Annotated in this window: 58 protein-coding genes and 1 pseudogene (1 of these 59 cut by a window edge); 31 read left to right on the forward strand and 28 right to left on the reverse strand. The window is 63.0% G+C overall.

The features are described 5' to 3' along the window. Positions 1-259: 259 nt before the first annotated feature. Genes waaC through rfaD form a run of 3 tightly spaced genes read right to left on the reverse strand, consistent with a single transcriptional unit; the run spans position 260 to position 3176 of the window. Positions 260-1249: a lipopolysaccharide heptosyltransferase I gene (gene waaC, locus AC0L2R_RS20705; protein WP_473511219.1), complete on the reverse strand. Its 990-nt coding sequence runs from the start codon at positions 1247-1249 to the stop codon at positions 260-262. Continuing rightward, the gene (gene waaF, locus AC0L2R_RS20710; protein ID WP_473511221.1) at positions 1246-2253 is read right to left on the reverse strand and encodes a lipopolysaccharide heptosyltransferase II; all 1008 of its coding nucleotides are present in this window, start codon (positions 2251-2253) and stop codon (positions 1246-1248) included. The genes waaC and waaF overlap by 4 nt, the downstream gene beginning before the upstream one ends. Then, on the reverse strand, positions 2229-3176 hold the full coding sequence (rfaD, locus tag AC0L2R_RS20715) for an ADP-glyceromanno-heptose 6-epimerase (protein ID WP_473511223.1): 948 nt from the start codon (positions 3174-3176) through the stop codon (positions 2229-2231). The genes waaF and rfaD overlap by 25 nt, the downstream gene beginning before the upstream one ends. A gap of 166 nt (positions 3177-3342) precedes the next feature. Here rfaD and AC0L2R_RS20720 point away from each other — a divergent pair, with 166 nt between their 5' ends. The 4 genes from AC0L2R_RS20720 (at position 3343) to AC0L2R_RS20735 (ending at position 6873) form a co-directional block, all read left to right on the forward strand. Continuing rightward, positions 3343-3975, forward strand: coding sequence for a LysE family translocator (locus AC0L2R_RS20720; protein WP_473511224.1), 633 nt, complete (start codon positions 3343-3345; stop codon positions 3973-3975). A 154-nt stretch (positions 3976-4129) separates the two neighbouring features. Continuing rightward, entirely contained in the window at positions 4130-5620 is a 1491-nt protein-coding gene (rfaE1, locus tag AC0L2R_RS20725; RefSeq protein ID WP_473511226.1) for a D-glycero-beta-D-manno-heptose-7-phosphate kinase, read from the forward strand. A gap of 7 nt (positions 5621-5627) precedes the next feature. Next, positions 5628-6200, forward strand: a complete 573-nt coding sequence (locus AC0L2R_RS20730; RefSeq protein ID WP_473511228.1) for a D-sedoheptulose-7-phosphate isomerase — start codon at positions 5628-5630, stop codon at positions 6198-6200. Continuing rightward, positions 6193-6873 carry a D-glycero-alpha-D-manno-heptose-1,7-bisphosphate 7-phosphatase gene (locus tag AC0L2R_RS20735; RefSeq protein WP_473511230.1) on the forward strand — a complete coding sequence of 227 codons (681 nt, stop codon included), beginning with the start codon at positions 6193-6195 and terminating at the stop codon, positions 6871-6873. Before AC0L2R_RS20730 ends, AC0L2R_RS20735 begins: the two co-directional genes overlap by 8 nt. Here the strand turns inward: AC0L2R_RS20735 and AC0L2R_RS20740 are convergent. Further along, complete coding sequence (locus tag AC0L2R_RS20740) at positions 6854-7339, reverse strand: Lrp/AsnC family transcriptional regulator (RefSeq protein WP_128186463.1); 486 nt, start codon at positions 7337-7339, stop codon at positions 6854-6856. The two genes, AC0L2R_RS20735 and AC0L2R_RS20740, sit on opposite strands and share 20 nt — an antisense overlap. 256 nt (positions 7340-7595) lie before the next feature. Here AC0L2R_RS20740 and trxB point away from each other — a divergent pair, with 256 nt between their 5' ends. Both trxB and AC0L2R_RS20750 read left to right on the forward strand, forming a co-directional pair. Next, on the forward strand, positions 7596-8570 hold the full coding sequence (gene trxB / locus AC0L2R_RS20745) for a thioredoxin-disulfide reductase (protein ID WP_473511232.1): 975 nt from the start codon (positions 7596-7598) through the stop codon (positions 8568-8570). A gap of 72 nt (positions 8571-8642) precedes the next feature. Further along, positions 8643-9539 carry a LysR family transcriptional regulator gene (locus AC0L2R_RS20750; RefSeq protein ID WP_023799796.1) on the forward strand — a complete coding sequence of 299 codons (897 nt, stop codon included), beginning with the start codon at positions 8643-8645 and terminating at the stop codon, positions 9537-9539. Between the two features lie 45 nt (positions 9540-9584). Here AC0L2R_RS20750 and AC0L2R_RS20755 read toward each other — a convergent pair whose 3' ends face one another. Together AC0L2R_RS20755 and AC0L2R_RS20760 are read right to left on the reverse strand one after the other, a co-directional pair. After that, entirely contained in the window at positions 9585-10085 is a 501-nt protein-coding gene (locus AC0L2R_RS20755; RefSeq protein ID WP_473511234.1) for a methyltransferase family protein, read from the reverse strand. A gap of 755 nt (positions 10086-10840) precedes the next feature. Further along, a complete protein-coding gene (locus AC0L2R_RS20760; RefSeq protein ID WP_473511235.1) occupies positions 10841-12892 on the reverse strand; it encodes an elongation factor G in 2052 nt (683 codons plus the stop codon). A 363-nt stretch (positions 12893-13255) separates the two neighbouring features. Here AC0L2R_RS20760 and AC0L2R_RS20765 point away from each other — a divergent pair, with 363 nt between their 5' ends. Both AC0L2R_RS20765 and AC0L2R_RS20770 read left to right on the forward strand, forming a co-directional pair. Beyond that, positions 13256-13663, forward strand: coding sequence for a (R)-mandelonitrile lyase (locus AC0L2R_RS20765; protein ID WP_473511237.1), 408 nt, complete (start codon positions 13256-13258; stop codon positions 13661-13663). A 71-nt stretch (positions 13664-13734) separates the two neighbouring features. Beyond that, the gene (locus tag AC0L2R_RS20770) at positions 13735-15258 is read left to right on the forward strand and encodes an MFS transporter (RefSeq protein ID WP_473511239.1); all 1524 of its coding nucleotides are present in this window, start codon (positions 13735-13737) and stop codon (positions 15256-15258) included. 61 nt (positions 15259-15319) lie between these two features. On the opposite strand, the gene AC0L2R_RS20775 is transcribed toward AC0L2R_RS20770, so the two are convergent. Next, a complete protein-coding gene (locus tag AC0L2R_RS20775; RefSeq protein ID WP_023799790.1) occupies positions 15320-16522 on the reverse strand; it encodes a pyridoxal phosphate-dependent aminotransferase in 1203 nt (400 codons plus the stop codon). A gap of 205 nt (positions 16523-16727) precedes the next feature. On the opposite strand from AC0L2R_RS20775, the gene AC0L2R_RS20780 reads away from it, so the two are divergent. The 3 genes from AC0L2R_RS20780 to AC0L2R_RS20790 all read left to right on the forward strand — a co-directional run bounded on the left by AC0L2R_RS20780 (position 16728) and on the right by AC0L2R_RS20790 (position 19219). Then, positions 16728-17642 (forward strand): EAL domain-containing protein, encoded by a 915-nt coding sequence (locus AC0L2R_RS20780; RefSeq protein WP_473511241.1) that lies wholly within the window; start codon positions 16728-16730, stop codon positions 17640-17642. Further along, entirely contained in the window at positions 17639-18493 is an 855-nt protein-coding gene (locus tag AC0L2R_RS20785; protein ID WP_473511242.1) for an EAL domain-containing protein, read from the forward strand. Before AC0L2R_RS20780 ends, AC0L2R_RS20785 begins: the two co-directional genes overlap by 4 nt. A 114-nt stretch (positions 18494-18607) precedes the next feature. Beyond that, a complete protein-coding gene (locus tag AC0L2R_RS20790) occupies positions 18608-19219 on the forward strand; it encodes a glutathione S-transferase family protein (RefSeq protein WP_473511244.1) in 612 nt (203 codons plus the stop codon). Positions 19220-19233: 14 nt separating this feature from the next. Here AC0L2R_RS20790 and AC0L2R_RS20795 read toward each other — a convergent pair whose 3' ends face one another. The 3 genes from AC0L2R_RS20795 to AC0L2R_RS20805 form a co-directional block, all read right to left on the reverse strand. Next, positions 19234-19488 (reverse strand): ParE family toxin-like protein, encoded by a 255-nt coding sequence (locus tag AC0L2R_RS20795; protein WP_473511246.1) that lies wholly within the window; start codon positions 19486-19488, stop codon positions 19234-19236. Continuing rightward, on the reverse strand, positions 19485-19685 hold the full coding sequence (locus AC0L2R_RS20800) for a hypothetical protein (protein WP_023799785.1): 201 nt from the start codon (positions 19683-19685) through the stop codon (positions 19485-19487). Before AC0L2R_RS20800 ends, AC0L2R_RS20795 begins: the two co-directional genes overlap by 4 nt. Positions 19686-19945: 260 nt before the next feature. Beyond that, positions 19946-20158, reverse strand: coding sequence for a cold-shock protein (locus AC0L2R_RS20805; protein ID WP_023678332.1), 213 nt, complete (start codon positions 20156-20158; stop codon positions 19946-19948). Between the two features lie 330 nt (positions 20159-20488). On the opposite strand from AC0L2R_RS20805, the gene AC0L2R_RS20810 reads away from it, so the two are divergent. After that, on the forward strand, positions 20489-20815 hold the full coding sequence (locus AC0L2R_RS20810) for a hypothetical protein (RefSeq protein ID WP_287253656.1): 327 nt from the start codon (positions 20489-20491) through the stop codon (positions 20813-20815). Positions 20816-20826: 11 nt separating this feature from the next. Here the strand turns inward: AC0L2R_RS20810 and AC0L2R_RS20815 are convergent, their stop codons facing one another. Continuing rightward, positions 20827-21396, reverse strand: a complete 570-nt coding sequence (locus AC0L2R_RS20815) for a methylated-DNA--[protein]-cysteine S-methyltransferase (RefSeq protein WP_473495645.1) — start codon at positions 21394-21396, stop codon at positions 20827-20829. Positions 21397-21575: 179 nt separating this feature from the next. Between AC0L2R_RS20815 and AC0L2R_RS20820 the strand changes: the two genes are divergently transcribed. The 5 genes from AC0L2R_RS20820 (at position 21576) to AC0L2R_RS20840 (ending at position 25380) form a co-directional block, all read left to right on the forward strand. Then, on the forward strand, positions 21576-22439 hold the full coding sequence (locus AC0L2R_RS20820) for a transglycosylase SLT domain-containing protein (protein ID WP_473511248.1): 864 nt from the start codon (positions 21576-21578) through the stop codon (positions 22437-22439). Between the two features lie 110 nt (positions 22440-22549). Then, entirely contained in the window at positions 22550-23038 is a 489-nt protein-coding gene (locus AC0L2R_RS20825) for a GNAT family N-acetyltransferase (protein ID WP_473511250.1), read from the forward strand. A 157-nt stretch (positions 23039-23195) separates the two neighbouring features. Then, complete coding sequence (locus tag AC0L2R_RS20830) at positions 23196-23627, forward strand: lysozyme inhibitor LprI family protein (protein ID WP_473511252.1); 432 nt, start codon at positions 23196-23198, stop codon at positions 23625-23627. A gap of 154 nt (positions 23628-23781) precedes the next feature. After that, a complete protein-coding gene (locus AC0L2R_RS20835; protein WP_287215321.1) occupies positions 23782-24525 on the forward strand; it encodes a DUF899 family protein in 744 nt (247 codons plus the stop codon). 303 nt (positions 24526-24828) lie between these two features. After that, positions 24829-25380, forward strand: a complete 552-nt coding sequence (locus AC0L2R_RS20840; protein WP_473511254.1) for a DUF4142 domain-containing protein — start codon at positions 24829-24831, stop codon at positions 25378-25380. Between the two features lie 118 nt (positions 25381-25498). Here AC0L2R_RS20840 and AC0L2R_RS20845 read toward each other — a convergent pair whose 3' ends face one another. Continuing rightward, the gene (locus AC0L2R_RS20845) at positions 25499-25819 is read right to left on the reverse strand and encodes a DUF1476 domain-containing protein (RefSeq protein WP_473511256.1); all 321 of its coding nucleotides are present in this window, start codon (positions 25817-25819) and stop codon (positions 25499-25501) included. A gap of 354 nt (positions 25820-26173) precedes the next feature. On the opposite strand from AC0L2R_RS20845, the gene AC0L2R_RS20850 reads away from it, so the two are divergent. Then, on the forward strand, positions 26174-26563 hold the full coding sequence (locus tag AC0L2R_RS20850; protein ID WP_473511258.1) for a DUF6152 family protein: 390 nt from the start codon (positions 26174-26176) through the stop codon (positions 26561-26563). Further along, positions 26564-27028, forward strand: coding sequence for a DUF6644 family protein (locus AC0L2R_RS20855; protein ID WP_473511260.1), 465 nt, complete (start codon positions 26564-26566; stop codon positions 27026-27028). A 461-nt stretch (positions 27029-27489) separates the two neighbouring features. On the opposite strand, the gene AC0L2R_RS20860 is transcribed toward AC0L2R_RS20855, so the two are convergent. The 4 genes from AC0L2R_RS20860 to AC0L2R_RS20875 all read right to left on the reverse strand — a co-directional run bounded on the left by AC0L2R_RS20860 (position 27490) and on the right by AC0L2R_RS20875 (position 33742). Then, positions 27490-28083 (reverse strand): hypothetical protein, encoded by a 594-nt coding sequence (locus AC0L2R_RS20860; RefSeq protein WP_473511262.1) that lies wholly within the window; start codon positions 28081-28083, stop codon positions 27490-27492. Positions 28084-28395: 312 nt separating this feature from the next. Further along, positions 28396-28839 carry a hypothetical protein gene (locus AC0L2R_RS20865; RefSeq protein ID WP_473511263.1) on the reverse strand — a complete coding sequence of 148 codons (444 nt, stop codon included), beginning with the start codon at positions 28837-28839 and terminating at the stop codon, positions 28396-28398. A 343-nt stretch (positions 28840-29182) separates the two neighbouring features. Continuing rightward, complete coding sequence (gene carB, locus AC0L2R_RS20870; protein WP_473511265.1) at positions 29183-32680, reverse strand: carbamoyl-phosphate synthase large subunit; 3498 nt, start codon at positions 32678-32680, stop codon at positions 29183-29185. Between the two features lie 267 nt (positions 32681-32947). Beyond that, complete coding sequence (locus AC0L2R_RS20875) at positions 32948-33742, reverse strand: SH3 domain-containing protein (RefSeq protein ID WP_473511266.1); 795 nt, start codon at positions 33740-33742, stop codon at positions 32948-32950. On the opposite strand from AC0L2R_RS20875, the gene AC0L2R_RS20880 reads away from it, so the two are divergent. Further along, positions 33729-34097: a hypothetical protein gene (locus AC0L2R_RS20880; RefSeq protein WP_473511267.1), complete on the forward strand. Its 369-nt coding sequence runs from the start codon at positions 33729-33731 to the stop codon at positions 34095-34097. The genes AC0L2R_RS20875 and AC0L2R_RS20880 overlap by 14 nt on opposite strands. Before the next feature lie 91 nt (positions 34098-34188). Here the strand turns inward: AC0L2R_RS20880 and AC0L2R_RS20885 are convergent, their stop codons facing one another. Continuing rightward, complete coding sequence (locus tag AC0L2R_RS20885) at positions 34189-34938, reverse strand: metallophosphoesterase family protein (protein ID WP_473511269.1); 750 nt, start codon at positions 34936-34938, stop codon at positions 34189-34191. Between the two features lie 366 nt (positions 34939-35304). After that, positions 35305-35661, reverse strand: a complete 357-nt coding sequence (locus AC0L2R_RS20890; RefSeq protein WP_027151146.1) for an ArsR/SmtB family transcription factor — start codon at positions 35659-35661, stop codon at positions 35305-35307. Positions 35662-35852: 191 nt separating this feature from the next. On the opposite strand from AC0L2R_RS20890, the gene AC0L2R_RS20895 reads away from it, so the two are divergent. Next, positions 35853-37031: an MFS transporter gene (locus AC0L2R_RS20895; protein ID WP_473511271.1), complete on the forward strand. Its 1179-nt coding sequence runs from the start codon at positions 35853-35855 to the stop codon at positions 37029-37031. 111 nt (positions 37032-37142) lie between these two features. Here the strand turns inward: AC0L2R_RS20895 and AC0L2R_RS20900 are convergent, their stop codons facing one another. Both AC0L2R_RS20900 and AC0L2R_RS20905 read right to left on the reverse strand, forming a co-directional pair. Continuing rightward, positions 37143-37796: a dihydrofolate reductase family protein gene (locus AC0L2R_RS20900; RefSeq protein ID WP_473511273.1), complete on the reverse strand. Its 654-nt coding sequence runs from the start codon at positions 37794-37796 to the stop codon at positions 37143-37145. Positions 37797-37951: 155 nt separating this feature from the next. Continuing rightward, positions 37952-38743, reverse strand: a complete 792-nt coding sequence (locus AC0L2R_RS20905) for a protein-L-isoaspartate O-methyltransferase family protein (protein ID WP_473511275.1) — start codon at positions 38741-38743, stop codon at positions 37952-37954. Between the two features lie 78 nt (positions 38744-38821). Here AC0L2R_RS20905 and AC0L2R_RS20910 point away from each other — a divergent pair. From AC0L2R_RS20910 to AC0L2R_RS20925, 4 genes and pseudogenes are all read left to right on the forward strand, one after another. Further along, a pseudogene (locus AC0L2R_RS20910) lies at positions 38822-38929 on the forward strand (manganese-binding transcriptional regulator MntR); the annotation flags it as partial. An 81-nt stretch (positions 38930-39010) separates the two neighbouring features. Continuing rightward, on the forward strand, positions 39011-39199 hold the full coding sequence (locus AC0L2R_RS20915) for a hypothetical protein (RefSeq protein WP_023799765.1): 189 nt from the start codon (positions 39011-39013) through the stop codon (positions 39197-39199). Positions 39200-39402: 203 nt separating this feature from the next. Next, positions 39403-40335: a KPN_02809 family neutral zinc metallopeptidase gene (gene ypfJ / locus AC0L2R_RS20920; protein WP_473511277.1), complete on the forward strand. Its 933-nt coding sequence runs from the start codon at positions 39403-39405 to the stop codon at positions 40333-40335. 181 nt (positions 40336-40516) lie between these two features. Further along, complete coding sequence (locus tag AC0L2R_RS20925; protein WP_473511278.1) at positions 40517-41767, forward strand: TCR/Tet family MFS transporter; 1251 nt, start codon at positions 40517-40519, stop codon at positions 41765-41767. 136 nt (positions 41768-41903) lie between these two features. On the opposite strand, the gene AC0L2R_RS20930 is transcribed toward AC0L2R_RS20925, so the two are convergent. The 3 genes from AC0L2R_RS20930 to carA form a co-directional block, all read right to left on the reverse strand. Further along, positions 41904-42287, reverse strand: a complete 384-nt coding sequence (locus tag AC0L2R_RS20930) for a helix-turn-helix domain-containing protein (protein WP_473511280.1) — start codon at positions 42285-42287, stop codon at positions 41904-41906. A 17-nt stretch (positions 42288-42304) separates the two neighbouring features. Further along, the gene (locus tag AC0L2R_RS20935) at positions 42305-42553 is read right to left on the reverse strand and encodes a type II toxin-antitoxin system RelE family toxin (protein WP_027151153.1); all 249 of its coding nucleotides are present in this window, start codon (positions 42551-42553) and stop codon (positions 42305-42307) included. A gap of 71 nt (positions 42554-42624) precedes the next feature. After that, entirely contained in the window at positions 42625-43839 is a 1215-nt protein-coding gene (carA, locus tag AC0L2R_RS20940) for a glutamine-hydrolyzing carbamoyl-phosphate synthase small subunit (RefSeq protein ID WP_473511282.1), read from the reverse strand. A gap of 261 nt (positions 43840-44100) precedes the next feature. Here carA and AC0L2R_RS20945 point away from each other — a divergent pair, with 261 nt between their 5' ends. After that, positions 44101-44550, forward strand: coding sequence for a GatB/YqeY domain-containing protein (locus AC0L2R_RS20945; RefSeq protein ID WP_031255180.1), 450 nt, complete (start codon positions 44101-44103; stop codon positions 44548-44550). Between the two features lie 82 nt (positions 44551-44632). On the opposite strand, the gene AC0L2R_RS20950 is transcribed toward AC0L2R_RS20945, so the two are convergent. Next, positions 44633-45097, reverse strand: coding sequence for a DUF1801 domain-containing protein (locus tag AC0L2R_RS20950; protein WP_473511461.1), 465 nt, complete (start codon positions 45095-45097; stop codon positions 44633-44635). A 187-nt stretch (positions 45098-45284) separates the two neighbouring features. Here AC0L2R_RS20950 and AC0L2R_RS20955 point away from each other — a divergent pair, with 187 nt between their 5' ends. Next, complete coding sequence (locus tag AC0L2R_RS20955) at positions 45285-46160, forward strand: arginase family protein (RefSeq protein WP_473511284.1); 876 nt, start codon at positions 45285-45287, stop codon at positions 46158-46160. Positions 46161-46173: 13 nt separating this feature from the next. On the opposite strand, the gene AC0L2R_RS20960 is transcribed toward AC0L2R_RS20955, so the two are convergent. Continuing rightward, positions 46174-46677: a DUF1801 domain-containing protein gene (locus AC0L2R_RS20960; protein WP_473511286.1), complete on the reverse strand. Its 504-nt coding sequence runs from the start codon at positions 46675-46677 to the stop codon at positions 46174-46176. Between the two features lie 109 nt (positions 46678-46786). On the opposite strand from AC0L2R_RS20960, the gene AC0L2R_RS20965 reads away from it, so the two are divergent. After that, on the forward strand, positions 46787-47344 hold the full coding sequence (locus AC0L2R_RS20965) for a GNAT family N-acetyltransferase (protein WP_473511287.1): 558 nt from the start codon (positions 46787-46789) through the stop codon (positions 47342-47344). A gap of 10 nt (positions 47345-47354) precedes the next feature. Here the strand turns inward: AC0L2R_RS20965 and AC0L2R_RS20970 are convergent, their stop codons facing one another. The 3 genes from AC0L2R_RS20970 to AC0L2R_RS20980 form a co-directional block, all read right to left on the reverse strand. Further along, positions 47355-48536: an MFS transporter gene (locus AC0L2R_RS20970; RefSeq protein WP_473511289.1), complete on the reverse strand. Its 1182-nt coding sequence runs from the start codon at positions 48534-48536 to the stop codon at positions 47355-47357. A 126-nt stretch (positions 48537-48662) separates the two neighbouring features. After that, on the reverse strand, positions 48663-48875 hold the full coding sequence (locus tag AC0L2R_RS20975; RefSeq protein WP_023799755.1) for a DUF2061 domain-containing protein: 213 nt from the start codon (positions 48873-48875) through the stop codon (positions 48663-48665). Between the two features lie 209 nt (positions 48876-49084). After that, positions 49085-50749 carry a Na/Pi cotransporter family protein gene (locus tag AC0L2R_RS20980; protein WP_473511290.1) on the reverse strand — a complete coding sequence of 555 codons (1665 nt, stop codon included), beginning with the start codon at positions 50747-50749 and terminating at the stop codon, positions 49085-49087. A 385-nt stretch (positions 50750-51134) separates the two neighbouring features. Between AC0L2R_RS20980 and AC0L2R_RS20985 the strand changes: the two genes are divergently transcribed. From AC0L2R_RS20985 to rpoD, 3 genes are all read left to right on the forward strand, one after another. Then, on the forward strand, positions 51135-51500 hold the full coding sequence (locus AC0L2R_RS20985) for an RcnB family protein (protein WP_473511292.1): 366 nt from the start codon (positions 51135-51137) through the stop codon (positions 51498-51500). Between the two features lie 155 nt (positions 51501-51655). Beyond that, positions 51656-53632: a DNA primase gene (gene dnaG, locus AC0L2R_RS20990; RefSeq protein WP_473511463.1), complete on the forward strand. Its 1977-nt coding sequence runs from the start codon at positions 51656-51658 to the stop codon at positions 53630-53632. Between the two features lie 384 nt (positions 53633-54016). Then, positions 54017-54460 carry the beginning of an RNA polymerase sigma factor RpoD gene (gene rpoD / locus AC0L2R_RS20995; protein WP_023799750.1) on the forward strand. It continues 1578 nt past the right edge of the window, so the window shows 444 of its 2022 coding nt (coding positions 1-444); its start codon is at positions 54017-54019; its stop codon lies off the right edge, out of view.

Here is a 54460-nt window from a genome sequence, read left to right on the forward strand (position 1 = left end):
CAATGTGGCCTGATTGCGTTTCAAAAAACGCCCCATGCGCCATCTGCGCCAAACTTCGGCCCCCGTGCAAAGCCCTCCTTGTGGGAGAAGGTGGCCTCGCGAAGCGAGGTCGGATGAGGGGTGTTCCAGCTTGGCACCAACAGCACTCCGGCCAGCACCCCTCAACCGTCTTGGCGCTGCGCGCCAATCCACCTTCTCCCACAAGGGGAGAAGGGAAGAGGGCGGCGCCGACCTTTCCGATTGAATTGATTTGCACAAATCAATTCTTGCCGGCGCCGGCCCGACTAAGCGCTTGGCGCTCAAGCAGCCTCTCTGTCTCCGCCACCACCTCCTCCGGCCCGACACGAGCGCCGGGCGCGGCCAGCAGCGTTGACGAGAACGGCCCGCGCGGGCCGGTCAGGCCGGGTTCTGTCGCCACAAACACCGCGACGGTCGGCAGGCCGAAGGCACTGGCGAGGTGGGTAAGGCCGGTATCGGCGCCGACGATCAACACCGACCGGCCGATGATCGCGGCGATCTCGGCAAGCGGTGATTTCGGCACCAGCACGGTCTGTGGAACAGCCTGGGCAATCGCCTCGGCAACCGCCTTTTCCCTGTCGTTCGACCAGGTGGTGACCGGCGTCATTCCTCTTTCCACGAGAAGCCGGGCCGTCTCGATCCAGTTGCCGACCGGCCACTTCTTGTCCTCGCGGCTGGTGCCGTGCAGCAGGAAGGCGGTTTTTCCGCCGACAAAATTCGACCCGACGGCCGGCGGCACGATGCCGGACTCGAGCCCGGAAACGTCCGGTTCATAGCCGAGCGCCAGCCCGAACAGCCGCCTTGTGCGTTCGATGGCGTGAAGGTCGCGCGGCACAGCGTAGCGGCGGTCGTAGAACACGGTCGCCGAAGGCTCGCGAGCGCTCGACCGGTCGAAGCCGGCGATCGGCGCCACGGCCTGTTTCGCCACCACGGCCGACTTCAGCAATCCTTGCGCGTCGATGACGAGATCGTAGCGGCAATCCCGCAAGGCGCGGCGCAATCCCGCTGCCTCGCGCCATGTGCTGGGGACGAGCGGGCTTGTGCGCCAGCGCCGGATTGCCACGGTGTGGATGGTTGCGATCGCCGGATGCAACGCCACGATGCCGGCAAAAGCCTCTTCCACACACCAGTCGAACGACACGTCCGGCCGGTTGCGGCGCGCATCTTCGACGGCTGGAAAGCTGTGGATGACGTCACCCATCGAAGATGTCTTGACGATCAGCACCCTCATGCGGCGGCCGGCATTTCCAGCAGCCGTTCCACTGCTGCCGCGACCTGTGCCACCTCAAGCGTGTTCAGGCAGTTGAGGTGGCCGAGCGGGCAGATTTTCCGGTGGCAGGGCGAACAGGACAGGCCGAGCCAGACCAGTTCGCGCTGCTCGGCGAGCGGCGGCGTATTGTGCGGCGAGGTCGAGCCGTAGACGGCTACGATCGGCGTGCCGACCGCGGCGGCAACATGCATCAGCCCACTGTCGTTCGACACCGCAAGCCTGGCCGCGGCGATCAGGTCGATGGCGTCCTCGAGCCGCGTCTGGCCGGCGAGATCGACAGCGCCCGGGGCAAGCGTGGCGATTTCCGCCGTTACGTCGGCGTCGTTCTTCGACCCGAACAGCGCGACCGCAAAACCTTTTTCCATCATGTCGAGGGCAAGGCCGGCATAGCGTTCGCTCGGCCAGCGTTTGGCCGGCCCGAACTCGGCGCCCGGCATCAGCGCGACGAATTTTTTCGCCTCCAGCCCGAAGCGGCCCAGCAATGCCGCCTGGTTCTTCGTGTCGACGGCGAGCTTGGGGGCACGGAACGTGCCGCCTTGCGCGAGGCCGAAATAGGCCTGCGCCGTGCGCCGTTTCAAATCGTCGGGCAAGGCAACGATATCGGTCAGCAGCCCGTAGCGCATTTCCTTGAGGTAGCCGACACGGCGCGGAATGCGGGCAAAGAACGGGACCAGCGCCGACTTCCAGCTTCCAGGCATGACATAGGCGATGTCGTAGTGGCCGCGCAGCAGGCGGCCAAAACGCCTTCGGATGCGGAATTCCAGCGCTCCGGATTTCAGCGGCAGATCGACCTGCCGGCGTATTTCGGGCATCCGCTTGACCAGCGGCGCCGCCCATGCCGGCGCCAGCACGTCGATTGCGGCGTTCGGGTGAAGCTCTCCCAGCGCCGAGAACAGGCACTGCGCCATCACCATGTCGCCCACCCAGCGTGGGCCGATCACTAGGATCGTTGGGCTTTCAGCCATTCGACATAGTCTCTGACGCCGGTTTCCACTGTGCGAAACTGACCATTGTAACCGGCGGCGCGCAACCGGGACATGTCAGCTTGCGTAAAACTCTGGTAGCTGCCCTTGAGGTGATCGGGGAAGTCGATGAACTCGATCTCGCCTTTGCCGAGCGCGCCGATCACAGTCTCGGCAATGGCGCGGAACGGCTGGGCACGGCCGGTGCCGCAGTTGAAGATGCCGCTCGATCCGCGTTTCCACAACCATAGATTGATATCGGCAACGTCGCCGACATGGATGAAGTCGCGGCTCTGCTCGCCAGGTCCGAAACCGTCATAGGCGCCGAACAGCTTTGGGTTGTGGCCTTGCTCGACCTGGTTGAACAGATGGTAGGCGACCGAGGCCATGGCGCCCTTGTGCGCCTCGCGTGGCCCATAGACGTTGAAGTAACGCAGGCCTGCCACCGGCGAATGGTCGGTTTCGAAGACGGTGCGGCGGACATAGTCGTCGAACAGCTTCTTTGAATAGGCATAGACATTGAGCGGGCGCTCGCAGTCCGGCTCCTCGCGAAACTCGGCGCCGCCGCCATAGACGGAAGCCGAGGAGGCATAGAGGAAAGGCAGCCGCAGCGCCAGGCAGGCATGCAGCAGCCGCTTCGAATAGGCGTAGTTCACTTCCATCATGAACTTGCCGTTCCACTCGGTGGTGGTCGAACAGGCGCCCTGGTGGAAAACGGCCTCGATGCGGCCGAGGTCGCCGGCCTCCATCCGCGGCAGGAAATCGTCCTTGTCGAGATAATCGGCGATCTGCAGGTCGGCGAGATTGGCGATCTTGTGGCCGTCGGTCAGGTCGTCGACGACGAGAATGTCGCTGATCCCTTCGGCATTGAGCGCGGCGACTATGTTTGAGCCGATCATGCCGGCGCCGCCCGTGACGATGATCATGAAAGCCTCTGGTATCTTGTGCCGATTCCGGCCCTTATAGGGGAGGCTTGCGGGGCTGTCGATAAAGCAGGTCGCAATCCGGCGGTTGGCTGCAGACCTCAGTGCCGCCGCACAGCTTTCGCTTCAGTCGGCAATCCACCGGCGAAGCACGACAGGAGCAAGCGTAATGCCGTCGACCGAACTGCTTATCGCCTTTTTCGCCACCACGGCGATCTTTGCCTACATCCCCGGTCCGGCGATGCTTTACGCTGCTGCGCAAACCATGGCGCGCGGCCGCTGGTCCGGCCTGACGGCGGCGTTGGGTATCCATCTTGGCGGCTATGTGCACGTCGTCGCTGCCGCTGCAGGACTGTCCGTGCTTTTCCATGCCGTGCCGACGCTCTACATGGCGGTCAAGCTGGCCGGCGCGCTCTATCTGATCTGGCTGGGTGTGTCGCTGTTCCGCGCCAGGGCGCAAGACGATGCTGTTATCTCAAGCATCGAGCCGAAATCCGCCCGCCGCGCCTTTTTCGAGAGCATCACCGTCGAGGTGCTCAATCCAAAAACTGCAATCTTCTTCATGGCGTTCCTGCCGCAATTCATCGACGCATCGGCGACGTTTCCCGTCTGGCTGCAATTCCTCGTCCTCGGAACGATCGTCAATCTGATGTTCTCCTCGGCGGATGTCATGTGCGTGGTGCTGGCTGGTGCGCTGATCACCAGGCTGCGGCGCTCGAGCCACGCGCAACGCCTGATGCGGCGTGCGGGCGGCGCGGTGCTGGTCGGATTGGGTGTTCATGTGGCTTTGCAGAAAAGTTGATCCGCCAAACCGGCGTTGGCTGTGGTCGGTTCGGCGCCTGCCGTTGCGCTGAGCCGAATTGCGGTATATCGGCTTCGCCATGAACGACCAGCCCTGCCAGTCCAGCGTTTTCATGAGCATCGGGACCGGCTCTCATTGCACGTCGAAAGATGACATGAGCGAGCAATACCTGCCTTCTCCCGAACCGCTTCACCGCGCCATCTCGCGGTTCGGCAACGTCACCGTGCTGGTGGTCGGCGACTTCATCCTCGACCGTTTCGTCAACGGCGTCATCGAGCGGATTTCGCCTGAAGCGCCCATTCCGGTGCTGCGCGGGCGTGGCGAAACCTCGGCAATGGGTGGCGCCGGCAATGTCGTCGCCAACATCGTCTCGCTCGGCGGCGTCGCAATACCGGTTTCGGTGATCGGCGCCGATCCGGCCGGCGACAATCTCATGCGCATGCTCACCGAGCTTGGCGTCGACACTGGCGGTCTCGCGCAGGACGCCAACCGGATGACCTCGTCGAAAAGCCGCTTCAGCGCGCTCAACCAGCAGGTGCTGCGCTTCGACGAAGAGGAAATCAAGCCGCTGGGCGACGCCGAGCGGGCAACGCTGATCCGGCTGTTCCGGGCCGGGCTCGCGCAAGCCGACATCGTCATCCTGTCCGACTACGGCAAGGGCATGTTGCTCGACGGCGTCGCCGGCGAGCTGATCTCGATCTGCCGCGAGGCGGGAAAGCCGGTGCTGGTCGATCCCAAGGGCCGCGACTATGCTTGCTATTGCGGGGCGACGGCGATCACCCCCAATCGCAAGGAACTTGGCGAGGCGGTCGGACGCGCGGTGTTTGCCGATGACGAGATCGTCGCCGCGGCGCGTGCGCTGATCTCGGCACATGGCTTCGAGTTCGTCGTCGCGACGCGCAGCGAAAAGGGCATGAGCGTCGTCGACGCCGACGATGCCCGCCACATCGCCACGCAGGCGCGAGAAGTGTTCGACGTTTCCGGCGCCGGCGACACGGTCATCGCTACGTTTGCGTTGGCTCTGGCTGCGGGTGCCGACCGCGTCATTGCCGCGGCCATCGCAAACGCGGCGGCTGGCGTGGTGGTGGGAAAACGCGGCACCGCACGGCTGACGGTCGAGGAACTCACCGGCGCGCTGTTTCGCTCGCATGGATCGGTTGCCCACAAGGATGCAATTCTCGATGCCACTGCCGCCGCACGGCTGGTGGCGACGTGGAAGGACGAAGGCCTGAGCGTCGGCTTCACCAATGGCTGCTTCGATATCCTTCATGCCGGCCATGTCAGCCTTTTGCACGCGGCGCGCAGCCAGTGCGACCGGCTGGTTCTCGGCCTCAACAGCGATGCCTCGGTGCGCCGGCTGAAAGGGCCGGGGCGCCCGGTCAACGACGAGCATGACCGGGCCTGCGTGCTGGCGGCGCTTGCCTCGGTCGATGCCGTCGTCGTCTTTGAGGAAGACACGCCGCTCGCGCTGATCGAGGCGCTGAAGCCCGACATACTGGTCAAGGGCGCCGACTATACGATCGATCAGGTGGTCGGCGCCGAAATCGTGCAAAAGGCGGGCGGCCGCGTCGTGCTGGTCGATCTCGTCGCCGGCAAGAGCACCACCGGCACCATCGGCAAGTTGCGCGCCGGCAGCACAAACTGAGGTTTTCATGTCCGAACTGAACGACTATCTGGTCCGCTCGGCGGCCGCGATCACCGCAATGGTCGAGCGCGACCTCACCAGCGAGATGGAGCGGGCGGTTGCCACCGTCGTGGCCGCGCTTTCGCAGGGCAAGGCGCTGCTGATCTGCGGCAATGGCGGCTCGGCCAGCGACGCCATCCATATCGCCGGCGAACTGGTCGGCCGCTTCCTGAAGGAGCGCAAGGCCTACAACGTCATCGCGCTGCCGGCCAATGCGGCGGTGCTGACCGCCTGGGGCAATGATTACGGCTTCGATACGGTGTTTTCACGCCAGGTCGAGGCGCATGGTGCCGCGGGCGCCGTGCTGCTCGCCATCTCGACCAGCGGCAACTCGCCCAGTATCCTCGCCGCCGCCGAACAGGCGCGCATGATGGACATGACGGTGATCAGCCTGACCGGCGACAGCGGCGGCAAGCTCAAGCCGCTCTCCGATATACTGCTCAACGTGCCCTCGACCTCGACGCCGATCATCCAGCAGGGGCATCTGTGTCTCTATCATCATCTGTGCGAAATGGTCGAAGCGCGCCTCTGTGATGGCTGACATCGGCCCGGTCGTGAGGTCTGATCATTACCCGCTCGAAGCGCCGGGCCTGTGGGTCGAGCGGGTCGGCAGCTCCGCTTTTCCAGCTGGCACGCCGGCGCTGTTCCTCGACCGCGACGGCACCATCAATGTCGATAGCGGCTACCCCAGCGATCCGGCTGACATCGTGCTGCGGCCGCAGATGCTGCCGGTGATCCGAACGGCCAACATCGCCGGCGTTCCGGCAATCGTGGTCTCCAATCAATCAGGCATAGCCCGCGGCTATTTCGGCTGGCCGGAGTTCGCCGCGGTCAATGCCCGGCTGCTGGCGCTTCTCGAAGCGCAGAATTGCCGGATCGATCTGATGCTCGCCTGCGCCTACCATTCGAGCGGGACGGGCGAGCTGGCAGCAGCTGATCATCCGATGCGCAAGCCCAATCCGGGCATGCTTCTGCGCGCCCGCGATCTGCTGTGCGTGGATATCAGCCGATCGATCATCGTCGGCGATAAGGCCGATGACATGGAAGCCGGACGGCGAGCCGGGCTCTGCGAGGGTTGGCTGGTGAACGGCAGATCCAATCGGACTTCCGGCGAAGGTGCGTCCAGGATGCGTAACCTGACGACCGATAACGATCACAGCAAACTCTGCGACGCCATCGCCGAGCTCGGCCGGATTAAGGTCTCACTTCGCTGAAAGCCACCAGGCCCTCGTCCTTGACGCGACGGATGGTCAGTGCCGTCCGCACCGTGTCGACATTCGGCGCCGAGGCCAGTTCCTCGATGACGAAGGTCTGAAAGGCGCCGAGGTCGCTCGCCACGCAATGCAGCAAGAAGTCGGATTCGCCCGACACCATCCAGGCGTCGCGAACGATCGGCCAGCCGCGGGTGCGTTCGGCGAAGGTTTTCAGCTCCGCGTCGGCCTGGTGATGCAGGCCGATGAGGCAAAAGGCGACGACGTCCAGGCCGAGCGCCGGCGCATTGAGCAAGGCGCGATAGCCGCGGATGATGCCGGTCTCTTCCAGCCGCCTGACGCGACGCAGGCATGGCGGCGCCGAAATGCCGACGCGGCCGGACAATTCGACATTGGTCATGCGCCCGTCGTGCTGAAGCTCGCGCAGGATCTTCCAGTCAATGGCATCGAGATCGGCTTTGAGCGGCATGGATACCTTCGGCGCTTCACGCAAGAATCTTTCGTGATTTTGTAAACGACTTTGGTGTCCATTCCATCCCTTCAGTCGCTGATTTTGGCACAGTCGCCCGCGCAAGATGTTCATGGATCGTCTGTTTGCGGGGAAGCTTTCCGGGGACGAAGGCGAGGTCGTCTTGCTGGCGTCGCCCGCAACACCTAGATTAGGGCCGAAATCGATCCCTGTGCCGGACGCTTCATTCGCGTCCGGTTGTTGTGAAAGCCCTGATATGACGTCCAAGCACGCACCCGTTCTCATCATCGGCTCCGGTCCCGCCGGCTATACGGCGGCGATTTACGCCGCCCGCGCCATGCTGAAGCCGATGCTGGTCGCCGGCCTGCAGCAGGGCGGCCAGTTGATGATCACCACCGATGTCGAAAACTATCCGGGCTTCGCCGATCCGATCCAGGGTCCGTGGCTGATGGAGCAAATGCTGAAACAGGCCGAGCATGTCGGCACCGACGTCATCAACGACATCATCACCGAGGTCGACCTCAATGTGCGGCCGTTCCGTGCCAAAGGCGATTCCGGCGCTACCTATACCGCCGACGCGCTGATTATCGCCACCGGTGCGCAGGCGAAATGGCTGGGCATCCCGAGCGAACAGACTTTTATGGGCTTCGGCGTGTCGGCCTGCGCCACCTGCGACGGCTTCTTCTATCGCGGCAAGGATGTCGCGGTGATCGGCGGCGGCAATTCGGCGGTGGAGGAGGCGCTTTACCTTTCCAACCTGGCCAAGAGCGTGACGGTCATCCACCGACGCAGCGACTTCCGCGCCGAGCGCATCCTCAGCGAGCGGCTGTTCAAGAAGGACAATGTCCGCGTTATCTGGGACACCGTCGTCGACGAGATCACCGGTCAGGCCGGCAAGATGCCGCTGCCGCCGTCGGTGGAAGGACTGAAGCTGCGCAATCTGGTGACTGGCCAGGAGATGCATCTGATGGTCGACGGCGTGTTCGTGGCGATCGGCCATGCGCCGGCGGTCGAGCTGTTCGCCGGCAAGCTGAAGCAGAAGCCGAACGGCTATCTGTGGACGGCGCCGGATTCGACCTGCACCGACGTGCCGGGCGTGTTCGCCGCCGGCGACGTGACCGACGACATCTACCGCCAGGCGGTGACGGCGGCGGGGCTCGGCTGCATGGCCGCGCTCGAGGCGGAAAAGTACCTCGCCGGGATCGAAGTTCACCGCGAAGCGGCGGAGTAAACAAGCGGCCGAGAAAAGCCGTGCAAAAGCCTGATTTTTCATTCAGACGCCAGAAAACAGAATGGGGGCATCATGGCGTTGGACTGGGACAAGCTACGCGTGTTTCACGCTGCGGCGGAAGCTGGGTCGTTCACCCACGCCGCCGAGACACTGCATCTGTCGCAATCGGCGATCTCGCGGCAGGTCAGCGCGCTCGAACATGATGTCGGCGTGCCGCTGTTCAATCGCCATGCCCGCGGCCTGGTGCTGACCGAGCAGGGTGAGATGCTGTTCCGCACGGCGCATGACGTGCTGATGAAGCTGGAGACGATCAAGTCGCGGCTGACCGAGGCCAAGGATCGGCCTTCCGGCGTGCTCAGGGTGACGACCACAGTGGGGCTCGGTGCCGGCTGGCTGACCGAGCGCGTGCAGGAATTCATCGAGCTCTATCCCGAGATCAGCCTGCAGCTGATCCTGGCGAACGAGGAACTCGATCTCACCATGCGCCGGGCGGACTGCGCGATCCGGCTGCGCCAGCCGCAGCAGCCCGATCTCATCCAGCGCCGCCTGTTCACGGTGCATTTCCATCTCTACGCCGCCCCTTCCTACGTCAACAAATACGGCAAGCCGGCGTCGATCGCCGAGCTGAAGAGCCATCGCATCGTCACCTTCGGCGTGCCGGTGCCGGCGCATCTGTCGGAATTGAACTGGCTGGAAACGGTCGGCGATTTCGAAGGCGGGCAAAGGGTGCCGACGCTGCAGATCAACGACATATTGTCGATCAAGCGCGCGGTCCAGGGTGGCGCCGGCATCGCCATGCTGCCCGACTATGTGGTCAGCAAGGATTCAGGCCTGGTGCAGTTGCTGCCGGAGACCGAAGTGCCGTCCTTCGACACCTATTTCGCCTATCCCGATGCGATGAAGAACCAGGCGAAGCTGCACGTCTTCCGCGATTTCATCATCGCCAAGGCGCGTAGTTGGTCATTCTAAACCTCTGCACATCCCTTACCACCATGCATTGCGGACGATCCACTCCTACTGGCCGCGCCATGGCGTCAGGCGGGGGAGCCAGCCTGGAACGGCATGGCGGTAGGCCTCGTACTCGGCGCCATAGCGGCGGGCAAGCGTCGGTTCCTCATGGAACTTCACGAACGAGACCATGGCGACGGCGGCGATAGCGGCATAGGCGACGAGAGCCGCGCTCGAAAACAGCAGCGCCTGGCCAAGGATGATCGCCAGCACAGCCACATACATCGGGTTGCGGACATGGCGGTAGATGCCGCCGACAACCAGTCGATCGGTTGGGGCGACCGGAGCGGGCGTGCCTCGGCCTTCGAGAGCAAAACGGGCAAAGGCATGAAGCAGCAAGGCCGTTGCAACGACAATCAGGACCCAGCCGACCGGGACCAGGCCGGGCAGGGTCGACCATGGCATGCGATAGCGATCGGTCAACAGCCAGGGCAGCAATCCCGCGACCACACCGGGCGCTGCGATGAAGAACAGCGCGCTGCCGGCGATCGCCTGACGGGTCCTCATCGGGGCTTCCTTGGTCGCGATTTTCGGGCCGATGCATGTCTGCCCCAAAAATAATGGCTGCCGCAAAAATAAACGCGCGCTGCCTGATTCGCCATCATTCGTTGTTTTCTGCATTCTGGACCGAAAATCGGTGCTGGTTCGCTATTTCGCAGTGATTCTTGACTGGCTGCGCACCGCATTTCTTCTGGTCCTACGAGGCCAAGCAATGGCTTAGACCACAGCCTGTGTCATTTTGCATGCGAGTGTTGCAAAATAGATGCTTGTTTCTTGGGCATGATGAGCACATATATGGATCATCTCCTGGGCGCGTTCTCCTCCCATTAGCGCCCTCGAGTGTTCCCCTCTGGAGGTTAGCCTTAACAGGCACTTCCAATCAAACTCAGCCGGATCTTCGTTGATCCGGCTTTTTTGATTCCCGATCCCTGCCGGCGCTGACGCAAAGCCGACCGAAATTGTCATGTAACAGTGACATGTAACCTCAGGTAACATGTCGCAGGCGCGCAGCATCGACTAAGCAGATCATAGGACGCGGTGTGGTTCGTGCGGGAGATGGGGGCATCACTCGGACGATCCGGGCTCAGGCGGCTACCGCGTCCGAACTATTCTTCCGCTGAGGCTGTCAAGCGTTGGCGGCATGTGCGGCGGACCTGCCATTTCGCCTCCCACGAAGACGGTCCGCAAGAGAACGGCGTCCGGATCATTTCCGGACGCCGTTTCCTTGTGTTCTGCAGCCTGACCGTCGCCAAGTTCAAGTGTCAGGCAGCCTTGCCATTGGCGTTCAACGCCTCGTCGGCCAGGCGGCCGGTGAGTTCGGCCATATGGTCGAAGCTGGCACGATAGCTGGCCACGCCCGCGGTGGCCGAACGCAGCTCGATGATCAGATCGCCGATCTCGGCCTGCGGCATGGTCGCCTCGACGACATCCCATCCCGGCCAGCCGGGCCGCGCATCATAGCCGAGGATTTGGCCGCGCCGCTGCGGGATCAGGGCGATGATTTTCGATGTCGCGTCGGACGGCGTGACGATTTCCACCTTCATGATCGGTTCAAGCAGCACCGGCGAGCAGGCGGCCATGCCTTCCTTCATCGCCAGCTTTGCCGCCATCTGGAAGGCCATGTCCGACGAATCGACGGAATGATAGGAGCCGTCCGACAGGTTGACGGCGACGTCGACCACCGGAAAGCCGAGCGGGCCCGATTTCAGATAATCGCGCACGCCGGCCTCGACCGACTGGATATAGGTTTTCGGCACGGCGCCGCCGGTGATGGTGTCGGTGAACTGGAAACCGGAGCCGCGCGGCAGCGGCTTGATCTCGATCACCACGTCGCCGAATTGGCCATGGCCGCCCGACTGCTTCTTGTGACGGCCACGCTGCTGCGCCGCTTTGCGGATCGTCTCGCGGTAAGGCACGGCCGGCGGATGGCCTTCGACCGGAATCTGGTTCTTGCCCTCCAGCCGCTCGCGCACGACACGCAGATGCATTTCGCCATGGCCCGACAGCACGGTTTCGGCCGAATCCTGATTGTGGCGCACGCTGAGCGAGGGATCTTCCTCGGCAAGGCGCTGGATGGCCGCCGACATCTTGACCTCGTCCTTGCGTTCCTTCGGTCGCAACGCAAAGGCAAAGACCGGTTGCGGCGGCGTCAGCGTGACCAAGGGGTTGATGCCGCCCTTGATCGAGCTCAAGGTCTGACCGGTCGTGACCTCGTCCATCTTGCCGAGCGCGACGGTGTCGCCGGCCGGGGCCGAGGTGAGCTTGGTCTGGTCCTTGCCGAGCATTCTGTAGATGCCGGAGACCTTTGCCGTCGCGCCGTTCGAAAGGAAGAGCTCGGAGGCGTCGGCAAGCTGGCCGGACAGGATGCGCGAGATCGACAGCTTGCCGCCATGCGCGGTGTGGATGGTCTTCATCACCTGGACCACGGTCGCATTGCCGTCTGGTGCGTCGAGGCGCTTGTGTGTTGCTTCAACATCAGGCGCGTCGTGGCGGATCGTTTTTAGCAGCCGCAGCACACCATTGCCCTTCTCGGCGGTGCCGATCAGCACCGGCGTCACGGCACCATCGCGCAAGTCGGCGGCCAGGTCGTCGAAGACGGCGTCCTTGGGCGGCTCGATCTCGTCGAGCAGCTGCTCCATCAGTTGATCATCATGGTCGGCGAGCGTCTCCAGCATGGAAAAGCGCGCTTCGAGCTCGCGCGCCTTGTCGTCGCTGGGGATCTGGGCGACTTCGCTTTCGGCATATTCGCGATAGATGTAGGCGCGCTCCAGCGCCAGATCGATCGAGCCGATCACCACGCCGTCCTTGCGCAGCGGGATCTGGCGCAGCAGCAAAGGCACCGAGCTCGCCGGCTGCAACATCTTCAGCGTGTCGCGCACGCCTGATATCGCCTTGTCGACCTTGTTGAGGAACATGATGCGCGGCACGCCGAGATCATCGAGCTTGCGCATGATCAGCTGCAGGGCAGGGATCTTCTTCTCGTCGGCTTCGGCGACGACCACGGCGATGTCGCAGGCGGCCAGAACCGGCTCTGCCTCGAAGGAGAATTCGATGGAGCCGGGACAATCGACGAAGGTGAGTTGCTCGCCCATGAAGTCGGTGGTGGCAAACGTCGCCTCAACGCTCATGGCGTGGGCGCGTGCCTCGGGCGAATGATCGGAAACTGTGTTTCCCGAGGAGACCGGATTCTGGCGGGGGATGGCGCCCGTACGGGCCAATATGGCTTCGAGAAGTGTCGTCTTACCGCTTGCAAAGGGACCGACGATGGCAATGCATTTCGGTCCCGTGCGTCGTCCTCCGGCGCGAGTTCCCATGACTGACCTCCACTCAGGCGTTTCCCTGGGAGCGGCGGCCGGCCTGTCGACCGTCGCGGGCGGGGCTTTTTCAGTTTGCCGCCTACCCAAAGGCATCGTCCCACGGGTTAGGCGGGAGGGCAAGTGATTTGAGAATCGGGTGACTTGAGAATCGGGGGATCGCCTGATGTCGCGGATGTTGAGCCATGATCGGCGAAGCGTCGATCGCGGGTCTGGGCTTTCCGTCAATGCCGTGACAGGTCGCCGAACGGCAGCAAAAGCGGTTGCGCCATGATGGTTATCGGATGAAAGTGCCGCTTCCTGCGAGAAAAAGGAGCGGATCGTCGCCGACCGATCCGCCATCAGCTTGAGGACTTTGCGACGATGAAGATCATTGCTTGCGGCAGCGTGCCGACCGTCATTGCGCCGGAAAAGTACTTCACCGGCCGCGTGTGGCAGACGCCGATCATCGAGAAGGAAGCGCCGGCGCGGCTACGCGCCCTCATGGTCGGTTTCGAGCCCGGCGCGCGTACCCACTGGCATACGCATCCGCTGGGCCAGACGCTCTATGTCGTGTCAGGCGCCGGCCTGGCGCAAAGCTGGGGCGAGCCGATACAGGCAATCAGGGCCGGCGACGTCATCTCGTTTGCGCCTGACGAAAAGCATTGGCACGGGGCCGGTCCAAAATCGGCGATGGCCCATATCGCCATGCAGGAGGCGCTCGACGGCGTCCATGCCGACTGGCTGGAGACGGTGACCGACGAGCAGTATGGCGGCGTTGATCGGACCTGAAAGCGCGTCGCGTCTGATCATTGGTCGAGTCTGATCATTGTAGGTGATTTCCACGCTCAGGTTTGGGTTTCATGTCGAACCGTCGCTTGCCTCTTGTTGCCGCAGTCTATCTCGGCACATTCGTCGCACTGCTCGACATCAGCATCGTCAACGTCGCCCTGCCGACGATCCAGATTGCGCTCGGCATCGATTTCGCTGGGCTGCAATGGGTGATCGACGCCTACACGCTTTGCCTGTCGGCCTTCATGCTGTCGGCAGGCCTGATCGGCGACCGCTACGGGCGCAAGCGCTCCTGGCTGGCAGGCATCGGCATCTTCGTGGCTGGCTCTGCCATATGTGCAATCGCGCCCAACCTGTCGGTGCTGCTGGTGGGCCGGGTGGTGCAGGGGATAGCCGGATCGCTGATCATTCCGGGTGCGCTGTCGATTCTGACGCAGGCGTTTCCCGACGGTCGCGAGCGTGCCGGCGTTATCGGAGGCTGGGCGTCGTTCGCAGCTGTCTCGCTGCTCACCGGCCCGGTCGTCGGCGGCATCCTGGTCGAAACCGCCGGATGGCAGAGCATTTTCCTGATCAACCTGCCGCTCGGCCTGGCCACGATCGCGCTCGGTGCGGCTTCGATCGTAGAGACTTCACACCCTGAGCATGCCCATCTCGACCTTGTCGGCCTGGCGCTCAGCATTCTGTGGCTGGGCGCGCTGACCTTCGGTCTGATCACGGCGGGCGAAAACGGTTGGGGCGATCGAGAGGCTGTTATCGCCCTTGTCGTCGGCTTCGCCGGCCTAGTGGCATTCCTTGTCTTCGAGGCGCGTACGCCGCGGCCGATGCTGCCGCTTGGCCTGTTTCGCGACGTTCGCTTCGCCGTCGCCAATGTCGCCTCGTTCGCGCTCGGCCTCACCTCCTACACCAGCGTCTTCCTCTATTCGATATTCCTGCAGCAGGCACAGGGCTGGTCGCCGACACAGACCGGCCTGTGCATGGCACCGCTGTTCCTCGTCCAAATGGTCGTGTCGCCGGCGATCGGCAGGCTCAGTCAGCGCTACGGACACTCGGCGCTGATGACATCGGGCTATCTTTCGAGCGGTCTTTCCATGCTGGGCATGTGCTGGGTTGGACCCTCGACACCCTATGTGACGATCGGCCTGCTGTTTGCCGTCGGCGGTCTCGGCAATGCGCTGTCCATCCCGACCGGCAGCGCTGCCGCGATGTCGTTTGCGCCGCGCGAGCGTTCGGGCATGGTGTCGGCGGTGATCAACGCAACCCGCCAGGGCGGCACCGCCATCGGCATCGCCCTGCTCGGCGCCTTGATGAGCATGCGGGCAACAGCCCTGCTGACGGCGCATCTTGAAAATGCCGGTGTCGCCAATGCCGGAGCGGTGGCCCGCGCCGCGGTTTCAAGGCACCATTTCGCAGCCGATGCGGCGATGGGCAAGGACGGCCTGCGCGATCTGTTCGCAGCCGCCTATGCCGGGGGCTTCCATGCGGCGATGCTGACGGCCGCCATCGTTTCGTTCATCACGGCCGGGCTTCTGGCCGCCATTCTGGCGCCGGCCGAGGCTCGTTCGGCGCGCGAAACCAATCAAAGTCGCCAGGGATGAGGCTGGCGCCGACCGCCAAAACCCGATTGCGAGCCGGATTTGGTGTTCGATATGCGCTTGATCAGGTCAGCGAGGCGGTGAAGCGCTGGATGCGGGCGCAGGCCTCTTCGAGCAACGCCTCCGAGGTGGCATAGGAGATGCGGAAGTTCGGGCCGAGGCCGAATGCCGAACCGAACACGACCGCCACGCCCTCGGCCTCGAGCAGTTCCGAGCAGAAGGCTTCGTCGCTGTCGATCAGCTTGCCGGCTTTGGTCTTCTTGCCGATCAACTGGGAACAGGACGGATAGACGTAGAAAGCCCCTTCGGGAGACGGACATGTGATGCCGCGCGCCTGATTGAGCATCGACACGACAAGATCGCGCCGAGCCTGGAAAATCGCCTTGTTTTTCGCAATGAAATCCTGCGGACCGTTCAGCGCCTCGACCGATGCCCACTGGGCAATGGTGCAGGCGCCGGAGGTCTGCTGGCCCTGGATCATGTCCATCGCCTTGATCAGCGCCACCGGCCCGGCCGCATAGCCGATGCGCCAGCCTGTCATCGCATAGGCCTTCGACACGCCGTTCATGGTCAGGGTGCGCTCATAAAGCTTCGGCTCGACCTCGGCGATGGTCGTGAAGACGAAATCGCCGTAGATCAGGTGCTCGTACATGTCGTCGGTCAGCACCCAGACATTGGGGTGTTCGAGCAGCACGTCGGCCAGAGCGCGCAACTCAGCCTCGCTGTAGGCGGCGCCCGACGGGTTCGACGGTGAGTTCATCAACAGCCATTTGGTGCGCGGCGTGATCGCCTTTTGCAACGCCGCCGCCGTCAGCTTGAAGCCGTTGTCGATGGAGGTGTCGGCAAATGCCGGGGTGCCGCCGCAGATCGCTACCATCTCGGGATAGCTGACCCAGTACGGCCTCGGAATGATGACCTCGTCGCCGGGGTTCAGCGTCGCCATGAAGGCATTGAACAGGATCTGCTTGCCGCCGGTGCCGACGATGGTCTGCTCCGGCCGGTAGTCGAGATTGTTCTCGCGCTTGAATTTTTGGGCGATTGCCTCGCGCAGCGGCACGATGCCGGAAACTGGAGGATATTTCGTTTCGCCGCGGCGGATGGCCTCGATCGCAGCGTTCTTGATATTGTCCGGCGTGTCGAAGTCCGGTTCGCCGGCACCCAGCCCGATCACGTCACGGCCGGCGTTTTTCAGCTCGCGCGCTTTCTGCGTCACTGCGATGGTCGCGGAAGGCTTTACGCGGGAAAGGGCGTCGGCAAGAAAGGCCATGACGGCGTTGTCTCCTGTAGGGCCGGGCGGTCCATCCGACCGCGGCGTCTCTCATGTCGCATCATCCCGCCAAGCGCAAGCATTGTCGGATGAGCCAGACCTCAAATCCCCGGCAAATCCGGCAACAATAAATTCACTTACCCGCGGTAAAACTCCGGTTGGCTGGATCACGACCCATTCCACCAGTCTCGCAACGGGAGGAACCGTGTCGCGCAGCATCGGGCTTGCCCATATCGTCCGCCACGATGACGGCACCGCCAGCGGTGTCTGGGGCAATTATACGCTGCAAAGCGCCTTCCAGCCGATTTTTGCCTTCAGCAACGGCAAATTGTCCATCACCGGATTCGAGGGCCTGATCCGGCCGTTCCGCGACGCCGAGCCGCAGACGCCGGTGAGTTTTTTCAACGCCTGTCCGACGGTCGACCGCCTGCATATCGAGGCGCTGACAAGGACGCTGCACCTTTTGAACGCCGGCGCCTGCCTGCCGCAGGAGGCATTCATTTTCATCAACTTCGATCCGTCGGTGTTCACCGATCGCAGCATCGCCGACAGTGCGCTGCGCGACATGCGGCTGGTGCTGCATGAGGCCGGGATCGATGCGAACCGCGTCGTCTGCGAGGTGACCGAGCAAAAGTCGGCGTCGCAGGAAACGCTCTACAATTTCGTCGAGGCGCTCAGGGCCAACGGGTTTCGCATCGCGGTCGACGACTACGGCGCCGAAGAGTCCGACATCAACCGGATCAAGGAGCTCAGGCCTGACATCGTCAAATTCGACGCCAACTGGATCATGCAACTGATGGAGTCCGGCGCCGGCTTCGCGCTGCTGACCGCCATGGTGGCAAGTTTCGAACAGCAAGGCATCCGCACCGTGTTCGAGGGCATCGAGGAGGGCTGGCAGCTTGAACTGGCCGAGAAATCGGGAGCCTCGATGGTGCAGGGATTCGCGCTGGCGCGCCCGGAGCTTGCACCGACCAGCTTTCACGTCTTCGGCAACGAAAGCCAAGTCTTCGGCAAGGAAAGGCAGATGCCGGTGACGGCGCCTGACGCCGGCGCGGCGCCTGCGACCGTCTCGCCTTCGCCGCGGCCGAAACGGGCTTTCGGGCGCAAGGTGGTGCCATGACCGGGCGGCGCGACAGGCGGCGCAATGTCGGCGAGGCAATCTTTGCCGACGAAGTCGGGATCGAATATGGCGTCTATGGCGCGTTCCGGCTGAGGAGCGCCTACCAGCCGATCTTTGCGCCGCACGGCAGGTTTTTGAAGGCCGTCGCCGTCGAAGGCCTGATCGAGCCGCACCGCGCCGGCAGGCCGGTCGCGCCGCGCGTATTCTTCGAGGGCATCCCCGTGGCGGATCGCCTGTTCGTCGAGACGATGTGCCGGGTGCTGCACCTGCGGAATTTCCGCAACATCGGCGTCGGCGGGCTCGACCTGTTCTTCAACTACAATCCGCTGATCAACGATGACCCCGGGCGAGCGCTGGCAGAAATCAGGCTGATGACCAGGCGTCTCGCCGAGTTCGACCTGCACCCCGGCATGCTGGTTTGCGAGATCACCGAGCAGGCGGCTGAAGACAAGGTGCTCGTCAGCCTGGCGCGCGAGATGCGGCGTGACGGCATCCGCATCGCCATCGACGATTTCGGCACCGGGCATTCGACGGAAGAACGGGTCGCTCTTGTCCAGCCCGACATCGTCAAGATCGACGGCACCTGGTTCGCGGAATTCTGCCGCCATGCCGCCGCCGAACGGTTTTTCCGGCCGCTGGTCTCGGCGCTGCATGACCGCGGCGCCAAAGTGCTGGTCGAAGGCATCGAGCAAGCCACGCATCTGCGCGTCGCGCTGGACGGCGGCGTTGACCTGATGCAGGGATTTTACCTTGCCCGGCCGGCGCTGGCCGGCACGGTCTTCGACGAGGAGCCGCTGCCCATCGACAGGCTGCTTGGCATGGCCAACAACGTCGTGCCGTTGTTTGGGTGATCTATCAGCGGCGTTGATGGTTGCGCCAAAACAAATCACTGGATGAAGCCGTCGCTGCCAGGATAATTGCCGCTAAAGGCGGCTCCGCCGAGGGGAGCGGCGATGGGAGCACCAATGACCATACTCTATGGAATGATCGACAGCGGCAATTGCTACAAGCCGCGCCTGTTGATGGCCAAGCTCGGCATCGCTTTCACCAATGTCGAGGTCAGCTCGCACACCGGCGACACGCGCAAGCCGGACTATGTCGCCAAGAACCCGAACGCCATGGTGCCGCTGCTTGAACTCGACGACGGCCGGCGGCTTGCCGAATCCAACGCCATTCTGCTCTATCTCGCCGAAGGCACGCGGTTGCTGCCGGCCGACAGATACGAGCGGGCACTGGCCTATCAATGGCTGTTCTTCGAGCAGTACAGCCACGAACCCTATATCGCGGTGCGCAATGCGCTGCTGACCTTTCCCGAACGGGCCAAGGACGCGACGCCGGAACGGCTGGCGCTGACGCTGGAGCGCGGCAACAAGGCGCTCGGCGTGATGAACAAGCATCTGGCGGGCAGTGCGTTCTTTGCCGGCGAGGCCTTGAGCGTCGCCGACATCGCGCTCTACGCCTATACGCATACGGCCGAGATGGGCGGTTTTCAGCTCGACGCCTACCCGGCGGTGGCGGCCTGGCTGAAACGGGTCGAGACTGATCCTGGGCATGTGCCGATGGAGTGGCTGGGGTAGTTCTGTCCTTACGGCTACTTCAGGAGGCGGTCATATTCGGAGTGGGTGCCGATCCAAAACCAGACAACGTCATCGTGGTCACGGACAGCTACGGCGCGGTAGTTGAGATCAACCCGCGCCGACCAATAGCGTCCGACCTGTTTGAAATGCAGCGACGGGTGAAACGGATCAGAACGCAGCTTGGCGAAACGTTTGTCCGCCTTTGCTCTGATCGATGAGGGCCGTTTTGCATAAGCCTCCCAGAATAAGGGAGTGGCGACATGATTCACAAAGACCGGGTCCGGCCGGCGCGATGGTCGGCCAAGGCCTGCTCGGCAAGTTTATCCAGCCTGCCAGCCTTGGCGTCGGCTTCGATCTGCCGATCCCACATCTCCGCTTTCAGTGCCTCGAACCAGGCGGCAAATGCCTTCAGTTCCTCAGGGCTCAGTTCGGCGACGGATTTCTCAATCTGTTCAAGCTTGCTCATCGCCTAAAAATACCATGATTGGCACAATTAGGCCAAGGTAGCTGTTTCATCCGGAAATCCGGACAGCAAAAAGGCGGGACAAAATCCCGCCTTCCCATGCTTGGTAGCCTGATCGGGAGCGCTTTGGCCGGGCCGGCAGCAATCTGCTGCTTCGGCTTGTCGGGTTCTTTCCGCTCCGGCGCGCTTCTCGCGCGACCGTCAGTACATCCGTGACTTGCCGCGCGCCCCGAGCTATCGCCCGGCGCGCGCCATTCGCAAAATCAGGCTGCCTTGCTCAGAGATCCAGCGGACGACTTGCCAGTGCGGCGGTCCTGCTCGATCTCGAAGTTGATCTTCTGGCCTTCGACCAGGGTCGACAGCCCAGCGCGCTCGACTGCGGAGATGTGGACGAAAACGTCCGCGCCGCCGCTGTCAGGCTGGATGAAGCCGAAACCCTTGGTGGAATTAAACCACTTGACCGTACCTGTTGCCATTTCGATAGTCCTTATACGTTTGCTTTAGCTTGACTGAACCGAAGTCCAGCCGGTTTGTATCGAGATTTTGGAGATAGACGTCAGCAAACGCGAATATCGCGAGGCCCGGATCGATCGGCCGAAATATCAATGGACCTCATATAGTCCGCTTCTCCGCAAAAAACAAGACTGCGCGAAAAAAGGCGCTGATGCGGCGCTGCCCAATGGCCGCCCCAATCGCGTGAAAGCGTTGAACGTCGGGCGTTGCACCGGGTCGCATGGCCTATGGTGCACGCTGCGGGGAAGGATCGTGCCGCCTCCGGGCGTCCGGTCCTGTTTGGGGAGAGGACCATGAAAACTGTCCTGTTTGCCGCCTGTCTGACGCTGATGGCCGCCGAGGCGCAGGCGATCTCGCGCTATGACCCGAGCCGCATGAGCTGCGGCACGGTGCGCGCGACGATCGCACGGGAAGGCGCCGTCATCCTGCGTTATCAGTCGACGCGCACGCCGGGGCTGCCGCTCTACGACCGTTATGTGCGGAGCCAGAGTTTCTGCAACATGGGCGAGGTCAGGGCACGCGCTTCGGTGCCGAGCGCCGATACCAACTCCTGCATCGTCTACAAGTGCAAGCGCGTGGAAACAGACCGGCATTTCCGCCGGCGCATCTTTCCGGACTAGCAATGCCGGCCTCAAAATCCAAAAGAGACCTGCGCCGGCGGCGGCGGACCGACGCGCACGCCTTCCATCGTCAGCATCTTCTCCTTGGTGGTCGAGCCGCCCGGCGCTGAAAAACCGCCGATCTTGCCGCCGGCGGCAAGAATGCGGTGGCAAGGGATGACCAGCGGCACCGGGTTGGCGCCGAGCGCGGCGCCCGTCTCTCGCGCCAGCCCGGCATGGCCGGCGCGCCTGGCCAGTTCGCCATAGGTGGTGGTCTCGCCATAGGCGAGCTTGCGCGCCGCGTCGTAGATTGCGAGGCGGAAATCGTCGACACCGGTGAGATCGACCGGCACACCGGAGAAATCCACGTCCTCGCCGGCGGCATAGGCCTTTATCGACGCGATCAGCTCGGCAACCCATTGCGGTCGGGCGCTCGAAGCGGCGTTGCCGGCATGGCGCAGCAACCGCCGTTCCACCGCGTCGCGGCTGCGCTGGGGCAGGCAAAGCCTCGTCAGCCCGGCCTCGCTCCAGGCGATGCCGATGAAGCCGATCACGGTTTCGAAGACGGCGTGGCCGGCGATGGCTTGAGAGGTGTCTTCCATGATGTGCTCCTTTCCCTGGGAACGAATGGCAATCAAGTACATATCGAGAACGAGATATCGCATTCTCAGGGGTCTGTTGCCACCCGAAAACCATTGGAAATCCCAACTGGCTGCGGATTGCCGGGGGAAAGGCGGTGGTGTAAGGACTTCTTAACAGACGAACCGGACCCGAGCGCGGCTTGCCAGCAAAAATCATCTTTCCCGCGATCGGCGTAATGCTCGCTGCGGCCGGTCTCAGCGGCTGCACTTCGACCGCGCAGACCAAGGCCGTGCCTTCCCTGACTGAAAGCGCCGCAGCTGCTAGCGATGCCGGCTATGCGCTGGCGCTGCCCGACACGGTTTCGGTGCTGCCGGAATCGTCCGGCGTCACGCCCGTCCAGACCGCGGCGCTGGCCGTCGATCCCGCCGCGACGCCTGTCCAGCCAGCGGCCTTTGCCGGCCCGACGCCGTTGGCCGCAACTTCGCCTGCAGCCATGACGGCCGATGCCGCGCCAGCCGGCACAGCGCCTGTCTATGCTACCGCCGCCGTTGCGATGCCGGTCACCGGCGAGACAGGCAAGACGATGCCCGGCGTCCAGCAGGTCGCCTACGCCCTGCCTGAGAATCAGTCCGCCCTGCTTTCGACCAGCCCTGCCAAACAGTATTCCGCGGGACCGCGCGGCGAGATCGAGCGGCTGATCGAGAAATATGCCGTCCTCTATCAGGTTCCGGTCGATCTGGTGCGCCGCGTCGTCAAGCGCGAGAGCACCTTCAATCCCAAGGCCTACAATCGCGGCCACTGGGGGCTGATGCAGATCAAGCATGCGACGGCGCGCGGCATGGGCTATGACGGGCCGGCGAGCGGGTTGTTCGACGCCGAGACCAATCTGAAATATGCGGTGAAATATCTTCGTGGCGCCTGGCTGGTGGCCGGCGGCAACGCCAAGCGCGCCGACCGGCTCTACCAGAGCGGCTATTATTACGACGCCAAGCGCAAGGGCATGCTGGAACAAACCGGCCTGGGCCGCGACCGCAGTCGGCGTCGCCTGCAGCCCGACGCCTAAAAGCGCGTCGCGTGTGAACGGATACATGCGACACGCTTTTAGTTCTTGTTTTTATGCATGTCGTTATCGCAAAACCGCTGCGCACTTTTGCGCGACAGGCATTGAACACCATGCCTGAGCCGCGCCCGCCGGGGCCGAACGACATAAGGCTGCGCAAGATCCTCGACGACACGCTCGCCCCGCCGCGCTGGCCGGAAGGTTTCGTCATGCGCGGTTTTGAGGCCGCCGACGCGCTGGCTTTGCATACGCTGCTGACCACCGTCTTCGACGATGGCGCCGACGGGCCGTTCGACGAATGGTGGCCGCGTATTTCAAACGACGCGGAATTCGACCCTGCCTTGTGTTTCCTGGTCATCGACAGCAAGGGTCGGCTGGCAGGCGCGGCATTGTGCTGGACGAGGGCGTTCGTCAAAGACCTTGCCGTCCACCCCGAGGCGCGCGGCCGAGGCATCGCCGAAGCGCTGATGTGGCACGTCTTCACCACCTTTCACGCACGCGGCGCTGCGCATGTCGATCTCAAAACCAACACGGTTGAGAATGCTGCCGCGGTCAGGCTTTACGAGCGGCTGGGGATGTTCGAAGTCGACTGGACGGGGTGAGCTGCGGTTGGCGAAGCCGATCAGCGAGCATTGTGCGGAAACGAAGTGTCCACCAAGGCGGCAGGCTGCATCTTGCCGGCAACCGTTCAGAAGTTAAGCTGCGATCCTGCGGCTTTCGTGCCGCGGGCGGGGTCTCGACCGAAACCGGAGAAACACGATGCGGCTTTTACTTTTCAAACCGGGTCTGGCCAAAACCGGTCTGGTGATCCTCGCCCTTCCGCTTCTTGCGGGCGTTGCGCGCGCCGACGAATGCGCCGACGCACAGGACCAGGCGACCATGAACGAATGCGCCGGCAAGTCGTTCACCGAAGCCGACAAGAAGCTCAACCACGCCTACAGGCAGATCGAGGGCAGGCTGAAGGACGACGCGGCGACGAAGAAGCTGCTGGTCGGCGCGCAGCGCGCCTGGGTCGCCTTTCGCGATGCCGAATGCGCTTTCCAGGGCGGCCCGACCGATATGGCAGGCAGCATGTTTCCGATGGTCATAGCCGGCTGCAAGGCGAGCCTCACCAACATCAGGCTGAAGGAGTTTCAGGGCTATCTCAACTGCCAGGAGGGCGATACGAGCTGCCCGGTGCCGCCGCAGTAGCCTCTGTCGCTGGCTAAGGCGGAGCCGTTAAGGCCTTATCGCCGGGTTAGGCGTGCAAAATGTCGGAACCCTGCTTCGCGATGCGTCCTTGAGAGGCAAGGTGCGCTGCCGCATAGGGCGCGCGCCGCCACAAGCACGGCTGATGGAGATGACGATGATCACCTTTCCGAACGAATCCGCTGAATATCGCGCCGCCCGCGAAACGCTGCTGCAAAAGGAAATCGAGCTGCGCCGCGCCATGGAGGATGTGGCCGTCGCCCGCCGTGCACTGCCGCCGGGCGGGCTGGTGCCTCAGGATTATGTGTTCGACGGGCTTGGCGCCGACGGCAAGCCGGCCCGCATAAAACTGTCGGAGCTGTTTTCACCCGGCAAGGACACGCTGATCGTCTACTCGATGATGTTTCCGCGCCACCCGCAGGAGACGCGCGACGTGGCAACAAGCGGCGGCACTGCCAAGCTCGCGCGGGCCGACCAGCCATGCCCGTCCTGCACGGCGCTGCTCGACCAGTTCGACGGCGCCATCGGCCATCTCGAGGCCGCCGGCTTCAATTTCGCGGTTGTGGGCAAGACCGCGCTTGAAAACCTGATCACGCTTGGCCGCGATCGCGGCTGGACGAACATGCGGCTGCTCTCCTCGGCCGGCAACAGCTTCAAGCGCGACTACCACGCCGAGGCCGACGACGGCGCGCAGTTGCCGATGCTTTCGGTATTCCATCGCGACGCCGATGGCATCCGGCATTTCTGGAGCTCGGAGCTTGGCTTCGCGCCGTCCGAACCCGGTCAGGACCCGCGCGCCATCGGCACTTGCGAGCCCTTGTGGAACCTGATGGATTTCACACCGGAGGGCCGGCCGGACTGGGACGAGCAGCTGCAATATGCCGGCGCCTGCTGTCACTGATGTCTTGCCTTCTCCCCTTGTGGGAGAAGGTGGATCGGCGCATAGCGCCGAGACGGATGAGGGGTGCTGGAAGAAATGAGGCGTTGGCAAATGTGCACCGTCTCTGCGCTGATGGCTGCTCCATCAAGTGTACCGCCAAGCTGGAACACCCCTCATCCGACCGAGCGGAGCCTGTCCTCGGGCTTGCCGGAGGCAAGACCCGTGGGCTCGGCCACCTTCTCCCACAAGGGGAGAAGGAAAGGCGCAACTTCGCCGCTGGTGTCGCGTTGGACTCTCCGAGGATCACAAACCCGGAGATTTCCTGTGAAAACAAATCTCACGCTTGCCATGGTCGCCTTGCTTGCCGGCGCGCCGGCGGCCCTAGCCCAATCCGCCACGCCGGCCGATATACCTGCTGTCGGCCAAACCAAGATCGACACCGAGACCTTCTCCAGAACCGTCCCCAGCGCCAACCGGTTCGAGATTGAAAGCAGCAAGCTGGCCGAACAAAAGAATGTCGCCGCCGATGTGAAGGATTTCGCCTCGCTGATGGTCAAGGATCACACCAAGGCTGGCGAGGATTTCAAGGCAGCTCTCGAACAGAGCCAGATCACGGCTTCGGTGACAGCGAGCGGCCCGGCTTTGCTGCCGAAAGACCAGGCGATGCTCGACCAGCTCAAGAACCTCGATGGCGATGAATTCCAGGCGAAATACATCCTCCTGCAGACCGAGGCGCACAAACAGGCGCTAGCGCTGTTTTCAACCTATGCTCAGTCGGGTGAAGACCCGGCGCTGAAGGAATTCGCCAAGAAGACACTACCGACGCTGCGGATGCACGAAGAGCGCCTAAAGGATCTGGTGGCAGCCCACAGCTAATGCATGTCGTCACCCAAACGCATGCCCCTCGGGCCTGACCCGAGATGCGCAGCGGTTTTGGGAAACGCATAAACGAGAACTTAAAGCACGTCGCGACGCGCTTTAAGTTGGCGCTCTCTCAGCTGTTTTTGATCTGCTCGACCGCCGTCGCCAGCAGGTCGGTCATGACGCCGCGAATCTGAACATCCGACTGGGCGACGCCCGCAGCGTCGAAATCGGCGCGTATTTTGCGCAACACGTCGTCGTCCCCGGCCTCTTCGAAGTCTGCGCGCACCACCTCTTTCGCATAGGCGTCGGCGTCCTCACCTGACTTGCCGAGCTTTTCGGCGGCCCATAGGCCGAGCAGCTTGTTGCGGCGCGCCATGGCCCTGAACTTCGTGTCCTCGTCCATCGCAAACTTCTTTTCGAAGCCTTCCTGACGGTCTCTCATACTGCTCATAATTTGCCTCGTTCAGGTGTGAGTCTCCGACCTTCATCCGATGGAGAAGAAGAGCGGCGGTAGGGGTCGAACATGGCGTGCATGGATGTCATAAGCAAGACCGGACCGTTCATTCCGCAGGGCAATCGCTTCGGGAGCTGGCGCTCGACTAGCCAATTGTCGATGTTGGTGCCGCCCCTCATCCGCCTGCCGGCGATCGATCGGGCGGTGACTAGGCGAACTGTCCACAACGGCCGTCGCCGACGATGTTCGCACCGATCTTCTCGCCGTAGCAGAGCCTTCGCACCGATGTGATTTGACGTTGCCGCGCCGTGACCTAGTCTCGAATGGCGGGATGAGCCGAGGAGGCGAGCGATGCAGTCACCTTTCAACCGCATTCGGAGCGTCACGCTGGCAGTGGCAGTGATCCTTGCCGCCGCCACCGCAGCCTATGCCCATCACGGCTGGTCGTGGACCCAGGATGGGTTTTTTGAGCTCCGGGGCAAGATCACGGCCGTCTATATCGGCAATCCGCACGCCACGCTGGATGTCGACGCCGAGGGAGAGGCTTGGCGGGTGGATTTGGCGCCGCCGTCCCGGACCATTGCCGCCGGCTTCACCGAGGAGGTCGCCAAGGTCGGCGACGAGGTGACCGCGATCGGCCACCGCTCGCGCGACGAGACCGAGAAGTGGATGAAAGCAGCCCGCGTCATCGTCAACGGCAAGGCTTATGACGTCTACCCCGACCGCGTGCCGCCGGCTTGAATGGACGAGTTCCTCGCCGGCATCGAGCAACTCGCCATCGTAAGGGGGCTGAAGGCCTCCTTCGTCGCCTATCCCATAGTCAATGCGCTGCACATCATGTCGATCGGCGCGCTGCTGACCAGCGTCTGGCTCATGGACCTAAGGATCCTCGGCGCCTTCCGCTCGCTGCCGCAGGCGGCGTTCATCGCGCTGCTGCGCCGCACCGCATTGGCCGCGTTCGCCGGCGCGCTTGTCACCGGGTCGCTGCTGTTTTCAGTCAGGGCGAGGGAGTATGCCGCGATGCCGATATTCGTCACCAAGATGACGCTGATACTCCTCGCCGGCGCCAACTTCCTGGTCTTCATGCGCCACGCAAAAGGCGGCGACGAGCCGGCCAGCGGGGTCGCTCCTGTGCTGGCGGTGCTGTCGCTGGTGCTGTGGACGTCGGTGCTTTTTGCTGGACGGTTTATTGGGTTTCTTAACTGAGCTCGCAATGTTGGAGCGCAAGAGCCTTGACGGTGATGAGTTCCAGGCGAAATACACCGTCCTGCAGACGGAAGCGCACAAGTTGAAATTTGAGGATCGACTCAATCCTGATTGCCAACTACGCTAAAGCAAATCGCTTTGGGAGGGGCAAATGACTCAACAAGGCTAAGAGAACCGGAAGCTCGGATTCTTGCACTGCAAATTGCTGCAACGTTTCCCGGACATGAAGCCACGACCACCCAAATTAAGGACGCTACCCCCTCTTACCGTCAAATGGCACCCGAAGATTTGAAGCGTTCTCCTACTCGTGGGAATGAACACAAGTGGGAACAGATTATGGGGAACGTGGTATCGCACCACGAGGCATCTACCAGCATCTTCAAAAAAGGCTACGCTGAGAGGATTGTGGACGGCATCCGGGTGACACAAACCGGTTTGTCATTCCTGAGAGGTCGAGGACTCTACGAATAGCGAGCTTTAAATCCAGGTGTTAGCCATTTCAATTCAGTGACGCCACTCGCATCTTTGTCCCAAACAAACCATGCGTAAGCGGTTGTGCCCGACCCTTGGACAGTCGCGCCAGCGGGGTAGAATGTGATGCGTTCGCTGAAGACCCAAACTCGACTTGGCGGGCATGCGTTGAAGATCGTTCGGTTTCTGTTTGCTCCTTCAAGGAAGGCAAGACGAAGCAGCAATGCGAACTTTTTGTCAGACTTCTCAACGCCGGCTTGAACGAACCCTTCAGCACTGTTGTACGGAGGGTTCGTGACGATGTTAGTCGCACGGTGTTTGGCAGACATGAAGTCTTTGCCGGCCTCACCATACCCGCGGTCGAAAAGGTCCGAACTGTAGACCTTGCATCCCGTCTCTTCGAGCACCGATGACATGGCCCCATCGCCGCACGCACTTTCCCATATATCGCCTTGAAACTTTTCGCTTTCGATCAAAGCAAACGTCGCCCATCTCGGCGTTGGGAAATAGTCTGGGCCGTTCAGGTCAGCGAAACGCTTCATGGTCGGCTTGAAGCCGCCATTCAAATTATAAGTCGCGTCCATAAATTTCCTCCTGAACGGAAGAAATATTAATGGGAACATATGGTTAATAAATGGTAAAAACTGAGATGAGTCAGTTTGCCTCCGAGGTCTGTACGCGCCACGCCTAAGTAGCGAGGATTTTCGGGTTTAGGTGAGCAGCGTTGACCATATGGTGCGCATCAATTAGTGTGGTGATGCGAGAATTGGAACGCGCATCACCACTGCCGGGCTCCCCGGCTGCTAGCTATGGATGATCAAATCACGCGTAGCCAGGATTTGTTTTATGGCGGCTGCATGTGAGGCTCCCTTCGCGTACGTGGAAAAAGCCGATCGCTAGGACTGCAATCTTTCACGGTCGGCGTGTTCTGGGGCATCTTCGGATGCCCCATTCTCGTTCAAGCTAGGATCAGAGGCCAATATCCAGCGGCCATCTTCTCTGTAGACGATTCCGTCGCCCTTTAGTCGTGACAATTGTGGGCTTAAGCTAGATCTGGCGTAATCGGTGCCAAGCTTGTCGTTGATGATCTCTAGCAATTCGTTTGTAGTCAGTCCGCCTGTTGCTTCTCTGAGGATTTGGACGGCGGCTTGCTTCATAGTGGGAGGCGCCTGTCTTTCTGCTATTTCCTCAGAAATCTCAAGATTTACATTTGCTGCTGCCGCAGCTCTTTCGATTTGATCAATCTCCTCCTCGATGGACGAGAGCCGAGATCGCGTTTCCGCGAGCGCTCTGATTAGCTCTCTGTGCCTTCGGGCGAGGAATTCATTCAGCGAAGCCATTTTTAAATCTTAAGGCAAGTCTTGTTTGGTTGCAAGATAAATTTGGACTCGAGTCATACTTAATGAGTCCTTAAGATCTGGCACCTCAAAGGGGTTGGCATGGCCTTTGCTACGCGCAGTAGCCGCTTCGCCCAATAAATTCGGTCGAGTCATGGTTAACGAGTCCTGAATGCGGGTCGGCAAGCTGCGTCAGAACGACGCACCATGCAGCTACCACCCACGCGTCTGGGTTACCGTGTCGATAGGGATATGGAAGAAGGAGGACACGCAAGCGGTGGCGGGACAGCGCCCCCCTCTGGCCTGCCGGCCATCTCCCCCACTTGGGGGGAGATTGGCTAATCGCCTAGGCAAAATACTCCTGCAGCGGGCGCACTTCCAGGTTCCCCGCGCGCAGCGCTGCGATCGCCTCCGCCACTGCTGCAGCGCCCGAGAGCGTCGTGTAATACGGCACCTTCTGCATCAGCGTGGCGCGGCGCAGCGATTTTGAGTCCGACACCGCCTTCTGGCCGTCAGTGGTGTTGAAGACGATCTGCACCTGGCGATTGCGGATGGCGTCCTCGATGTGCGGGCGGCCCTCCAGCACCTTGTTGATCTTCTCGGCGGCGACTCCGTTCTCGGCGAGGAAGCGCGCCGTGCCTGAGGTGGCCATCACCTTGAAGCCTTGGCCGGCAAGACGCTTGACCGCCGGCAATATGCCTTTCTTGTCCTCGTCGCGCACCGAGACGAACAGCGTGCCGGAGCGCGGCAGGTCGACGCCGGCTCCTAACTGGCTCTTGGCGAAGGCAAGGGCAAAATCGCGGTCGAGGCCCATGACCTCGCCGGTCGAGCGCATTTCCGGGCCGAGCAATATGTCGACGCCCGGGAAGCGGGCGAAGGGGAACACCGCTTCCTTGACCGCGATGTGGCCGGGATTTCTGGGGTCGGGCATGGCGCCGTAATGGGCGAAGGCGTCTTCCAGGCTCTCGCCGGCCATGATGCGGGCGGCGATCTTTGCGATGGGCCGGCCGATGGTCTTGGCGACGAAGGGGACGGTGCGCGACGCGCGCGGGTTGACCTCCAGCACATAGACGGTGCCGTCCTTGATCGCGTACTGCACGTTCATCAGGCCGCCGACATTGAGCGCACGGGCAAGTGCGGCCGTCTGGCGCTCCAACTCGTCGACGAGCTCCGACGGCAGCGAGTGCACAGGCAGCGAGCAGGCGCTGTCGCCCGAATGGATGCCGGCCTCCTCGATGTGTTCCAATATGCCGGAGACGAAGGTCGACTTGCCGTCGCACAGGCAGTCGACATCGACCTCGATGGCGCCCGAGAGATAGGTGTCGAACAGCAGCGGGTTCTTGCCCAGCAGTGTGTTGATCTGGCCTGTCTTGTCATTGGGGTATTTCTGCTTGATGTCCTCCGGCACCAGGCCGGGCACGGTGTCGAGCAGGTAGGATTGCAGCATGCTCTCGTCGTGGATGATCTGCATGGCGCGGCCGCCGAGCACATAGGACGGGCGCACCACCAGCGGGAAGCCGAGCTCGCCGGCGACAAGGCGGGCCTGCTCGACCGAATAGGCAATGCCGTTCTTCGGCTGGCTGAGGCCGAGCTTGTGCAACAACTTCTGGAAGCGGTCGCGGTCTTCGGCGAGATCGATCATGTCGGGCGAGGTGCCGAGGATCGGGATGCCGGCCTTCTCCAGCGCATCCGCCAGCTTCAGCGGCGTCTGGCCACCGAATTGGACGATGACGCCGACCAGCTCGCCCGACGCCTGCTCGGCGCGCAGGATCTCCAAAACGTCCTCCGGCGTCAGCGGCTCGAAATAGAGCCGGTCCGAGGTGTCGTAGTCGGTCGACACGGTCTCCGGGTTGCAGTTGACCATGATCGCCTCAAAGCCGGCGTCGCGCAGCGCAAAGGCGGCGTGGCAGCAGCAATAGTCGAACTCGATGCCCTGGCCGATGCGGTTCGGGCCGCCGCCGAGGATGACGACTTTTTTTCGCGACGAGACTTGCGCTTCGTTGGCGAGCGCGCCGGCGAAGGGCACCTCATAGGTCGAGTACATGTAGGCGGTCGGCGAGGCGAACTCGGCGGCGCAAGTATCGATGCGCTTGTAAACCGGATGAACGTCGAGCTTTTCGCGTATCTTTTGAACCTCTTCGACGTCTTTCCTGACTAGGGACGCGAGGCGGGCATCGGAGAAACCCATCGCCTTCAGCATGCGCAGATTGGCGGCGTCTTCGGGAATGCCGTGCTCGCGAATGCGGGCTTCCATGTTGAGGATGCCGGCGATCTGTTCGAGGAACCACGGGTCGATCTTGCACATGGCGTGCACGTCTTCCAGAGAGGTGCCCATGCGGATCGCCTGCGCCACCATGCGCAGCCGGTCGGGCGTCGGCGTGCCGAGGGCAGCGCGAATGGCGTTGCGGTCGTCGGCGTGGCTGGCTGCGCCGTGCGCGATGCCGGGGATCTCGATCTCGTCCAGACCCGTCAGGCCGGTTTCAAGCCCACGCAAAGCCTTCTGCAGCGATTCCTGAAAAGTGCGGCCGATGGCCATGACCTCGCCGACCGACTTCATCGCAGTGGTCAGCACCGGCTCGGCGCCGGGGAATTTCTCGAAGGCAAAGCGCGGGATTTTGGTGACGACGTAATCGATCGACGGCTCGAACGAGGCCGGCGTCGCGCCGCCGGTGATGTCGTTCTCCAACTCGTCCAGCGTGTAGCCGACGGCGAGCTTCGCCGCGATCTTGGCGATCGGAAAGCCGGTCGCCTTGGAGGCGAGAGCCGACGAGCGCGAGACGCGCGGGTTCATCTCGATCACCACCAGGCGCCCGTCGGCCGGGTTGACGGCGAACTGCACGTTGGAACCGCCGGTCTCGACGCCGATCTCGCGCAGCACCGCGATCGAGGCGTTGCGCATCATCTGGTACTCTTTGTCGGTCAAGGTCAGGGCAGGGGCGACGGTGATCGAGTCGCCGGTGTGCACGCCCATCGGGTCGATGTTTTCGATCGAGCAGACGATGATGCAGTTGTCGGCCTTGTCGCGGACAACCTCCATCTCGTACTCCTTCCAGCCGAGCACGCTTTCCTCGATCAGCACTTCGGTGGTCGGCGAGGCGTCGAGGCCGGACTGGACGATCTCGTAGAATTCGGCGCGGTTGTAGGCGATGCCGCCGCCGGTGCCGCCCATGGTGAAGGACGGGCGGATGATGGCGGGCAGGCCGACATGGTCGAGCGCCTGTGCGGCGATCGCCATGCCATGGCTGATGTAGCGCTGCTTGCGGTCGCCCTCGCCGAGGTTCCAGCGCGTTTCGAGCGCGTCGAGCGCGGCGTCGAGGTTTTCGGGCTTCTCGGCCTTCAGCGCGGCGCGTTCGGCCTCATGCGTCTTGCGGTCGGCATTCTTGACGTCGGTGGCGTTGGCCAGCATCGATTTTGGCGTTTCCAGGCCGATCTTCTTCATCGCCTCGCGAAACAGCGCCCGGTCCTCGGCCTTGTCTATTGCCGTGGCGTCGGCGCCGATCATCTCGACATTGTAGCGCTCGAGCACGCCCATGCGGCGCAGCGACAGGGCGGTGTTGAGCGCGGTCTGGCCGCCCATGGTCGGCAGCAGCGCGTCCGGCCGCTCCTTGGCGATGATCTTGGCCACCACTTCCGGCGTGATCGGCTCGATATAGGTGGCGTCGGCCAGTTCCGGGTCGGTCATGATGGTGGCCGGGTTGGAATTGACCAGGATGACGCGAAAACCCTCTTCCTTGAGCGCCTTGCAGGCCTGGGTGCCGGAATAGTCGAATTCGCAGGCCTGACCGATGACAATGGGGCCGGCCCCGATGATCAGGATCGACTTGATGTCGGTGCGTCTTGGCATATCGAGGGTCCGTTCGGCAGGCGGCTTGCACGAAAAACCGGACGGGAAGACCCGGCCGGTTGTGCTCGCGATTCTGGTATCAGGCTAGGAGGGCCTTATAGGGAAGAGTTTTGCCGGATGTAACCCCCTAAAATGCGGAGTGTAGGGCAGTAGGGCAGTAGGGCAGTAGGGCAGTAGGGCAGTAGGGCAGTAGGGCAGTAGGGCAGTAGGGCAGTAGGGCAGTAGGGCAGTGGTTCGAGCGCCCTTTAAACATATTGCCCTACTGCCCTACTGCCCAATTCCCCTTAGCCACCAATCCCCCAGCGCCAACTGATCCGTGATCTCGAAGCGTTCGGAAACGCCGACACGGATGATGTTCAGGCTGCCCTCGCGGGTGTAGCGGAACTCGCCTGATGCGTTCGAGCCGGCGGGCCGACCGGCCTGGAATCTGATGACCCGGGTGCCGCCATCGGGCCAGGTCACGGTGATCTCGGCTTTGTCGCCCGTGTGGGCAACGCCTGCCTTGCAACTGGTCATCGGCTGGCCGACATGGCGCGCACAAGGAATCTCGTTGCGGGCACCCAGCGCCGGCGCGGGCCGCCCTGGCGGCTGCAGCCGCGCAACGGTTTGTGCGTTGGCCGGAGGCGCCGCATTGGCGGCGCGATTGCGGATGGGCTTGTCCGCTGCCGCGGGCGCCTGCGTCTCGCCGGCCGAAGGATTTTCGCTGGCAAAAAGCGCCAGGCGGTAAGCATCCTCGATGGCCGCCCTGCCGATTGCCTCAACGGCAGTCATCGTGGGTTCGCGACCGGTCGCATCCAGGCGCGCCGTCAGGTCCGGCGGCGGCTGATCTGCAGTTGCCGGGTTCGAGTCGCCGGCTGCAACGGCCGTGCTTTCGCCGGTCGCCTCGATATCCACCTCGGCAACTGCCGGATTCTCGGGGTTCAGGTAGCGCGCGGGAGCCCATCCCGCCAGTTGCGGGTTGTCAATTTCTGCGACCTTGCACCAACGATAGCCATTGACGTCGTTGCAGCCGAGATTGTTGACGCTCGTGCCATTCGGCAGCCGAGCCTTGATCTTGCCCATCGCCGATGCCGAGGCGCGGACGTTCAGGAGATCGCCCGGAGCAAGGTCGGTCACGATGGAGACGAAAGGCGCCTCCTCGGCCCTGGCCGGCAGCAGCGCCGTCAGCAGGAGAGGGGCGGCAATCAGCAGCGTCGTCCGGAGCGTAACTGTGCGCCTCATCATTTTGGCCGTGGGCGATAGAAGCATTTCCGAAGGCGCGGCCAGGCACCGAATCGCCACCGCATTCCAGGACGATTTTATAAGCGACGACATGGCGCTATGTAAGCCGGAAAATGCGGCTGGGGAATGGTGTTCGGTCCACGGCATGAGCAAGCTCAGCGTGCGGCATGAACGCGTTGCGTTCAGCCGGACATGAACGCGTTGCGTTCAGCCGGACATGAACGCGTTGCGTTCAGTCGGACATGAACGCGTTGCGTTCAGTCGGGCGGCATGAACTCGTGCCTCGTTCAGCCTGGCATAAATCCGGTGCGCAGCGCGTAGGCCCATTCCGGCCGTCCCGCCTGTTCGGCCTGCCGCGCTGCCGCCTCATGGTCATAGTCGACGGCGATGGCTTCGAAGCGGCCCGGCCCACCCAATTCGACGATGCCGTAGCGTGCATGCGGAGAGCCTTGCTCGGAGACATGCGCCGGTGGCGTGTCGTCGCCATAAGCGGGGCAGCCGATGCTGCCCGGATTGAAGACCACCGGGCCGTCGGGGATACGGATCAGTTCGCTGCGGTGGCTGTGGCCACACAGCACGATGCGGCAAGCGGGATCGAGCGCGGCCAGCCGCCGCTTGATGGCGACCAGCGGCGCGCGCGCCAGCCGGCCGTCGGCCATCGTATCGGTAAGGTATTTTTCGTCATGGTCGGGTCGGGCATGAAAGGCGGTCACGGCTGGGGCGATCTCCAGCGTGAGGGGCAAGGCCAACAGTGCCTCGCGCTGGACCGATGTCAGCCGTTCCTGCGCATAGCGGTCGGACGGCCACATGGCTTCATCCGCGGTATCGCGGGCGACGCGGCGGTCGTGGTTGCCGCGAACTGTCGGCAGGGCGAGCGCTTCAAGCCGCTCCATGGTTTCGCGCGGCCAGAGCGGGCCGGAGACGCAATCGCCGAGATTGACGATGAGGTCAGCACCACCGCGCTGCCGCAGATCGTCGAGCACGGCGTCCAGGGCGAGGATGTTGCCGTGGATATCGGCGAGAACGGCAATGCGCATGGGAAGCTCCGTTGGGTCGACGAATGACGCGTCGGGAAGGGCGGACCTGGCAGGACTTTGGTTGCTCTCCTCTGTTACACCAGGGCTATCGCAGCTGGAAAGCCGAGGCTTTCGCTCTACGATGTACCCCCACCCCTAACCCTCCCCACAAGGCCCCACAAGGGGGGAGGGAGACTTCCGCTGGCGCTGATAGTTGGTTGTGTGCGTCAAGTTCTGCAAAAATTTGGCGTGGCATTCAGCGGTGACGTTGGCGTGTCCGCCGCGCGGCGTTCCCTGCCCCTTGTGGGGAGGGTTAGGGTGGGGGCCACCTTCGCAAGAATCAAAAATGCGATTGCCCTGCCTGCTACACGGGGGCGAGTTACGGCCTCAGGCGCGGACTTCGATCTCGGAGGCGCCGACCGCGGGCAGTGCCGGGTCGTCGACGGCTGCGGCAATGACGCTATCGAGCAGCCCGGGAAAGCGGGCATTGAGATCGTCGCGGCGCAGCGTGATCAGCCGGCTGGTGCCGACGACCTCGGTGCGGGTGACGCCGGCCTCGCGCAATTTGGCCAGGTGGTAACTGAGATTGGTCTTTGAGCCGAGATCGAGGAACTGGCTGCAATTCAGCGGCACGCCCTCCTTGCTGGCGAGATAGCGCACGATGGCCAGCCGGGTGGGATCGCCGAGCACGGCAAGCACGTTCGGCAGGCTGATCTGGTCGGCGGTGGGGTGGGGCAGCGTCATGCCGGAGAACTAAGCGCAATCAGGGCCGATTTCAACGCATCTCCTCCTGGTGGATGCCCTCAGTTTCCACCTCCCGCTACCTTGTCCTGACATGGGGCTGTCAGCAGGGTTCGGCTATTCTCGGGCGGCTCATTGACAACATGCGCCATTATGTACAATTGTTCAATAACTTTTGAACTAAGGATTTCACTATGGACAAGCGCCTCTTCTGGCTTGCGCTCGGATCATTCACGATCGCGACCGAAGGCTTCGTCATCTCCAGCCTGCTGCCTGACATCGCGGGGGATGCCGGCATCTCGGTCCCGCTCGCCGGGACGCTGATCACCGCCTTCGCGCTCGCCTATGCGCTCGGCGCGCCGATCTTGGCGACGCTGACCGGCGAATGGGACCGGCGACGCGTCATCTTGTGGACGCTGGTGTTTTTCGTGCTGGGCAACCTGGCGGCGGCGCTCAGTTCCTCCTTCGAACTGCTGCTGATCGCGCGCATCGTCATGGCGCTGTCGTCCGGCCTGTTTGCGGCGACGGCGCAGGGGACGGCCGTGGCGCTTGTCGATGATCATCACCGCGCCCGCGCCATTGCCGTCGTCGTCGGCGGCACTACGGTGGCGGTGGCGGTCGGCGCACCGCTCGGCGCGCTTGTCGCGACGGTTGCCGGCTGGCGCGGCACGTTCTTTGCCATCGCCGGGCTCGGCGCACTGGCCGGCGCAATCCTGTGGTACCGGCTGCCGCGCGGCATCGTCGGCACCAAGCTGCCGCTCAGGCAGCGGCTGGCCGCAACGCTTCGCCCCGGCGTGCCGTCGATCCTGCTGACTACACTTTTGGCGCTCACCGGCGCCTTCACGGTCTTTGCCTTTGTCGCGCCGCTAGCCATCGAAGGTGGCGGCTTGAGCCCAGTCGCGCTGCCCGGCATGCTGCTTGCCTTCGGTGTCGGCGCCGTCATCGGCAACATTGCCGGCGGGCAGGCCGCCGACCGCTTCGGCGCGACGCGCACCGTCAGCTGGTCGCTGGCGCTGAGTGCGGTCATGCTGGTGATGCTTTCGGTCATTCCGGCCTTCCTGCCGCACAGCATCGCCGGGCCGGCGCTGATGGCCATGATGGTGCCGTGGGGCATCGTCGGCTGGGCCTTCCCACCGGCGCAGGCCAGCCGCATCATCAGGCTGGCGCCCGACGCAGCGCCCATCGTGCTGTCGCTCAACGCTTCGGCGCTCTATCTCGGCGTGGCGCTGGGCGCCGTCGTCGGCGGCGCGGTGCTGCGCTATGGCGCGCCGGCTGATCTCGGCCTGGTCGCAGCGGTGTTCCCGATCCTGGGTCTTGGCGTCATACTGGCCGGCCACCGGGCCGCCCGGGCGGTGGCCATGCCGGCGGAGTGAAGGAAGATCGCAGAAACGTGGCGCTGTCCTGATCGCGCCGCCAGGCAGGATTTGGGCTCCTCTCCCCACTCACATCTGGCCGAGCAAGGAACCCAGGTCCTGTAACCGCGACTATTTCCAGGTCCGGCGTCTCTCGATCTCGGCTTCGGACGGCTGTTGCTGGGCGAACGATCCAGTCTTGATCTCACCGGCGCGTTCATAGCTCGCTATGATGACGCCGGTGGTCGATGCCTGTGAGCGATTCAGCTTGAAAGCCGCCGGGATTGCGCCGCTGCCAAACAGCCGCTTGCCCTTGCCCAGCACCAGCGGGAAGGTGAGCAGGCTGATCTCGTCGATCAGGTCGTTGGCGAGCAAGGTCTGGACGAGTTCGCTCGATCCCTGGATGAGCAGGTCCGGCCCGTCCTCCTGCTTGAGCTGGCGCAGGGTAGCCACGACGTCGTCGCCAAGCGACTGGCTGTTTTGCCACGACAGCGTGTCGGGCCGGTGGGTGGCCACATATTTGGTGACGGCGTTGAAACGGTCGGCGATCGGATCGTCTTTCTGGTACGGCCAATGCGCGGCGAAGATGTCGTAGGTCTTGCGGCCGAGGAGCAGCGCGAAGGGTTTTGCGAAGGTCTCACCAATAAAGGCGCTCCCGACGTCGTCCCAGTAATGGAACGTCCAGCCACCGAATTCGAAGCCGCCGACCGGGTCTTCTTGTGGCCCACCGGGCGCCTGCATGACGCCGTCGAGGCTGACGAATGTCGCAGTGGTGATCTTCCTCATTGGATTCTCCCTTTAATCATCCGAAATCATCCGAGCCGTTGCCGCCGGATTTCGGCCAAAGGACGTGCGAGCGGACGCCTGTCCGACAGGGCCGGAAAATTTCTGACTCCGGCGCATGTCGAGCGGCAAGCACGGGACGCCTCGACGCGGCGACGTCATTGCGACCGCCTGCCGCCAACACTTTGCGACGAGAACCAGACATCGCCGATGACGGCGGTGGCGGTGCGGTCCGGTGCCTTGTCGGCCGTCAGCCAGATCTTGCGGCTGCGTGCCGCCTTGTCACGGTGGATTTTCGTCGAGGCCGCCGAGGCGCCGATGCAAGGGATAAACCATGATCGCATGAACGGGTCGCAGGCAAACCCCTTATCCGTGCGTGTCACCATCACCGCGAGGCCAATGCGCTCGGCCGGACGCCACGGAAAGACCATGCGGCCGCCGGGCTTCAGCGCCTTCAGCCATTCGGCTGGGGGTGCCGCAACGCCGGCATTGACATAGATGATGTCGGACGGTGGCAGGCCGCCGACGACCGCATCGCCATGGATGACGGTCACATTGCCATAGGCTTCGAGATTCTTTCTTGCACGGTCGGCGAGACCGGAATCCAGTTCGAAGGCGGTGACTGCGCCGCCCGGCGAAACCAGTTTCGCCAGCAGAGCGGTGTAATAGCCGGTGCCGGCGCCGACATGAGTGACGTCCTCGCCGGGTTTTGGCGCCACCTTGCCGATCCACATGGCATGCAGGAACGGCTCGCCATTGTTGATGCCCTTTTCGGCGTCGAGCGACACCAGCACGTTCTGATAGATGTGAACAGGATCGGCGCTCGGCGTTTCTACCTTGCCGTTGCCGGCGACGACCGTCCACGGCCCGGGCCCGAGAAAAGCTTCGCGCGGCACCGCGGCGAACACCTCCTCGAGACGCGGATCGGCCGAACCTGCATTGGCAGCCATCAGTCGCGCGTAGAATTTTCGGGCTTCGGCAATTCTGGTCATGTCGCGTGAGAAGATAGCGCGATTGACCGAATTGTCGTGCAGCTTGTCGCCGACCTGATCAAGAACGGCAACGAAGCCCGCCAGGTCGACATCGCGGCGCGGCTCGGCGTCGCCCAGCCGACGGTGGCCAAGATGCTGACGCGGCCGACAGTCCTGCCGGAACCGCCGCGCTGCCGCGGCGTTTGAGATCGTGCCAGCAATTGGCGCGAGACCGAGGAGGATACGATGGGCGTTGAACAGGCACCGACAGCGAAGGGCAAGCAAGCGGCCAAGGGATTGAAGCAGGCTGCGGCGAAGGACGAACGCAAGACCGAAGCGGATACTGGACGCCCGCTCAAGAAGGGCGGGGCCCGCTTCGAGGAGCGCTCGAAAAGCTCGGACGGCAAGAGCGCGGGCACCAAGCAGAAGATCTGAGCGTGACCGACAAGTCCAAGACCAAAAAAAGCGCCGGCAGGGCTCTCACCGGCGGGTGTCGTGCAGGGACTGACCCCAGAGCCGGCGGCCCCTTGATGCGAAAAATACTGTGACTTGGCGCAACCATTGGGATAATTGTTTGTTGGGTCGGATCGGGCCATGAGATCGGCAAGATACCGGTACGTGCATCGCGGGGAGTTGCCATGCTCTGGAAAGGTCGTCGTCAAAGTGACAACGTCGAGGACCAACGCGGCCAGGGCGGCGGGCTCAACCTGCCGCGCGGCGGCCCCGGCCGTCTCCGCATCCCGATCGGCGGCCGCTCCGGCGGCGGAATGTCGCTGTCGACCATCATCATTCTCGTGGTCCTCTATTTCGGGCTGAAGGCCATCGGCATCGACCCGCTTCAGATCCTGGCCGGTGGCGGCTTGGTGCCGGGTGGCGGCGGTCAGATCACCGACACCAGCGGAGAACAGGGCGGTGGCACCGGGGCGCCCGCCTCCGACGAGATGAAGCAGTTCGTTTCGACCGTCCTGGCCGAGACCGAGGACACCTGGACCGGCATTTTCCAGGCCGAGGGCCTGACCTACGAGGACCCCAAGCTGGTCCTGTTCAGCGGCCAAATCCGTTCGGCTTGCGGCTTCGCCTCGTCCGCGGCCGGCCCGTTCTACTGCCCCGGCGACCGCAAGGTCTATCTCGACACCACCTTCTTCCAGCAACTCGACCAGCAATTCGGCGCTTCGGGCGATTTTGCCCAGGCCTATGTGATCGCGCATGAGGTCGGCCACCATGTCCAGAACCTCACCGGCATCCTGCCCAAGTTCAACCAGATGCGGCAGCAGATGGGCGAGGCCGAGGCCAACCAAATGTCGGTGCAGGTCGAGCTCCAGGCGGATTGCTTCGCCGGCGTCTGGGCGCATTTCACCGGGCAGAAAGGCATTCTGGAACAGGGCGACATGGACGAGGCGCTGAACGCCGCCCAGCAGATCGGCGACGACACGATGCAGAAGAAGATGCAGGGCTATGTCGTGCCGGAAAGCTTCAACCATGGCACCTCGCAGCAGCGTCAAACCTGGCTGGCACGCGGCTACAAGAGCGGCAAGCTGTCGGACTGCGATACGTTCAACACCCCGATCTGAGGTGTTTGGGCTCTCGTTGAAATGGGCGTTGAAAGCGGCGGCGATGCAGCCGCGCTCATGTCGACAGTTGATGTCAGGATGAAAATTCCTGGCCTGTTCCCTTATTGTTCTGTGTGGCTGACTCGCCTATAAAGGGCCCTTCCGCCTTCGCTGCGAGGCGGCTCCAGGAGTCGATACCGTCATGATCGAAGCCAAAACCGCCAGGCGGGGCCTTGCGCTTGTTTTCACCACGCTGCTGCTCGACATCACCGGCATCGGCATCATCATGCCGGTGCTGCCGGCCTATCTGCAGGAACTGACCGGCGTCGGGGTCAGCGAAGCGGCGATCGAAGGCGGCTGGCTGTTCTTCGTCTATGCGGCCATGCAGTTCCTGTTCGCGCCGCTGGTCGGCAATCTCAGCGACCGCTTCGGCCGTCGTCCGATCCTGCTGGCCTCGGTGCTGACCTTCGCCGTCGACAATCTGATCTGCGCGGTGGCCTGGTCGTATTGGGTCCTGTTCATCGGCCGGGTGCTGGCCGGCATCAGCGGCGCCAGCTATTCGACCGCCTCCGCCTTCATCGCCGATGTCAGCACCGACGAGAACAGGGCGAAGAATTTCGGCCTGCTTGGCATCGCCTTCGGCGTCGGTTTCGTCATCGGCCCGGTGCTGGGCGGGTTGCTCGGCGAATTCGGGCCGCGCGTGCCGTTCTGGGGCGCGGCGGTGCTTGCTCTGATCAACTTCATCGTCGGCTGGTTCTTCCTGCCGGAAACGCTGGAGCAGCATCACCGGCGCCGCTTCGAATGGCGCCGCGCCAATCCTCTCGGCGCCCTGAAGCAGATGCGCAATTACAAGGGGATCGGCTGGATCGGCCTGGTGTTCTTCCTGATGACGCTCGGTCACATGATGTACCCTGCCGTGTGGTCGTTCGTCGGCAGTTACCGCCACGGCTGGAGCGAACAGCAGATCGGCTTCTCACTCGGCGTCTTCGGCCTTGGCGGGGCGTTGGTGATGGGTTTTGTCCTGCCACGCGTCATCCCACGGCTCGGCGAATGGCGGACCGCCGCCATCGGCCTTGCTTTTACCGCGCTCGCCGCCTTCGGCTATGCCGCGGCGTGGAAGGGCTGGATGATCTATGCGGTGATCGTGGCGACCTGCCTCGAGGCGCTGGCCGATCCGCCGCTGCGGAGCCTGGCGGCGGCCAAGGTGCCGCCCTCCGCGCAAGGCGAATTGCAAGGTGCGATGACGAGCGTGTTTTCGATCACCAGCATCATAACGCCGCTGCTTTATACGGGAATCTTCGCCTGGTTCACCGGGCCGAGCGCGCCGGTGACGTTCGGCGGCGCGCCCTTTGTGCTCGGCGGCATCTTTCTCGCCCTGTCGCTGATCGCATTCGTGCTCAGGGTCGAAAGACCGGCCGCGGTGAAAGACGTCGCGACGGCGACGGTGGCCTAAAGCGTGTCGCGTTTGAACGGACTCATGCGACGCCCTTTAAGTTCTGGTTTTGATGCATCTCGTTATCGCAAAACCGCTGCGTACTCTCGGTCAGGCCCGAGGGCATGCTTTTGCGCGCCACGCATTGGGGCATGCCCTAGGGTTCAATCCATTGCCCCGGAATATCCAGTGCCTTCGCCAGCAGCGCCCGGGTCTGCGCCGATGGCTTACGGCGATTGGACTCAAGATCCGACAGGAAACCCTGGCTGACACCGATCGTGGTCGCCAATTCGGCCTGCGTCAGCCGCCGCCAGTTGCGCAGCGCCTTGAGCCGGCTGGAGCCCCGCAAAATTTCCATGGTCACGTCCGCAGGCAGGGGGGTTTCCGTTTTGAGATCAGCCTTTCGCTCGTCGTAGATCGCCACATCGGCAGCGTCTTCAAGAGCCTCTTCGGCCGCGTGCAACAGAGCCTCGTAGTCCGCTTTTGGGATAACGACAAGTTCTTCGCCAGTTGGCGTCGTTATGATTTGGGGGGCGTTCATGGTGTCCTGTCCTGCTATCACCGACGGTAGGTTGTCGTTTCTCGTTTGCCGATGTAGATCGCGAGGATCGTCGTGCGGTCTTCATCGAATATGATCCGGTAGCGACCGATCCGCAGTCTGTAGCCGTCCCTGCCGGCAAGGCGCTTGATATCTCCCCGCCCGCTGACGGCATAGGAGATCAGGCCTTCGGAGACCTGCTCGCGGACATCTGTCGGCAGGTTGTCGAGATCGCGAGCCGCCGATACCGAGAGGATAATCGTCTTCACGGTGATGATATCGCAGATTTATCGCCGAAAGTTAAGCGATATTATTGCCGAGACTTCTCGCGTACAGATAGTCAGCGCTCTGCCAGCGCCGGCTCGCCGCGCTTTTCGCGGATGAGATTGACGAAGCGGCGGAACAGATAATGCGAGTCCTGCGGGCCCGGCGAGGCTTCGGGATGGTGCTGGACCGAAAACACCGGCCTGCCGGTCAGGGTGATGCCGCAGTTCGAGCCGTCGAACAGCGAGACATGGGTTTCTTCGACGCCCGTGGGCAACGAGCCGGCATCGACGGCAAAGCCGTGGTTCATCGAGACGATCTCAACCTTGCCGGTGGTGTGATCCTTGACCGGATGATTGGCGCCGTGATGGCCTTGATGCATTTTGGCGGTCCTGCCGCCAAGCGCCAGCGCCAGCATCTGGTGGCCGAGGCAGATGCCGAAGACCGGGATGTCGGTCTTCAGCAAGTCCCGGATGACCGGAACGGCATAGTCGCCGGTGGCTTCCGGGTCGCCGGGACCGTTGGAGAGAAAGATGCCGTCGGGCCGCATGGCGAGGATATCCTCGGCGCCGGTGTTGGCCGGCACCACGGTGACTTTGGCGCCCAGGCCGGCAAGCAGGCGCAATATGTTGCGTTTTACGCCGTAGTCGATGGCGACGACATGCATGGACGGATCGGTCTGTTCGCCAAAGCCCTCGTCCCAGACCCACGGCGTCTCGCGCCAGACCGAGGACTGGCCGGAAGTGACGTCCTTGGCCAGGTCAAGCCCGATCAGGCCGGACCAGGCAGCGGCGCGGCGCTTCAGCTCCTCGATGTCGAAGATGCCGTCGGGCGCGTGCGCGATGACGGCGTTGGGCATGCCCTTTTCGCGGATCAGCGCGGTCAGCGCGCGGGTGTCGATGCCCGAAAGCGCAACGATGCCGCGTTTCTTAAGCCATTGGTCGAGACCAGAAGCGGCGCGATAGCTGGACGGATTGGTGACGTCGGCCTTGAACACGGCGCCGACTGCGCCGGCGCGGGCAACCGGGTTGAGATCCTCGATGTCCTCGTCATTGGTGCCGATATTGCCGATATGCGGAAAGGTGAAGGTGACGATCTGGCCGGCATAGGACGGGTCGGTGAGGATTTCCTGATAGCCTGTCAGCGCGGTGTTGAAGCAGACTTCGGCGACGGCGGAGCCGGTGGCGCCAAGGCCGCGGCCCTCGATGACGGTGCCGTCGGCCAGCACCAGCAAGGCGGTCGGCTTCTCGGTGGCCCAAGTGGGGGTCGACGCGGCGGTCATCGTTGCCATGGCGGCACTCCTAAAGGCTGCGCCCTTCAATCGGCGCAACGAAAGGCGCGAAGCAGCGATTTCACAGCCTCGGCGCCCAACTAAAAATTCAGTTCATGCAAGGCCCAGTACATAGGGGAAGGCGCCAGAGCGGTCAATGATGCGACGCCCGCAGCCGCGATTTATTTCGTCGAGCAATATCAGCGGTTTGCCGGGTGGCGTCGAATTTGCCTTGGGCATTCGGCACGGCTATTGTCCGTCGCATTCGAAGGAGAAAGCATCATGCGCGGCAAAATCGCCGAATCCCTGAAGAGCGCGATGAAGGCGCAGGACAAGCGTCGGCTGCCGACATTGCGGCTGATCCAGGCGGCCATTCACGACCGCGACATCGCCAATCGCGGCGCCGGCAAGGAGCCGGCCAGCGACGACGAGATCCTGCAGATCCTGGCCAAGATGGTGAAGCAGCGCGAAGAGTCGGCCAAGGCTTTCGACGACGGCAAGCGGCCGGAGCTTGCCGCGCAGGAGCGCGACGAGATGGCCATCATCCGCGATTTCCTGCCGACGCAACTGGGCCAGGCAGAGACCGAAACGGCGATCCGCGCCGCCATCGCCGAGACCGGCGCCAGCAGCGTCAAGGACATGGGCAAGGTTATGGCCGTGCTCAAGGAGAAATACGCCGGCCAGATGGATTTCTCCAAGGCGAGCGGCATCGTCAAGGGACTGCTGCAGTAGGATTTTGCCGCTGCAGCGAGCTCGTAAGGCATTGGAGGAGGCGACAGCGAGGCGCCAGCCCTGGGCCGCATATGATTGATTCTCAGGCGCTCTTCGGTTTCTGAGAGCGGGCGGGGCGGGCGGCAGCTCGCACCGACAGGTTCAGTGCCACGGCGGCGCGAATGAGCGCCTTCAGCGCCTCGTCATCGATCGTGTCGCCCTCATGGATGTCGATGGCGCGCCTGGTGTTGCCTTCGAGGCTGGAGTTGAAGAGGCCAGAAGGGTCCTCCAGCGAGGCGCCCTTGGCGAAGGTCATTTTCACGACATTCTTGTAGGTCTCACCGGTGCAGATAATTCCGGCGTGTTCCCACACCGGAACCCCTCTCCACTTCCACGCCTCGACCACTTCGGGATCGACCTGCTTGATGAGAGTTCGGATCCGAGCGAGCATCTCGCCCCGCCAATCGCTCAGCTCGTTGATTCTCGCATCTATCAACTGAGAGGGAGTGTCTCCTCCTGCTCCCTCCGTCGAGCCGCCCTTCTTCATGGCTGTTGTCGCTTTGGTCATGATTGGTCCCAGTGGCTTTGTGCACGTCGGCGTCTGGCGTCTCACGACGGCATCGATACGACGAGCCGTTTGCCGTTCCGGCGCGGGCAACAAACTCTCGACGTCGAGGAGGAACCTTCGTCGCTCCAGACCCGTTTTGCAACCAGGATCATACGAAAAACGGAGCTTCGATTTGGCGGCGCGTTTGTTGAACATTTTCGGCGCCGCCACCAGCGCCGGCGCCTATTCGCCAGGGCAGGAACAAGCCCCCGCGGCCTTTCGGCGCCATGGGCTCGCAGAGGGGCTCGCCAGCCGAGGCAGAACCATCAGGGATCATGGCGATGTTGCATCGTTCCGCTGGCGGCCGGATTCTTCGCGGCCGCAGGCCATGAACCTGGAGGCCGTGCGCGGGGCTTGTGACTTGGTCGCAAGCCACGTGGCGACGGCGATTTCAGCGCAGGAAGACGTGCTTGTTTTGGGCGGCGACTGTACTGTGGAACTGGGAACGGTCGCTGGAGCGAACGCGGCCGGAGCGCGGATCGGACTCGTCTACATAGACTTCGACGCCGATCTCAACACACCTGACACGAGCGACGGCGCCTTGGACTGGACTGGTATCGCTCATCTGCTCGATATTCCTGGATGCGAGCCTTCGCTCGCCGGGCTCGGCCCAACGCGTCCGATGCTCGTGCCTCAGCAACTCCTCTATTTCGGCGTCGAGAATATCACTGCGCCTGAAGCCGCCGCGATCAGGGATAATGCGATCAAGGTCATATCGCGTGAGGAAGCTTTGATTGATATCGAGGCGGCGGCCGCGCGCGCAACCGAATGGGCGGCGCGCTTTGACTGCGTGCTTATTCACTTCGATGTCGATGTACTCTCCTTTATCGAATTCCCGATTGCGGAGAATGTGCGCCGTTGCGACGGTCTCAAACTGGAGCAGGCCGCCTTCGCGCTAAGGCAGTTGACCGCCCTGATGCAATGGCGCGGCCTGACCATTACAGAAGTTAATCCGGCTCATGCGCCAGACGAGACCGCCGCGTTCACCCGCTTGAATGAGGTGCTTGCGGACGCCCTTGGCTAATTCGCGATGCATCTCACATTCGCTCGCCGGGCAATTGGCTGGCTTGCTTCACCCAGGCGGCAAATTGAGCTTCGTCGAGCTGGTCCTCATAAATGTCGAGGTAGCGCACGTCCTTGTGCCTGGACTCGCCGAGAGGGACAGGACGCAGCGACGTGCCCCGGAAGAAGGTCACTTTGACGTAGCGGGTGAAGACATGGAACGACAGGAACCAGCCCTGCCCCTCGATGCCGTAAAACGGCGAGTTCCATTTGACGGCCTTGTGCACGCCGTGGACGGTGCGCACGATGATTGCGTCGAGGCGGCGCCCGACATCGCTTTTCCAGCCCGGCATGGCCGCGATGTAGGCCTGCACCGGGGCGTCACCTTCGGCTTTGGCGATCTGGGGGTTGCCGCCTGCGAGCAGTGCCGGCTTCGCTTCCTTGCCGGACTGCGGCTTCGGCGTCGCCTTGCGCGGTTTGGTTGCCGCGACCCGCTCGGCGGCGGCCTTCGCCGACTTCTCGGACCTGTGGTCGGCCATCGTGTTCACTCCAAAGTAGGTGGACCCAATCGAAGACATTTGATTTTAGAAAGCCGCCCCTGAAGATCAACTTCAGAATCAGAGGGCGGCAGCGGAGCGATCGTACGTCATGGTTGAACTCGTCAAACCGGCGCTTGAACATCTGCCGTCGTACAAGGCCGCCCTTGAGCGCGGCTGGTCGCCGGACAATGTGCGGCTGATGGAGGCGACGCGCGAGCAGCTTGCGGCCATCGAAAAGAATCCAACGGCCTTCCTCGCCGATCTCGACGACCCCGATGCCAAGGGCGGTCCGATCACCTTGCCTGATGGGACGAAAGTGCCGCGCCTGCCGGGATTCCGGCGCTGGATCTGGGACGGCGAAGTCGCCGGCTCGATCGGCTTGCGCTGGCAACGCGGCACCGCCGAGCTGCCGCCACATGTGCTCGGCCACATCGGCTATGCCGTAGTACCATGGAAGCGGCGGCGCGGCTATGCGACAGAGGCAGTGAGGCTGATGCTCGGCGAGGCGAGGGCGCTCGGCCTGCCCTTCGTCGAGATCACCGCCAAGCCGGGTAATCTCGCCTCGCAGAAGGTGGTCCTGGCCAACGGCGGACGGCTCGTCGGGCGATTCTTCGAGGACGCTGCCTATGGCGGCGCCGAAAGCCTGCGCTATAGCATCGACCTGTAGCGCCTGCCGACTATTCGGCAGCGGCCGGCAGCGGCGGCATCGTGTTTCGGCGCCACTCCCAGATATGTGAGGCGAGCGCGACCGCCACGGCGACCAGCATGGCCGTGGCGCCAACCACCGGCAGGCTGCGATAGCCATAACCGGCATTGAGCATGGCGGCGCCGAGCGAGGCGGCCAGCGCGATGCCGACATTGAAGCCGGCCGGGATAAGCGATGAGGCGAGATTGGAGGCGTCCGCCGTCCAGGTCAGGATACGGGTCTGGATCGGGGTGCCGATGGCAAAGCTGAGACCACCCCAGATAGTGATCGCAACGACCATCGGCACCGGGTACGGGCTGGCGGCGTAAATGACGGCAAGTGTCACCGCCTGCATGAAAAGCATGGTGATGAGCGATGGCATCAGTTTCCAGTCGGCGAGCCGCCCGCCAAGAAAGACGCCGATCGTCGCGCCGACACCGTTGAGCAGCAGCACCCAGGGCACCAGGCCCTCGCCGAGGCCGGTGACTTCAAGCAGCGTCGGCGTGATGTAGGTGAACAGGCCGAACTGGCCGATCATCAGCATCAGCATGAGGATTAGCGACGTCCAAACCTGCTGGCGTGCGAGCACGCGGACCTCGCTGCCGAAACTGACGGGCCGGCGCGACGATCCCGTCCGGCGCGGCAGGAGGGCGGCCATGGCGGCGATGGAAACCACACCAAGCGCGCACATCACCCAGAACGTCGCGCGCCACCCCCAAATATTGCCGATCGCCGTGCCGGCCGGCACGCCGATGACATTGGAGACCGTGAGGCCCGACAGGATGAGCGCCACGGCCATTCCACGCTGATCCTGGCGGACCAGGCCGACCGCAACCACCATCGCGACGCCGAAATAGGCGCCGTGCGCCACGGCCACTGCAATCCGCAACAGCAACATGGAGGCGAAGTCGGGCGCAAGGGCGCAGGCGGCCTGGCCGATGGCGAAGGCTGCGGCAAGGCCAAGCAGCAACGCCTTGCGGGAGATTGTCTTGGTAGCGAGCGTCAACAGCGGTCCGCCGATCGCGATGCCGCCGGCGTAGCCGGAGACGAGATAGCCGGCCGTCGGGATGGAGACGCCAAGGCCGTCCGCCACTTGCGGCAGCACGCCGGCGATGACGAACTCGGTGGTGCCGAATGCGAACGCAGCGATGAACAGGGCGATGAGGGGAAGCATGGCGCGGGAAGGCGATCCTTGAATGAGATGGCTCAAATCACGGACGAGAGCGGCGGGCAATCCAGAAATTCTCGACGCCGCTTTAGGTTTTCTTCATCGGTTCAGCCAGGCTCCGGCCGCACAAGACTAGACGGTCGTCGTCTTCCTTCCGTAGGGGATTTTCAACCACGCCCGCTCGTGAAAATAGTAGAGCAGCGATTTGGTGATGACCTCGGTCACGCCGATGGCCGCAGCGAGCTTGATGCTGCCTGTCACGATGAGCGAAATGATTATCGTGTCGACCGTGCCGGTAACGCGCCAGGAAAGCGCCTTGGCGAAACTGCGCGAATGGGTATCCATCGACTTTCCTCCCGGCGGATTTGACCGATCCTTAGAGCGCCTTGCATTCTGGTGGAACCAAAGCCGCGCTCCAGGTCTTTGCTTGACGCGTGTTGTCGGACGCCAAGCGAAGACGGTTGGCTGAAAAATGCTCTAGCCGACAGACGGGAGGGTTAGCAAAGACTAATTTTCGCGCGCCGGCTCCAGGCAATTCCCGCGCTGGGCCCAATCTATCCGGCCTTCAGCCGCGAGCCGGTGAGCAGGCCGCGTTCCTCGAGCACGGGGTAGGCTATCGAGGCAAGCAGCGAATTGATCTGCTTCAGGTCGCGGATAGTGTCGAGATGGATGGAACTGGTCTCGACGCTCTTGGCGGTGCCGTCGCGCAGCCGCACGAAATGGCTGGCGCTGGTCTCCTTCTCGCGGTCGCGCAGCCGATCCTTTTCCAGCACCAACTGGCGGGCGGTCTCCGGATCGCGCGAAACCAGCACGTTGAAGGCAAGCCGCGCGTTGGCGAGCACCGAGGCGTGGAAGGCGCTAAGCTCGCGCCAACCCTCGGGCGTGAACTCCAGCCCGCGCTCGAGCTTCTTCCTGACATGCACCAGCATGTTGCGCACGATGATGTCGCCGACCTGTTCGAGCTTGACGCAGGCGCCGATCAACTCCTGGCAACGCAGCGCCTCGTCCTCGCTCAGCGGGTTCCTGGTGACCTTGGCCAGATAGAGCTTTATCGACGCATGTTTCTTGTCGACGCGGTCGTCGAGCGCGGCCAGCGCCTTGATCTTGTCGGCGTCGGCGCTTTCATAGAGCTCGATGATGCGCTTCAGCATGATCTCGACCGTCTCGCAGACCCGCACCACCTCACGGGTGGCGTTGGCCAGCGCCTGGCTCGGCACATCGAGGGCGCTGTCGTTGAGCGCGGACAACTCGACGACGTCGAGCGCTTCTGCCGGCGCCGGTTTGGTGCCGAGCGCCACGATCTTTTCCGAAACGCGGTAGACGAGGCCGGCCAATGGCAGGCCGGCAACCAGGATCAGGATGTTGAAGAGGATATGGGCGTTGACGATCTGGTCGGGCACGGTGGCGCCGAGAAAGGCGACCGACGGTTTCAACCACAGGAACAGGATCAGCATGGCCAGCGAGCCCATGCCGCGCATCAGGAGATTGCCGATCGGTACGACACGCACGCCAGGCTCCGCATTGCGGGTGAGCAGCGGCGCGATGATCGACGAACCCAGATTGACGCCGAGCACCAGCATGATGCCGAGTTCGGGCGGGATGAAGCCGCGGCCGGCGAGCGTCACCATCAAAAGGACCGCGGCGATCGAGGAATGGAACAGCCAGGTGACCAGCGCCGCCAGCAGATAGGCGGTGACCGGATCGCTGGAGAAGTAGTCGACGACGACCGGCATCAGCGTGCTCTGGCGCAGCGGCTCCGAGGCCTGGCCGATCATTTCCAGCGACAACACCAGCAGGCCGATGCCGACCAGGATGCGGCCGAACTGGCGCCAGTCGCGCCGCTCGGTGGCCATGAACATGACAGTGCCGGCGACAAGACAGACCGGCACCAGCAGCGACAGGTCGAAGGTGAGCAGCTTGACCACCAGCGCCGAGCCGATCTCGGCGCCGCGCACGGCAAGCTGGCCTGATATGCCGCTGACGATGCCGGCGCCGGCGAAGGAGCCGACCAGCAAGGTGACGGCGGTGGAGCTTTGCAGGGCGATCGCCAGGCCGCAGCCGGCCAGAACCGCCATGAAAGGATTGCGCATGGTGGCGCGCAGCTTGTGGCGCAGCACATCGCCATAGGCGCGCTCGACACCTGTCTTCACCAAGCGGGTGGCAAACAGCATCAGCGCCACCGCGCCGGCAAGATGCAGCAAAACGACCGAACCGCTCATGTCAGGCTCGCATTCCGACAGCCACCAGCAATATGGGAGCCGTGATGGCAAAGGCGCAAAAGAGGGGGCGAATCAAGGACATTGCAAAGGTCGATACTACTCCGATTACTTTTAGCCGGATAATAAATTTTGCCCAATTCGGCCGGCTGTTGCGCGACAGGGCGTGTCGGAAATGGATGGATCGCAAAATGGTTGCATCGCCGGCCGGCTTCTTGATGGTCGCGCGCTCAAGTGCCGACGACCGCTTCAGATCAGGTTTGAGATGAGTGTTGAATTAGATGTTATAAATACATGAAATCATTACAAAAACGTAATCCGTGTGTTCAGTTTCGGTTCATTTTTCGGGCTCTATTGCTTGGGCATCGACAACCAAGGAGTACCCGTCATGAAACGTTTCATTCTTTCCGCAGTCGCCGTCTCCATGCTGGCTGCGACGTCCCTGCAGGGCCAGGCAGCGCCGCTGAATGCGCCGAATGCACCGCAGTCGACCTACAGCCAGGTCGACTGGAAGAAGCCGGACAGGCACGTCAAGACGCGCGTCGTGGTGAAGAAGAAAGTCGTCGTCAAGAGGAACCATTGGCGCAACGGCCAGAGATATTCGAGCTGGAGGCGCCACCAGCCGGTCCGCGACTATCGCCACTATGGCCTGCGTCGTCCGGGCCGTGGCCAGGAATGGATCCGCGTCGGCAACGACTATCTCTTGGTCAGCGTCGTCTCCGGCATCATCTTCGGCGCGATAGCCGCCCACTGACCGTCAAAAACGTCGACCGGCACAATGCCGGATAGGAAGGAAGGCGGCTTGCAACGGCCGCCTTCTTTTTGCCCTGTGAAAACCGGGTATGGTTCGCATTAGGAGTCGTCGGGTTTCGCCGGCGTGATTATATGGACGCAAACGAGCCGTTTCCGATGCGCTTTCCACCTGCCTTCCTCGACGAGATACGCGACCGCGTGCCGATTTCCGCGGTGATCGGCCAGCGCGTGGCGTGGGACAGGAAGAAGACCAACGCGCCGCGCGGCGATTATTGGGCGTGCTGTCCCTTCCATGGCGAGAAGAGCCCGTCCTTTCACTGCGAGGACAAGAAGGGACGCTATCATTGCTTCGGCTGCTCGGTTTCGGGCGACCACTTCAAATTCCTCACCGAACTCGACGGAATGAGCTTTCCCGAAGCGGTCGAGAAGATCGCCGACATGGCCGGGGTGCCGATGCCGTTGCGCGATGCCCGGGAGGAACGGCGCGAAAAGGAACGCGCCAGCCTGACCGAAGTCATGGAAATGGCGACCGCCTTCTTCCAGGAGCGGCTGCAGGGACCGGAAGGCGCAAAAGCCCGCGCCTATCTGCGCGACCGCGGGCTGACGCCGGCGACGCAGCAGTCGTTCCGGCTCGGCTATGCGCCCGACAGTCGCAATGCGCTGAAGGAGCATCTTGCCGCCAAGGGCGTGCCCAAGGCCGATATCGAGGCATGCGGGCTGGTGCGCCATGGCGACGACGTTCCGGTTTCCTACGATTGGTTCCGCGACCGCATCATGTTCCCGATCGCGGACTCCAGAGGCAAGATAATCGCCTTTGGCGGGCGGGCGCTGGCAGCCGATGCGCTTGCCAAATACATGAATTCGCCCGACACCGAGCTCTTCCACAAGGGCAACGTGCTCTATAATTTCGCCCGAGCGCGCCAAGCCCTGGGAAAGGGGGCGCTGGCCAAGGGCGGCACGGTGATTGCCGTCGAGGGCTATATGGACGTGATCGCGCTGGCGCAGGCCGGTTTCGAAAATGTCGTGGCGCCGCTCGGCACTGCGCTGACCGAAAACCAGCTTGAACTGCTGTGGCGGATGGCCGGCGAGCCGGTGCTGTGCTTCGATGGCGACCAGGCCGGACTGAAGGCGGCATGGCGCGCCGCCGACATGGCGCTGCCGGCGGTCCAGGCAGGCCGCTCGGTGCGTTTTGCGCTTCTGCCCGAAGGCAAGGACCCCGACGATCTGGTCAAGGCCGAAGGGCCGGACGCGTTTGGCGCCGTGCTTTCCGAGGCGCGGCCGCTCGCCGACCTTTTGTGGATGCGCGAAACGGCCGGCGGCATCTTCGACACGCCGGAACGACGGGCGGAACTGGAAAAAACGCTGCGCGAACTGACCAGCCGCATCCGCGACGAGAGCTTGCGCTATCACTACCAACAGGAAATGCGCGAGCGAGTGCTAAGCTTTTTCGGCGCCCAGCGCGGCGCGCGCCAAACCTATCAAGGGGGGCGCCAAGATGGGCGGTCCGGCGGGCGCTTTCAGGGCAAGGGCTCAGCTGCTGGCGGGCAGTTCGCACGCGGCGGCAATGCCGGTGGACGCACCGCGATCACCGAAAGCCTTGGCCGCTCGGCGCTGGTCAAGCGCGGCAGCGAGGGGATGTCGGTGCGCGAGGCGACGATCATCGCAGCTCTTGTCAATCATCCGGCGCTGATCGACGAGAATTTCGCGCATGTCGAGTTCCTCGACCTCGCCAACACCGATCTGAAGCGATTGCACGCGGCGATCCTCGATGCGATGGCGCATGACATGGCCAACGACCGCAACGCGGTGATCGCGACGATCGAACGTGCCGGCTGCGGCGAGATCTGGGCGCGCGTGGTGGCGCTGATCAAACGGGCGCGGCAATGGCCGGCGCTGGAAACAGCCGGACTTGAAGATGCCCGCGACGCCTTCAGCCAGGCGCTCCACTTGCAGCGCAGCGCGCGCACATTACATAAGGAGCTGAAACAGGCAGAAGCGGCGCTCGCCAGCGATCCCACGGACGAAAATTACCGGCATCTCGTCGAGATCCAGGCGCAATTTCGTGATGTGCAGGCAACGGAGGCGCTGATCGAAGGGTTCGGCGTGTCTTCGGGCCGGGCCGGGCGGGTGTAGGTCGAAGCTTACGAAAGAGTGAAAGTGCAGACCGTGCTTGTGCGCCGAATCAGCCGCGGCGCTTTAAGGCGGGTAATTGATTCGCTTTTTTCATGCGAATCATGCGAGAGGCGCTTGACCTTCTGGCAGAATGACGGAATCAGGACGATTCGAAACGTTAACCCGCGCCGGCGTCGACGGAAATGCAGCGATGTGAGGTACCGGTCACTGGACAGGCAGTCAGCCTGCCACAGATACCAGGGTTAATCTGGACTTAACGAGAGATGCAGTTACTGGCCCGGGGAAACGCGTTCTAGCGCGAGCGCATCTGATAAACCGGTACGGCAGCTTACGCGGCTTGATACTTATGCGGCTAGATACTTGGCCGCTTGGAGAAAATAAAGAATGGCGACAAAAGAAAAGGAAGAGGTCGAGACCGAACGTGAAGGCGCCACCGATGGCCCTCTGCTCGACCTTTCCGACGATGCTGTCAAGAAGATGATCAAGGCCGCCAAGAAGCGCGGCTATGTCACCATGGACGAACTGAATTCGGTGCTGCCCTCGGAGGAAGTCACCTCCGAGCAGATCGAGGACACGATGGCCATGCTCTCCGACATGGGCATCAACGTGGTCGAGGACGACGAGCAGGGCGAGGAGCCCGAAGCCGCCGACGCGGCTGCCGACGCCGAGGAAGACGCCAACGAACTGGCCGAGCAGACCGGTACCGCCGTAGCGGCGACGACCACCAAGAAAGAGCCGACCGATCGCACCGACGATCCGGTTCGCATGTATCTGCGCGAGATGGGCTCGGTCGAGCTTCTGTCGCGCGAGGGCGAAATCGCGATTGCC

The organism is Mesorhizobium sp. WSM4820, assembly GCF_055811075.1.

What these genes read in the sequence shown, in the direction of transcription:
- waaF (WP_473511221.1), bottom strand. Translation starts at nt 2,253, where the DNA reads ATGGCTGAAAGCCCAACGATCCTAGTGATCGGCCCACGCTGGGTGGGC.
- AC0L2R_RS20930 (WP_473511280.1), bottom strand. Translation starts at nt 42,287, where the DNA reads ATGAACGCCCCCCAAATCATAACGACGCCAACTGGCGAAGAACTTGTC.
- AC0L2R_RS20720 (WP_473511224.1), top strand. Translation starts at nt 3,343, where the DNA reads ATGCCGTCGACCGAACTGCTTATCGCCTTTTTCGCCACCACGGCGATC.
- AC0L2R_RS20730 (WP_473511228.1), top strand. Translation starts at nt 5,628, where the DNA reads ATGTCCGAACTGAACGACTATCTGGTCCGCTCGGCGGCCGCGATCACC.
- AC0L2R_RS20735 (WP_473511230.1), top strand. Translation starts at nt 6,193, where the DNA reads ATGGCTGACATCGGCCCGGTCGTGAGGTCTGATCATTACCCGCTCGAA.
- rfaE1 (WP_473511226.1), top strand. Translation starts at nt 4,130, where the DNA reads ATGAGCGAGCAATACCTGCCTTCTCCCGAACCGCTTCACCGCGCCATC.
- AC0L2R_RS20765 (WP_473511237.1), top strand. Translation starts at nt 13,256, where the DNA reads ATGAAGATCATTGCTTGCGGCAGCGTGCCGACCGTCATTGCGCCGGAA.
- AC0L2R_RS20865 (WP_473511263.1), bottom strand. Translation starts at nt 28,839, where the DNA reads ATGGCTTCGCTGAATGAATTCCTCGCCCGAAGGCACAGAGAGCTAATC.
- AC0L2R_RS20750 (WP_023799796.1), top strand. Translation starts at nt 8,643, where the DNA reads ATGGCGTTGGACTGGGACAAGCTACGCGTGTTTCACGCTGCGGCGGAA.
- carA (WP_473511282.1), bottom strand. Translation starts at nt 43,839, where the DNA reads ATGGCAACGATGACCGCCGCGTCGACCCCCACTTGGGCCACCGAGAAG.
- AC0L2R_RS20945 (WP_031255180.1), top strand. Translation starts at nt 44,101, where the DNA reads ATGCGCGGCAAAATCGCCGAATCCCTGAAGAGCGCGATGAAGGCGCAG.
- AC0L2R_RS20825 (WP_473511250.1), top strand. Translation starts at nt 22,550, where the DNA reads ATGCCTGAGCCGCGCCCGCCGGGGCCGAACGACATAAGGCTGCGCAAG.
- AC0L2R_RS20950 (WP_473511461.1), bottom strand. Translation starts at nt 45,097, where the DNA reads ATGACCAAAGCGACAACAGCCATGAAGAAGGGCGGCTCGACGGAGGGA.
- AC0L2R_RS20740 (WP_128186463.1), bottom strand. Translation starts at nt 7,339, where the DNA reads ATGCCGCTCAAAGCCGATCTCGATGCCATTGACTGGAAGATCCTGCGC.
- AC0L2R_RS20965 (WP_473511287.1), top strand. Translation starts at nt 46,787, where the DNA reads ATGGTTGAACTCGTCAAACCGGCGCTTGAACATCTGCCGTCGTACAAG.
- AC0L2R_RS20855 (WP_473511260.1), top strand. Translation starts at nt 26,564, where the DNA reads ATGGACGAGTTCCTCGCCGGCATCGAGCAACTCGCCATCGTAAGGGGG.
- AC0L2R_RS20895 (WP_473511271.1), top strand. Translation starts at nt 35,853, where the DNA reads ATGGACAAGCGCCTCTTCTGGCTTGCGCTCGGATCATTCACGATCGCG.
- AC0L2R_RS20815 (WP_473495645.1), bottom strand. Translation starts at nt 21,396, where the DNA reads ATGGAAGACACCTCTCAAGCCATCGCCGGCCACGCCGTCTTCGAAACC.
- AC0L2R_RS20860 (WP_473511262.1), bottom strand. Translation starts at nt 28,083, where the DNA reads ATGGACGCGACTTATAATTTGAATGGCGGCTTCAAGCCGACCATGAAG.
- AC0L2R_RS20785 (WP_473511242.1), top strand. Translation starts at nt 17,639, where the DNA reads ATGACCGGGCGGCGCGACAGGCGGCGCAATGTCGGCGAGGCAATCTTT.
- AC0L2R_RS20805 (WP_023678332.1), bottom strand. Translation starts at nt 20,158, where the DNA reads ATGGCAACAGGTACGGTCAAGTGGTTTAATTCCACCAAGGGTTTCGGC.
- AC0L2R_RS20875 (WP_473511266.1), bottom strand. Translation starts at nt 33,742, where the DNA reads ATGGGCAAGATCAAGGCTCGGCTGCCGAATGGCACGAGCGTCAACAAT.
- AC0L2R_RS20900 (WP_473511273.1), bottom strand. Translation starts at nt 37,796, where the DNA reads ATGAGGAAGATCACCACTGCGACATTCGTCAGCCTCGACGGCGTCATG.
- dnaG (WP_473511463.1), top strand. Translation starts at nt 51,656, where the DNA reads ATGCGCTTTCCACCTGCCTTCCTCGACGAGATACGCGACCGCGTGCCG.
- AC0L2R_RS20970 (WP_473511289.1), bottom strand. Translation starts at nt 48,536, where the DNA reads ATGCTTCCCCTCATCGCCCTGTTCATCGCTGCGTTCGCATTCGGCACC.
- AC0L2R_RS20975 (WP_023799755.1), bottom strand. Translation starts at nt 48,875, where the DNA reads ATGGATACCCATTCGCGCAGTTTCGCCAAGGCGCTTTCCTGGCGCGTT.
- AC0L2R_RS20830 (WP_473511252.1), top strand. Translation starts at nt 23,196, where the DNA reads ATGCGGCTTTTACTTTTCAAACCGGGTCTGGCCAAAACCGGTCTGGTG.
- ypfJ (WP_473511277.1), top strand. Translation starts at nt 39,403, where the DNA reads ATGCTCTGGAAAGGTCGTCGTCAAAGTGACAACGTCGAGGACCAACGC.
- AC0L2R_RS20845 (WP_473511256.1), bottom strand. Translation starts at nt 25,819, where the DNA reads ATGAGCAGTATGAGAGACCGTCAGGAAGGCTTCGAAAAGAAGTTTGCG.
- AC0L2R_RS20790 (WP_473511244.1), top strand. Translation starts at nt 18,608, where the DNA reads ATGACCATACTCTATGGAATGATCGACAGCGGCAATTGCTACAAGCCG.
- AC0L2R_RS20980 (WP_473511290.1), bottom strand. Translation starts at nt 50,749, where the DNA reads ATGAGCGGTTCGGTCGTTTTGCTGCATCTTGCCGGCGCGGTGGCGCTG.
- AC0L2R_RS20985 (WP_473511292.1), top strand. Translation starts at nt 51,135, where the DNA reads ATGAAACGTTTCATTCTTTCCGCAGTCGCCGTCTCCATGCTGGCTGCG.
- AC0L2R_RS20755 (WP_473511234.1), bottom strand. Translation starts at nt 10,085, where the DNA reads ATGAGGACCCGTCAGGCGATCGCCGGCAGCGCGCTGTTCTTCATCGCA.
- carB (WP_473511265.1), bottom strand. Translation starts at nt 32,680, where the DNA reads ATGCCAAGACGCACCGACATCAAGTCGATCCTGATCATCGGGGCCGGC.
- AC0L2R_RS20915 (WP_023799765.1), top strand. Translation starts at nt 39,011, where the DNA reads ATGGGCGTTGAACAGGCACCGACAGCGAAGGGCAAGCAAGCGGCCAAG.
- AC0L2R_RS20760 (WP_473511235.1), bottom strand. Translation starts at nt 12,892, where the DNA reads ATGGGAACTCGCGCCGGAGGACGACGCACGGGACCGAAATGCATTGCC.
- AC0L2R_RS20885 (WP_473511269.1), bottom strand. Translation starts at nt 34,938, where the DNA reads ATGCGCATTGCCGTTCTCGCCGATATCCACGGCAACATCCTCGCCCTG.
- AC0L2R_RS20905 (WP_473511275.1), bottom strand. Translation starts at nt 38,743, where the DNA reads ATGGCTGCCAATGCAGGTTCGGCCGATCCGCGTCTCGAGGAGGTGTTC.
- AC0L2R_RS20770 (WP_473511239.1), top strand. Translation starts at nt 13,735, where the DNA reads ATGTCGAACCGTCGCTTGCCTCTTGTTGCCGCAGTCTATCTCGGCACA.
- AC0L2R_RS20800 (WP_023799785.1), bottom strand. Translation starts at nt 19,685, where the DNA reads ATGAGCAAGCTTGAACAGATTGAGAAATCCGTCGCCGAACTGAGCCCT.
- rfaD (WP_473511223.1), bottom strand. Translation starts at nt 3,176, where the DNA reads ATGATCATCGTCACGGGCGGCGCCGGCATGATCGGCTCAAACATAGTC.
- trxB (WP_473511232.1), top strand. Translation starts at nt 7,596, where the DNA reads ATGACGTCCAAGCACGCACCCGTTCTCATCATCGGCTCCGGTCCCGCC.
- AC0L2R_RS20850 (WP_473511258.1), top strand. Translation starts at nt 26,174, where the DNA reads ATGCAGTCACCTTTCAACCGCATTCGGAGCGTCACGCTGGCAGTGGCA.
- AC0L2R_RS20890 (WP_027151146.1), bottom strand. Translation starts at nt 35,661, where the DNA reads ATGACGCTGCCCCACCCCACCGCCGACCAGATCAGCCTGCCGAACGTG.
- AC0L2R_RS20775 (WP_023799790.1), bottom strand. Translation starts at nt 16,522, where the DNA reads ATGGCCTTTCTTGCCGACGCCCTTTCCCGCGTAAAGCCTTCCGCGACC.
- waaC (WP_473511219.1), bottom strand. Translation starts at nt 1,249, where the DNA reads ATGAGGGTGCTGATCGTCAAGACATCTTCGATGGGTGACGTCATCCAC.
- AC0L2R_RS20960 (WP_473511286.1), bottom strand. Translation starts at nt 46,677, where the DNA reads ATGGCCGACCACAGGTCCGAGAAGTCGGCGAAGGCCGCCGCCGAGCGG.
- AC0L2R_RS20835 (WP_287215321.1), top strand. Translation starts at nt 23,782, where the DNA reads ATGATCACCTTTCCGAACGAATCCGCTGAATATCGCGCCGCCCGCGAA.
- AC0L2R_RS20810 (WP_287253656.1), top strand. Translation starts at nt 20,489, where the DNA reads ATGAAAACTGTCCTGTTTGCCGCCTGTCTGACGCTGATGGCCGCCGAG.
- AC0L2R_RS20925 (WP_473511278.1), top strand. Translation starts at nt 40,517, where the DNA reads ATGATCGAAGCCAAAACCGCCAGGCGGGGCCTTGCGCTTGTTTTCACC.